67 protein-coding genes (2 of these 67 only partly in view) are annotated in these 54169 nt (G+C 64.0%); 51 read left to right on the forward strand and 16 right to left on the reverse strand.

The window, feature by feature from the left end:
* The 26 genes from Ga0080574_RS14080 to Ga0080574_RS14200 form a co-directional block, all read left to right on the forward strand.
* Positions 1 to 451, forward strand: partial view of an ATP-binding protein gene (locus Ga0080574_RS14080; protein WP_076700372.1) — the 3' portion only. Its footprint begins 23 nt before the window's first position; 451 of the gene's 474 nt are visible here — the last part of the coding sequence; the start codon falls outside the window, past its left edge; the stop codon is at positions 449 to 451.
* The gene (locus Ga0080574_RS14085; RefSeq protein ID WP_076700376.1) at positions 448 to 654 is read left to right on the forward strand and encodes a hypothetical protein; all 207 of its coding nucleotides are present in this window, start codon (positions 448 to 450) and stop codon (positions 652 to 654) included. Before Ga0080574_RS14080 ends, Ga0080574_RS14085 begins: the two co-directional genes overlap by 4 nt.
* Positions 647 to 1183, forward strand: a complete 537-nt coding sequence (locus Ga0080574_RS14090) for a hypothetical protein (protein WP_076700380.1) — start codon at positions 647 to 649, stop codon at positions 1181 to 1183. Before Ga0080574_RS14085 ends, Ga0080574_RS14090 begins: the two co-directional genes overlap by 8 nt.
* Positions 1180 to 1374 (forward strand): hypothetical protein, encoded by a 195-nt coding sequence (locus tag Ga0080574_RS14095; RefSeq protein ID WP_076700384.1) that lies wholly within the window; start codon positions 1180 to 1182, stop codon positions 1372 to 1374. The genes Ga0080574_RS14090 and Ga0080574_RS14095 overlap by 4 nt, the downstream gene beginning before the upstream one ends.
* Positions 1375 to 1565: 191 nt before the next feature.
* Entirely contained in the window at positions 1566 to 2003 is a 438-nt protein-coding gene (locus Ga0080574_RS14100) for a hypothetical protein (RefSeq protein WP_076700388.1), read from the forward strand.
* A gap of 44 nt (positions 2004 to 2047) precedes the next feature.
* The gene (locus tag Ga0080574_RS14105; protein WP_076700392.1) at positions 2048 to 2536 is read left to right on the forward strand and encodes an HNH endonuclease; all 489 of its coding nucleotides are present in this window, start codon (positions 2048 to 2050) and stop codon (positions 2534 to 2536) included.
* Positions 2536 to 2931, forward strand: a complete 396-nt coding sequence (locus tag Ga0080574_RS14110) for a DUF1064 domain-containing protein (protein ID WP_083716852.1) — start codon at positions 2536 to 2538, stop codon at positions 2929 to 2931. The genes Ga0080574_RS14105 and Ga0080574_RS14110 overlap by 1 nt, the downstream gene beginning before the upstream one ends.
* Positions 2931 to 3131: a hypothetical protein gene (locus Ga0080574_RS14115; protein ID WP_076700396.1), complete on the forward strand. Its 201-nt coding sequence runs from the start codon at positions 2931 to 2933 to the stop codon at positions 3129 to 3131. Before Ga0080574_RS14110 ends, Ga0080574_RS14115 begins: the two co-directional genes overlap by 1 nt.
* Before the next feature lie 229 nt (positions 3132 to 3360).
* Complete coding sequence (locus tag Ga0080574_RS14120; RefSeq protein ID WP_156876366.1) at positions 3361 to 4761, forward strand: replicative DNA helicase; 1401 nt, start codon at positions 3361 to 3363, stop codon at positions 4759 to 4761.
* A 4-nt stretch (positions 4762 to 4765) separates the two neighbouring features.
* Positions 4766 to 5476 (forward strand): helix-turn-helix domain-containing protein, encoded by a 711-nt coding sequence (locus Ga0080574_RS14125; protein WP_076700404.1) that lies wholly within the window; start codon positions 4766 to 4768, stop codon positions 5474 to 5476.
* A complete protein-coding gene (locus tag Ga0080574_RS14130) occupies positions 5473 to 5682 on the forward strand; it encodes a hypothetical protein (protein WP_076700408.1) in 210 nt (69 codons plus the stop codon). Before Ga0080574_RS14125 ends, Ga0080574_RS14130 begins: the two co-directional genes overlap by 4 nt.
* On the forward strand, positions 5679 to 6068 hold the full coding sequence (locus Ga0080574_RS14135; RefSeq protein WP_076700412.1) for a hypothetical protein: 390 nt from the start codon (positions 5679 to 5681) through the stop codon (positions 6066 to 6068). Before Ga0080574_RS14130 ends, Ga0080574_RS14135 begins: the two co-directional genes overlap by 4 nt.
* Complete coding sequence (locus Ga0080574_RS14140; RefSeq protein WP_076700416.1) at positions 6065 to 6346, forward strand: peptide chain release factor family protein; 282 nt, start codon at positions 6065 to 6067, stop codon at positions 6344 to 6346. Before Ga0080574_RS14135 ends, Ga0080574_RS14140 begins: the two co-directional genes overlap by 4 nt.
* Entirely contained in the window at positions 6343 to 6966 is a 624-nt protein-coding gene (locus Ga0080574_RS25930) for a hypothetical protein (RefSeq protein ID WP_076700420.1), read from the forward strand. Before Ga0080574_RS14140 ends, Ga0080574_RS25930 begins: the two co-directional genes overlap by 4 nt.
* Before the next feature lie 18 nt (positions 6967 to 6984).
* A complete protein-coding gene (locus Ga0080574_RS14150) occupies positions 6985 to 7626 on the forward strand; it encodes a hypothetical protein (RefSeq protein ID WP_076700424.1) in 642 nt (213 codons plus the stop codon).
* 349 nt (positions 7627 to 7975) lie between these two features.
* Positions 7976 to 8110, forward strand: a complete 135-nt coding sequence (locus Ga0080574_RS26730; protein WP_257787894.1) for a hypothetical protein — start codon at positions 7976 to 7978, stop codon at positions 8108 to 8110.
* Between the two features lie 401 nt (positions 8111 to 8511).
* Positions 8512 to 9258, forward strand: coding sequence for an AAA family ATPase (locus tag Ga0080574_RS25935; protein WP_198039726.1), 747 nt, complete (start codon positions 8512 to 8514; stop codon positions 9256 to 9258).
* A 120-nt stretch (positions 9259 to 9378) separates the two neighbouring features.
* Positions 9379 to 9942, forward strand: coding sequence for a hypothetical protein (locus tag Ga0080574_RS26235; RefSeq protein ID WP_198039727.1), 564 nt, complete (start codon positions 9379 to 9381; stop codon positions 9940 to 9942).
* A gap of 253 nt (positions 9943 to 10195) precedes the next feature.
* Positions 10196 to 11869: a terminase large subunit gene (locus Ga0080574_RS14165; RefSeq protein WP_076700432.1), complete on the forward strand. Its 1674-nt coding sequence runs from the start codon at positions 10196 to 10198 to the stop codon at positions 11867 to 11869.
* A 13-nt stretch (positions 11870 to 11882) separates the two neighbouring features.
* On the forward strand, positions 11883 to 12473 hold the full coding sequence (locus Ga0080574_RS14170; RefSeq protein ID WP_076700436.1) for an HK97 family phage prohead protease: 591 nt from the start codon (positions 11883 to 11885) through the stop codon (positions 12471 to 12473).
* A gap of 64 nt (positions 12474 to 12537) precedes the next feature.
* Complete coding sequence (locus Ga0080574_RS14175; RefSeq protein WP_076700440.1) at positions 12538 to 13956, forward strand: phage major capsid protein; 1419 nt, start codon at positions 12538 to 12540, stop codon at positions 13954 to 13956.
* A 52-nt stretch (positions 13957 to 14008) separates the two neighbouring features.
* The gene (locus tag Ga0080574_RS14180) at positions 14009 to 14254 is read left to right on the forward strand and encodes a hypothetical protein (protein ID WP_076700443.1); all 246 of its coding nucleotides are present in this window, start codon (positions 14009 to 14011) and stop codon (positions 14252 to 14254) included.
* A 150-nt stretch (positions 14255 to 14404) separates the two neighbouring features.
* Positions 14405 to 15775: a phage portal protein gene (locus tag Ga0080574_RS14185; protein WP_076700447.1), complete on the forward strand. Its 1371-nt coding sequence runs from the start codon at positions 14405 to 14407 to the stop codon at positions 15773 to 15775.
* Positions 15772 to 16704: a collagen-like domain-containing protein gene (locus Ga0080574_RS14190; RefSeq protein WP_076700450.1), complete on the forward strand. Its 933-nt coding sequence runs from the start codon at positions 15772 to 15774 to the stop codon at positions 16702 to 16704. Before Ga0080574_RS14185 ends, Ga0080574_RS14190 begins: the two co-directional genes overlap by 4 nt.
* The gene (locus Ga0080574_RS14195) at positions 16691 to 17029 is read left to right on the forward strand and encodes a head-tail connector protein (RefSeq protein ID WP_156876367.1); all 339 of its coding nucleotides are present in this window, start codon (positions 16691 to 16693) and stop codon (positions 17027 to 17029) included. The genes Ga0080574_RS14190 and Ga0080574_RS14195 overlap by 14 nt, the downstream gene beginning before the upstream one ends.
* Positions 17030 to 17038: 9 nt before the next feature.
* Positions 17039 to 17410, forward strand: a complete 372-nt coding sequence (locus Ga0080574_RS14200) for a phage head completion protein (protein ID WP_076700458.1) — start codon at positions 17039 to 17041, stop codon at positions 17408 to 17410.
* Positions 17411 to 17441: 31 nt separating this feature from the next.
* On the opposite strand, the gene Ga0080574_RS14205 is transcribed toward Ga0080574_RS14200, so the two are convergent.
* Positions 17442 to 17861 (reverse strand): Arc family DNA-binding protein, encoded by a 420-nt coding sequence (locus Ga0080574_RS14205; RefSeq protein ID WP_076700462.1) that lies wholly within the window; start codon positions 17859 to 17861, stop codon positions 17442 to 17444.
* Between the two features lie 88 nt (positions 17862 to 17949).
* On the opposite strand from Ga0080574_RS14205, the gene Ga0080574_RS14210 reads away from it, so the two are divergent.
* The 4 genes from Ga0080574_RS14210 (at position 17950) to Ga0080574_RS26240 (ending at position 19868) form a co-directional block, all read left to right on the forward strand.
* Positions 17950 to 18525, forward strand: coding sequence for a phage antirepressor N-terminal domain-containing protein (locus Ga0080574_RS14210; RefSeq protein ID WP_076700466.1), 576 nt, complete (start codon positions 17950 to 17952; stop codon positions 18523 to 18525).
* The gene (locus tag Ga0080574_RS14215) at positions 18522 to 18701 is read left to right on the forward strand and encodes an Arc family DNA-binding protein (protein ID WP_076700470.1); all 180 of its coding nucleotides are present in this window, start codon (positions 18522 to 18524) and stop codon (positions 18699 to 18701) included. Before Ga0080574_RS14210 ends, Ga0080574_RS14215 begins: the two co-directional genes overlap by 4 nt.
* Before the next feature lie 70 nt (positions 18702 to 18771).
* Complete coding sequence (locus Ga0080574_RS14220) at positions 18772 to 19107, forward strand: hypothetical protein (RefSeq protein WP_198039728.1); 336 nt, start codon at positions 18772 to 18774, stop codon at positions 19105 to 19107.
* Positions 19107 to 19868, forward strand: a complete 762-nt coding sequence (locus tag Ga0080574_RS26240) for a BRO family protein (RefSeq protein ID WP_076700478.1) — start codon at positions 19107 to 19109, stop codon at positions 19866 to 19868. The genes Ga0080574_RS14220 and Ga0080574_RS26240 overlap by 1 nt, the downstream gene beginning before the upstream one ends.
* A gap of 52 nt (positions 19869 to 19920) precedes the next feature.
* Here the strand turns inward: Ga0080574_RS26240 and Ga0080574_RS14230 are convergent, their stop codons facing one another.
* Positions 19921 to 20187 (reverse strand): hypothetical protein, encoded by a 267-nt coding sequence (locus Ga0080574_RS14230; RefSeq protein ID WP_076700482.1) that lies wholly within the window; start codon positions 20185 to 20187, stop codon positions 19921 to 19923.
* Between the two features lie 28 nt (positions 20188 to 20215).
* On the opposite strand from Ga0080574_RS14230, the gene Ga0080574_RS14235 reads away from it, so the two are divergent.
* From Ga0080574_RS14235 to Ga0080574_RS14320, 19 genes are all read left to right on the forward strand, one after another.
* Positions 20216 to 20629, forward strand: a complete 414-nt coding sequence (locus Ga0080574_RS14235; RefSeq protein ID WP_076700487.1) for a DUF3168 domain-containing protein — start codon at positions 20216 to 20218, stop codon at positions 20627 to 20629.
* Positions 20614 to 21075 (forward strand): HK97-gp10 family putative phage morphogenesis protein, encoded by a 462-nt coding sequence (locus Ga0080574_RS14240; protein WP_076700491.1) that lies wholly within the window; start codon positions 20614 to 20616, stop codon positions 21073 to 21075. The genes Ga0080574_RS14235 and Ga0080574_RS14240 overlap by 16 nt, the downstream gene beginning before the upstream one ends.
* 78 nt (positions 21076 to 21153) lie before the next feature.
* Complete coding sequence (locus tag Ga0080574_RS14245; RefSeq protein WP_076705991.1) at positions 21154 to 21612, forward strand: phage tail tube protein; 459 nt, start codon at positions 21154 to 21156, stop codon at positions 21610 to 21612.
* Entirely contained in the window at positions 21612 to 22001 is a 390-nt protein-coding gene (locus tag Ga0080574_RS14250; RefSeq protein WP_076700495.1) for a gene transfer agent family protein, read from the forward strand. Before Ga0080574_RS14245 ends, Ga0080574_RS14250 begins: the two co-directional genes overlap by 1 nt.
* A gap of 29 nt (positions 22002 to 22030) precedes the next feature.
* Positions 22031 to 22165 carry a hypothetical protein gene (locus Ga0080574_RS26735; RefSeq protein ID WP_257787895.1) on the forward strand — a complete coding sequence of 45 codons (135 nt, stop codon included), beginning with the start codon at positions 22031 to 22033 and terminating at the stop codon, positions 22163 to 22165.
* Complete coding sequence (locus Ga0080574_RS14255) at positions 22165 to 25194, forward strand: coiled-coil domain-containing protein (RefSeq protein WP_076700499.1); 3030 nt, start codon at positions 22165 to 22167, stop codon at positions 25192 to 25194. The genes Ga0080574_RS26735 and Ga0080574_RS14255 overlap by 1 nt, the downstream gene beginning before the upstream one ends.
* Positions 25191 to 25619 carry a hypothetical protein gene (locus Ga0080574_RS14260; RefSeq protein WP_076700503.1) on the forward strand — a complete coding sequence of 143 codons (429 nt, stop codon included), beginning with the start codon at positions 25191 to 25193 and terminating at the stop codon, positions 25617 to 25619. The genes Ga0080574_RS14255 and Ga0080574_RS14260 overlap by 4 nt, the downstream gene beginning before the upstream one ends.
* Entirely contained in the window at positions 25616 to 26128 is a 513-nt protein-coding gene (locus tag Ga0080574_RS14265) for a hypothetical protein (RefSeq protein ID WP_076700507.1), read from the forward strand. Before Ga0080574_RS14260 ends, Ga0080574_RS14265 begins: the two co-directional genes overlap by 4 nt.
* Positions 26125 to 26526 carry a C40 family peptidase gene (locus Ga0080574_RS14270; protein WP_076700511.1) on the forward strand — a complete coding sequence of 134 codons (402 nt, stop codon included), beginning with the start codon at positions 26125 to 26127 and terminating at the stop codon, positions 26524 to 26526. Before Ga0080574_RS14265 ends, Ga0080574_RS14270 begins: the two co-directional genes overlap by 4 nt.
* Entirely contained in the window at positions 26523 to 29846 is a 3324-nt protein-coding gene (gpJ, locus tag Ga0080574_RS14275) for a TipJ family phage tail tip protein (RefSeq protein WP_076700516.1), read from the forward strand. The genes Ga0080574_RS14270 and gpJ overlap by 4 nt, the downstream gene beginning before the upstream one ends.
* 10 nt (positions 29847 to 29856) lie before the next feature.
* Complete coding sequence (locus tag Ga0080574_RS14280) at positions 29857 to 32472, forward strand: hypothetical protein (protein WP_076700520.1); 2616 nt, start codon at positions 29857 to 29859, stop codon at positions 32470 to 32472.
* A 3-nt stretch (positions 32473 to 32475) separates the two neighbouring features.
* On the forward strand, positions 32476 to 33603 hold the full coding sequence (locus Ga0080574_RS14285; protein WP_076700525.1) for a hypothetical protein: 1128 nt from the start codon (positions 32476 to 32478) through the stop codon (positions 33601 to 33603).
* A gap of 40 nt (positions 33604 to 33643) precedes the next feature.
* Positions 33644 to 33964, forward strand: coding sequence for a hypothetical protein (locus Ga0080574_RS14290; RefSeq protein WP_076700529.1), 321 nt, complete (start codon positions 33644 to 33646; stop codon positions 33962 to 33964).
* Between the two features lie 119 nt (positions 33965 to 34083).
* Positions 34084 to 34722 carry a hypothetical protein gene (locus Ga0080574_RS14295; RefSeq protein ID WP_156876369.1) on the forward strand — a complete coding sequence of 213 codons (639 nt, stop codon included), beginning with the start codon at positions 34084 to 34086 and terminating at the stop codon, positions 34720 to 34722.
* Between the two features lie 114 nt (positions 34723 to 34836).
* Positions 34837 to 35115: a hypothetical protein gene (locus Ga0080574_RS14300; RefSeq protein WP_076700536.1), complete on the forward strand. Its 279-nt coding sequence runs from the start codon at positions 34837 to 34839 to the stop codon at positions 35113 to 35115.
* A 162-nt stretch (positions 35116 to 35277) separates the two neighbouring features.
* On the forward strand, positions 35278 to 35922 hold the full coding sequence (locus Ga0080574_RS14305; protein WP_156876370.1) for a glycoside hydrolase family 108 protein: 645 nt from the start codon (positions 35278 to 35280) through the stop codon (positions 35920 to 35922).
* Positions 35919 to 36209, forward strand: a complete 291-nt coding sequence (locus Ga0080574_RS14310) for a ubiquitination-like system serine protease family protein (protein WP_076700546.1) — start codon at positions 35919 to 35921, stop codon at positions 36207 to 36209. The genes Ga0080574_RS14305 and Ga0080574_RS14310 overlap by 4 nt, the downstream gene beginning before the upstream one ends.
* Positions 36210 to 36282: 73 nt before the next feature.
* Positions 36283 to 36465, forward strand: coding sequence for a hypothetical protein (locus Ga0080574_RS14315; RefSeq protein ID WP_076705993.1), 183 nt, complete (start codon positions 36283 to 36285; stop codon positions 36463 to 36465).
* Positions 36466 to 36478: 13 nt separating this feature from the next.
* Positions 36479 to 36829, forward strand: coding sequence for a hypothetical protein (locus tag Ga0080574_RS14320; protein ID WP_076700551.1), 351 nt, complete (start codon positions 36479 to 36481; stop codon positions 36827 to 36829).
* Between the two features lie 194 nt (positions 36830 to 37023).
* Here Ga0080574_RS14320 and Ga0080574_RS14325 read toward each other — a convergent pair whose 3' ends face one another.
* Positions 37024 to 37665 (reverse strand): class I SAM-dependent methyltransferase, encoded by a 642-nt coding sequence (locus tag Ga0080574_RS14325; RefSeq protein WP_076700555.1) that lies wholly within the window; start codon positions 37663 to 37665, stop codon positions 37024 to 37026.
* Between the two features lie 182 nt (positions 37666 to 37847).
* Here Ga0080574_RS14325 and Ga0080574_RS14330 point away from each other — a divergent pair, with 182 nt between their 5' ends.
* Positions 37848 to 39095: a lytic murein transglycosylase gene (locus Ga0080574_RS14330; RefSeq protein WP_076700560.1), complete on the forward strand. Its 1248-nt coding sequence runs from the start codon at positions 37848 to 37850 to the stop codon at positions 39093 to 39095.
* A 13-nt stretch (positions 39096 to 39108) separates the two neighbouring features.
* Here the strand turns inward: Ga0080574_RS14330 and Ga0080574_RS26755 are convergent, their stop codons facing one another.
* From Ga0080574_RS26755 to def (Ga0080574_RS14360), 6 genes are all read right to left on the reverse strand, one after another.
* Positions 39109 to 42024, reverse strand: coding sequence for a calcium-binding protein (locus Ga0080574_RS26755; protein WP_156876371.1), 2916 nt, complete (start codon positions 42022 to 42024; stop codon positions 39109 to 39111).
* A 158-nt stretch (positions 42025 to 42182) separates the two neighbouring features.
* The gene (locus tag Ga0080574_RS14340; RefSeq protein WP_076700569.1) at positions 42183 to 45401 is read right to left on the reverse strand and encodes an efflux RND transporter permease subunit; all 3219 of its coding nucleotides are present in this window, start codon (positions 45399 to 45401) and stop codon (positions 42183 to 42185) included.
* On the reverse strand, positions 45394 to 46362 hold the full coding sequence (locus Ga0080574_RS14345; protein WP_076700573.1) for an efflux RND transporter periplasmic adaptor subunit: 969 nt from the start codon (positions 46360 to 46362) through the stop codon (positions 45394 to 45396). Before Ga0080574_RS14345 ends, Ga0080574_RS14340 begins: the two co-directional genes overlap by 8 nt.
* A gap of 389 nt (positions 46363 to 46751) precedes the next feature.
* Entirely contained in the window at positions 46752 to 47246 is a 495-nt protein-coding gene (def, locus tag Ga0080574_RS14350) for a peptide deformylase (RefSeq protein ID WP_076700577.1), read from the reverse strand.
* Positions 47243 to 47740 carry a peptide deformylase gene (def, locus tag Ga0080574_RS14355; RefSeq protein WP_076700582.1) on the reverse strand — a complete coding sequence of 166 codons (498 nt, stop codon included), beginning with the start codon at positions 47738 to 47740 and terminating at the stop codon, positions 47243 to 47245. The genes def (Ga0080574_RS14350) and def (Ga0080574_RS14355) overlap by 4 nt, the downstream gene beginning before the upstream one ends.
* A 13-nt stretch (positions 47741 to 47753) precedes the next feature.
* Positions 47754 to 48275, reverse strand: coding sequence for a peptide deformylase (gene def / locus Ga0080574_RS14360; RefSeq protein ID WP_076700586.1), 522 nt, complete (start codon positions 48273 to 48275; stop codon positions 47754 to 47756).
* Between the two features lie 106 nt (positions 48276 to 48381).
* On the opposite strand from def (Ga0080574_RS14360), the gene Ga0080574_RS14365 reads away from it, so the two are divergent.
* On the forward strand, positions 48382 to 49560 hold the full coding sequence (locus Ga0080574_RS14365) for a MalY/PatB family protein (protein WP_076700590.1): 1179 nt from the start codon (positions 48382 to 48384) through the stop codon (positions 49558 to 49560).
* Between the two features lie 75 nt (positions 49561 to 49635).
* Here the strand turns inward: Ga0080574_RS14365 and Ga0080574_RS14370 are convergent, their stop codons facing one another.
* The 7 genes from Ga0080574_RS14370 to Ga0080574_RS14400 form a co-directional block, all read right to left on the reverse strand.
* Positions 49636 to 50256, reverse strand: coding sequence for a trimeric intracellular cation channel family protein (locus Ga0080574_RS14370; protein ID WP_076700594.1), 621 nt, complete (start codon positions 50254 to 50256; stop codon positions 49636 to 49638).
* A 13-nt stretch (positions 50257 to 50269) separates the two neighbouring features.
* A complete protein-coding gene (gene rnhA, locus Ga0080574_RS14375; RefSeq protein WP_076700599.1) occupies positions 50270 to 50734 on the reverse strand; it encodes a ribonuclease HI in 465 nt (154 codons plus the stop codon).
* Entirely contained in the window at positions 50727 to 51314 is a 588-nt protein-coding gene (locus Ga0080574_RS14380; RefSeq protein ID WP_076700603.1) for a class I SAM-dependent methyltransferase, read from the reverse strand. Before Ga0080574_RS14380 ends, rnhA begins: the two co-directional genes overlap by 8 nt.
* A complete protein-coding gene (locus tag Ga0080574_RS14385) occupies positions 51311 to 51766 on the reverse strand; it encodes a DUF3429 domain-containing protein (protein ID WP_076700607.1) in 456 nt (151 codons plus the stop codon). Before Ga0080574_RS14385 ends, Ga0080574_RS14380 begins: the two co-directional genes overlap by 4 nt.
* Entirely contained in the window at positions 51763 to 52377 is a 615-nt protein-coding gene (locus tag Ga0080574_RS14390; protein ID WP_076700611.1) for a LysE family translocator, read from the reverse strand. Before Ga0080574_RS14390 ends, Ga0080574_RS14385 begins: the two co-directional genes overlap by 4 nt.
* Entirely contained in the window at positions 52374 to 53324 is a 951-nt protein-coding gene (ispH, locus tag Ga0080574_RS14395; RefSeq protein ID WP_076700615.1) for a 4-hydroxy-3-methylbut-2-enyl diphosphate reductase, read from the reverse strand. Before ispH ends, Ga0080574_RS14390 begins: the two co-directional genes overlap by 4 nt.
* An 80-nt stretch (positions 53325 to 53404) precedes the next feature.
* A protein-coding gene (locus Ga0080574_RS14400) for a sigma-54-dependent Fis family transcriptional regulator (protein WP_076700620.1) crosses the window boundary here: on the reverse strand, positions 53405 to 54169 show its final stretch. 1266 nt of this gene lie beyond the right edge of the window; the window shows 765 of its 2031 coding nt (coding positions 1267–2031); its start codon lies off the right edge, out of view; the stop codon is at positions 53405 to 53407.

The following is a 54169-nucleotide window of genomic DNA, read 5'->3' on the forward strand; positions in this document are numbered from 1 at the left end:
AATCTCGGAAGCCGTCCAGAACGCCATTGAGGCGATCCCGGATCGCAAGCACCGTGAAGTCGCGGCCTTCCTTGGCATCAGCCCGGCAACGCTGTCGTTCGGCATGGACCCGTCCGAGACCCGCCCCGGCGGTCTTGGCATCGCCTATGTGGACCGGCTTTGCGACAAGTGGCCGGAAGCCGCTGAGCAGATGGCGCTGCATTTCGGGGCGCGCGCGGGCGGAACCTTCCAGAAGATCGACAGCGCCTGCCCAGAACAGGCTCCGTGGCAGCACGTTGCGTGTCTGGCCAAGGAAACCTCGGAAGCCGTCGCGGCCATGTCTCAGGTCGAACACGGCGGCTGCGTTCACCAAACGCGGCGTGAGCTGCTTGAGGCGCGTGAAGCTATCGACGCTGCAATCCACGATCTGGACGCCCGCCCCGTGGATCTGAAGCGGGGGAAGCGCGCATGACCTACCGCACCGACCTTCTCGGACGCCGCCCCGTCATGCGCCCCATTGAGAGGGCAGAGGCTGACGGCTGGGCCCAGCACAAGCGCGAGGCTCTGGGCGGCAAGACAATCGTCAGCATGAACGTCGCCGGCACGGGCAGCGCCTGCGAGAACATCGTCCAGGTCAGCACCGCGCCCGCGCCGTGGGAGATCGGCCATGGGTAAGAGATCCAACTTTCGCCGACGCCCTCAGGATGCGTATGATACGCCGCCTGAGCCAGTGCTCCCGCTCATCCGGCACATTTCCCCCGGCGCCAGCTACCTGGAGCCCTGCGCGGGGCAATACGACCTGTGCGACCATCTCGGCGCGCATGGCCTGACCTGCATCGCGGCAACAGATATCGCGCCGCGCGACGGGCGTGTCCACAGGATGGATGCCCTGACGATCACGCCTGAGGACGCGGCGCAGACTGGGGCCGACTATATCATCACCAATCCGCCGTGGTCGCGCGAGATTTTGCACCCGATGATCGAGCTGTTCTCGGACGCGCTACCGACGTGGCTGCTGTTCGATGCCGACTGGATACAGACGGTTCAATCGGCGCCCTTCCAATGGCGCCTGCGCCGCGTGGTCTGCGTTGGTCGGGTCAAGTGGATTAAGGGCAGCAAGCACACGGGCAAGGACAATGCCTCTTGGTATCTCTTCGATGCCAAAGGGACTGGTCCGGCTGAAATCTTCGGGAGGGTAGCATGAGGTCGGTAACCAGAGAGGACGACGATCGCCTTCTGGCGATGCTCGCCTTGCGCAGCAGCGGCAAGCGTCCGTCCGAGATCGCCGCCGGGTGCGGCCTGACCAGCCAATACGTCTCGACGGTCACGAACCGGGTCAGGCGGGACGACGAGGCACAAGAAGGCGCGGACCTTTCCGCAGCGTACTGGCCATGACCCACCTCCACAAATTCTCAGCCGCCACCCATGCGCGCTGTTCCTGCGCATTCGGACGTCTCCCACGCGAACAGGGGCCGCGTGCGGCTGTTGAAGCCCCTGACCATTCCAGCGCGGCTGTTCCGCCTCTTCCCGTTGGGCCGCGTCAACTCGCCGGGGCTTCGGCCTCGGCGCTTTTCTTCTGAGGTGATATGATGGGAAAGACCTCAAGCATCACCGCCGAGACGCTTGCGCCAATCTGGGTCAATCGCGGCATCCCGACGCAGAAGGTGGCCGACATGCTCGGTATCGAGCGCACCACGCTAAGCTGGAAGCGCTCGGAACTCGGCATCGCGCCGCGCGCCAAAGGTCGCGTACCGAAGGCAAGCGAAGACACCTTTCGACGCATGTGGCTGGCAGGGGTAAACGTGCGCGAGATGGTCGAGTTCTTCGGCTACCGCCACAAGCAGGCCATTCACAAGCGCCGCGACCGTCTCGGCCTCCCCCCGCGCCCAATGGGATCGAAGGGGAAGAGCATCACCCTGGCGCAATTTCACGAGCAGGAAATCGCCCGTCGCATGTCGGCGCAGGCTGGCGGGCAGAAGATCCGCGCAGCCGGTGGCGAGGACCGCTCGAAGATGTGGAGCTAAGCCCATGACCGCACCGATCATTACAGCAGAATGAGGGGGGGGCTATGCCCAGACGAAATCCAAAGCCAGCTTGCCCTTCCGTTTCGAGGTCAATCCCGAAGCGTGTTCGCATCTATGTCTTCTCTCGTGATGGACAGCAATGCAGGTACTGTGGATGCGTCAATGGCCCGTTTCATCTGGACCACGTTCTGCCGTGGATTCGCGGAGGCGACCATAGCGCCGACAATCTCGTCGTTGCCTGTGAGCGATGCAATGTCGAGAAAAAGGATCGCACTCCAGAAGAGATGGGCTGGCAGCTTCGGCCAGTGGGGGCGGAGCCCGGGCCGGGAAGGCCCAAGAAAGTTGTTGAATTCAAGCCAAGGCCGCGCCCGAGATGGTTTGCCTTTGCCAAAGCAGCAGAGATTTCTAGGATACTCTTCCTTGAGGCTCGCATCGAGCGCCGCAAGGCCCTCATTGCCGACGATCACGCCGAACGGCTGCGCATTCAGGACCGCTGCGTCAAGCGCATGGAGCGGGCAGGGAGGCTGAACTGATGACCGAGCGCCTAACCCTCAGCGACCTTCGCCGCCACCTGGAGAGCCAGCAGGACCGCCGCAGAGTGCGCGGGACCAAGCGCAAGACTGTGGACGGCATCACGTTCGATTCCACCCGCGAGGCGAACAGATACGCGGAGCTGAAGCTGCTCGAAAAGACCGGCGACATTGCGTCTCTTGAGCTGCAACCGCTGTTCGAGCTTCACGGCAAGAACGGCCCGATCATGACCGACAGCGGCCAGCAGCAGCGCGTCTATCACGCCGACTTTCGATACATCGACTGGCGCCTAAACGGCGTTTGGGTGGTCGAGGATGTGAAGGGCTTTGCAACGGACAAATACAAGCTCGTGCGCGCGATCCTCGCGGCGCAGGGCGTCGATATCGTGGAGGTGTGATGAGCGACGCAATCACCATCAAGCGCGCCGGAGAAACGCTAACCGTAGAGCCGGGCATGGTCGCCTTGGTTATGCCCGTAGAGCGCGCCCATGCGGCCCGTGTGGCGATGTCTCCGCGCCTCGCCGGGGAGACAGAGAGCAATGCGACGAAATCAACCAGAAGGGCGATCTCAGTGGCGCTGGCGAGGGTGGGGAAATGAGTGGAAGTGCCTTTGAGAGCAGGGCGGTCTCCGCTAAAATGAAGCGGCCCGGAACGGCGTTGGAGCGCCAGACCGGGCCTAAAGCAAGCAACACCTGTAGAGGAGGTGATGACATGCCCTTTGAGCATGATTATGGCGATTCTGACGCCAATTTCAACGAGCACAAAACGGAAACGTGGCAGAGCGTCGGCTCGCTTGCCGCGCGCATCGTCGGGAAGGCGGTGCAGAAGTGACGGAACTGCGCGAAATGAACCAAGGCTCGGAGGCTGCGCCGCACTCTATCGAGGCGGAGCAGCAGCTTCTTGGGGCAATTCTCGTCGGCGCCTGTGGCGTCGATGTAGTGCTGAACAACGGCGGGACTGGATTATTCTATGATCCTGTTCACGCCACCATCTACAAGGTCTGCGCCGGCCTTTCCTCTAAGGATCAACCGGTGACTCCCGTTACCGTCGCGGCTGCATATCCGACTGACCACCTCGAGCCGCTTTCTCAGCTTGGCGGCAAAGGATATCTGGCGCGTCTTGCTGGATCCTCAGTATCTGGCAGTTTGGCTGAAAGCTACGCCGAGGTCTTGGGTGAGGCGAAGGCCAAGCGCGACATTATGGCGGTGGTGGACAAGGCCCGTGAGGAGCTGGCGGCTGGTGATGTTCCCGCCAGCGATATCGCATCCAAGATTGAAGCGGCCATGTCTGTAACTGAAACCCGGTCAGTCAAGCCGGTAAGCATGGTTTCCGCCATCTCTGACGCGGTGCGTGAGAGTTTCGAGGCCTACGATGGCATCACAGAGGGCCGCGTGGCATCTGGAATACCTGCTCTGGACCGCTTGGTCGGCGGATTCTATGCGGGAGATCTGTGGCTTCTTGGCGGACGCCCGTCGATGGGCAAGACCGGCGTCATGCTGTCGATCGCTCTCAACGCTGCCCGGTCAGGGCACCCGGTGATTATCGCATCTCTGGAAATGATTCCGCGCGCTCTAGCCGTCAGAGCGCTTTCTGAGCAAATGGCCCAGAACGGCAGCGCCGTGTCCTATGCGGACCTGCGGCAAGGCAAGTATTCAGACGCATCGGGCGAAGACATGAAGCGAGCCGCGCTAATGTTGTCTGAGCTGCCGATCACATTCCTGCCGAAAGAATTCGCCAACACAAAACTTCTGGAATCTGGCGCCAGGACCATTCTTCGGCGCTATCGTGACAGCCAAAAGCGTCCTCTTTTGCTAGTGGACTATGCTCAGCTTATGAGGTCGGACGCAAAGAGCAGATATGAGCAGATCACAGATGTTTCCCTGGCACTAAAGGGTCTGGCGATGCGCTTTGAAGTTCCGGTCATCGCTCTGTCGCAGTTATCACGCGGCGTTGAGAGCCGAGAAAACAAAAGACCGATTATGTCGGATCTGAGAGAGAGCGGGCAGCTAGAGCAGGACGCGGATGGCGTGATCTTCTGCTATCGCGACAGCTACTACATCGAACGAGAGAAGCCCGACCGCCACGACATAGATGCCGTGGCCGATTGGGAAGCGGCCACGCGTGAGGCTCACAACAGGCTTGAACTGATAGTTGCCAAGCAGCGTCAGGGCGAGATTGGAACGGCGCATGTGTTCTTCAACCCGACAATCAACAGAATTTGGGACTGAGGCAATGAGCATCGAAGCAATGAGCATCGCGTGGGAAAGTGACCTGCCGGGAACCGACCGGCTCGTCCTTCTCGCTATCGCAGACCACATCGGGAAAAACGAACACAGCTTTCCGTCAAACTCTCGTCTGGTTGAGCGCACGGGGCTTGGTGAGCGGACAGTTCAAGGCGCGATCAAGCGGCTTGAGGGAGCGGGCTATCTCGTGGTCGGATGGCAGCAGGGGCCGCGTGGAACAAACACCTATTCCGTCCGTCCATCTGGCGCAAAAACCCCCGCAGAAGATGCACCCCGCAGGAGCTGCGCCCCCGCAGCAGATTCGCCTCACCCCCGCAGGAGCTGCGCCCCTACCCCCGCAGGAGCTGCGGACGAACCCTCAAGGAACCCTAAAGAACCCTCAAGTGGCGATCCTGACCAATTTGAAGCATTCTGGAAGGAGTGCCCACGCAAGGTCGGAAAGGGCAACGCAAGGCCAGCATTCAAGCGCGCGCTCAAGAAGGCTAGCGCAGAGCAGATCATCGAGGGGATGCGGCGCTTCGCCCGCGTCAACGCCGGGACGGATCCGCAGTATGTCGCCCACCCGACCACATGGCTGAACGGCGAAAGATGGGCGGATGACCTTCGACCTCGTGCCGTTTCTCAGCAATCCAACGGAGGTCGCAAGAGTCACGTCCAGATCATGAAAGAGCGGCGATTGCTTCGGGAGGCAACCCAATGACCACCGGACCAAGCACAGACACCATCGCCCGCAAGCGCCGCCGCAAGGCCCAGGTACGCCGCTGGCGTATGCTGCAAGAGACGATGAGGGATGAGCGTGAGATCCACGCAAGGATACGCGCCTCGGCATGCAGCAAGGATCTGAAGGCGAAACGCTACGACGCGCTCATGGCGCGGTTTCAGGAGATCGAGGAGGGACGGGGATGAGCCGTATCGAAGCACTCAAGGCGCTGCTGGCGAAGGTGGAGGCGGGATCAGCAGTCATGGGTGACGAAGGGTGGTTCCACCTCCCAATCACCGTCCTGGATAATGGTCAGATGCGCTCGCACATGGCGGTTGCATGGCGAGCCTATAACGGCTCCCTCGACGCCGCTAAAGCGCTGCACGAGGCCACTCTTGGAGACGGCTATATCAGCAACGGGTTCAAATACGTGATCTGGGGAAGTGGTACGGCTTTGGTCTGGCACGTCATCAACGGCCACGAGGGACGAGGAGAGGTGCTGGCGAAGGAGCTGCACGCGGTGTCCCAAGCCCGCGCATGGCTCATCGCAATCCTCAAGGCCCTGATCGCGATTGAGGAGAGCAAGGCATGAGCATGGCAGACTTCGCACCCGGAGAGATCAAGATCGAGGGACGCGTGATGGACCACGCCCACGGCGCATGGGCTGGCATGCGCCCTCAGTGGTTCACCGCAACCCACATTCCCACAGGCTTCGCGGTGACGTGGCACGAGCACTGCCATTCCGGAATGTCCCAGCACAGGCAGCGGGAGGCGGCTCTGGCCTGTCTGCGGTTGATGATTGACGAGATGCGTCCGGCGGAGCTGCCGATGGTGCACCCGAACGAGCAGGGCAAGGAGCGGACAGGATGATCGAGGCAATTTCCGGGAAGGGCGTTCACAGGGCAAAAGCTCAATGCGACGAGTGCGAGCGCGAAGAGGTTGTCACATGTGATTACGTCAGGGGCGCAGGCGGTGATTGGGCTCCGAACGAAGGGCAGGTCAAGAAAAAGCTGACGGCCCACGGCTGGGCTGAGGTCAAGGGAAAGCTGCGCTGCCCGACATGCGAAGCAAGGAGAAAGGTGGTTCCGATGAAGCCGAAAGAGGCAGCCGCGCCCGCGCGGGAGATGACCAAGTTCGAAAAGATCGAGATCGTGAAGTTGCTGGCGGATGTCTACGATCTGGACGCCGGCAGATACAAGAACGGCGATACCGACGAAACCGTTGCAGACGTTCTCGGCGTCATGCCGGGATGGGTGGCCAATATCCGCGAGGCAGATTTCGGCCCGGACGGCGGAAACGAGAATATCGAGGATCTGGCGGCACGTCTCGGAGAGGCGGAAAAGAACCTGCAAGCCATTCTCGAAAGCGCGGCGCAGCAGCACGAAGCGGCGACGAAGAAAATGGCAGAGGTTTCCGCCATGTGCGTCGAACTGGACCGGATCAAGAAGGCAGTCGGGCCGCGCGCGATGCAGCGCGCAGGCGTGCGGTAGCGACGGAAGGGGCAGGGAATGACACAGGCATACACCAAGGCCGCCAAGCGCCGGGCCAAGAAGGCGCATACGGCTGATCTGCCAGAGCTGGCGCAGACGCCGCGTCGCGAGGCAAACGGCCGGAAGCAACGGACTGATACCGACCGCGACCCGAGCGCAGCGGCACTGGACGTCCGATGCCGGCACGCAGGCAGGGACGCCACCAGGGCAAACCGGCGAGACATGCGCGCGCAGTGGCACGGCTGCGAGGCAGGTAGGGCGATGGCCAGCAAATCTGACAGTGAGGACGAGCGTCGAGATCTATGGGACGCAATCCAGCACATGCGCCGGACTGTCACCGCCCATGATCGTGCCATCGGAGCCCCGAGCCGTCACGCGGTCTGCATGCGCCTTCTGACGCCAACCGACGAGATGAGCGCGGACGCCAGCACTCCCCCAGCCGATGATCGCACAGACGAAGACAAGGAGCGCTCCGCCACGCGCGCGCTGATGATCCTAGAGGGGTGGCTAGGTTACACCGACAAGGCCGCGGCAACTGAAGCAAAGCGGGTGATCCTAGAGGATAGCATGGCCCGCGACCTCACCGGCTTCATGTCCGCGCTCCGCTGCATCTCTGACGGGATCAAGGGTAAGCGCATGGTGTGGCGCGGTAGAGGTTGACAGACCATGGGTGCTGTGGTCAGATTGGCATAATCGCAAGATGTTGCGTTGATCGCCCGGCCTTGTGCTGGGCGTTTCGATTCACCGGGTTTCGGTTGGCATTGGAGTTGCTGGTCTGATCAACCAAGCGAAGCGGCTCTCATGGCGCAGGCGAATGCCGCACCCCACCAATGCCATCCCGAGCGCGGCGGCGTGATGACTGAGTCAGGTCTAAGGTTGATGTTCTGTGGTGACACGGGCAACCAGCTATAGCCTGGCGGTGGCGCTGGGCAGCCAACACCGTGCGGGTACGTGGGTTCGAATCCCTACTCACAATGCCGCGCTCAACAATCACATCAGGAGCCAGAGCATGTGGGGCATCGCCTTTTCGCCGAACCCGCGTGAGTGGCGCCTTGGACGATGCGACGCCATCGAGGACAGCGGGCGCATCGTTGGCGTCTGGTGGTGCTGCGGCCCGGTTGCGATATGCTACGATTACGAGTGATGCCATAAGGCGCATGAGCCTTCCGCCGCTGACCCGTGGTGGAATAGAAAATCCTCTGGGTCAGCGGGTGCGCCCATAGCGCCTAGGATAACGGGCCGCCAACGTCACCGGGCGGGATGCCCGCACCTCACAGGATGGACAGCATGGGTCGAATGTTCGGGCTACTGAGGAAAATCTTCGCGCGGCAGCCGCTCATGCTGGTCGATGGCTACCAGGCAAATGGCGGCGGATTTCCTAAGCACTTGCCGAAAGGCTCCGTGAGCTGCGTTCGGCAGGGTCGCGGCGCTGATTGACCGGCGGCGATAAAGGGTGATTCAATGGCACGGCTCAAGACGGCAAGACCGCCCTTAGCTGCGTCCACCGGCAGGGCCATAACCAGGGCCGACAGTGAGCGCCGGCGCATGGTCACCCGCGACGAGGACCGGTCATGGCGCAGATGGTACCAGAGCGCACGGTGGCAGCGCTTGAGGCTTGAGGTTCTGACCGATGCGCTTTGGACCTGCTGCAAGACCGGGCGCATGCTGACCGGCGAGCACCCAGAGCCGCACAGCGCAGTCGTTGACCACATCAGGCCGCACAACGGAGACCCGGATCTGTTCTGGGATCGCGACAACCTTCAGGCGGTCACCAAGGAATGGCACGACAGCATCAAGCAGGCACGGGAGCGGGCTGACAAGGCGGCGGCGATCCATCCGAAGTGGCTCAAGCCTTCGCTGGTCCCGCTGACAATCGTCTGTGGGCCGGCATGCTCCGGCAAGACGACATGGGCTCAGGAGCAGGCCAGTCCCAGCGATCTGATCATCGACCTTGACCGCATCGCCGCCGACATATCCGGAGAGCCGCTGCACGGCTGGTCCCGAGAGCGTTGGCTCAACGCAGCCCTGTGGCGCCGCAACAACATGCTGGGCGACTTGTCCCGCAAAAGCGATCACCCGGCAGCATGGCTCATCGTCAGCGAGCCCAAGGCGAGACACCGGGAATGGTGGGCGCAAACCCTGAAGCCCGAGCGGATCGTTGTGCTTGAGGTAGACGAGCCCGAGTGCATGAGGCGGGCAGAGGCCGAAGGGCGTGACCTGAATGCGACCGAGGCCACCGTGACCCGCTGGTGGGCCGAATATGACCGGCGGATCGGGGATGAGAGGCCATAGAGGGGGGGTAGGTCAATATCTGTGACCTTTGCGTGGGTAACCCGCGCATCCCCCACATGCAGAGATTTTTTCCCCGTCTGGGGCTTGGAGGGTGCGCACTTGGTGCGCGCGAACTAAACCATGGCCAAGAAAAAAACTGAGATCGACTGGGCCGGGATCAAATCCGATTGGGAGAAATCCGATTGGAGTATCAGGCGCATAGCGGAGTGGTATCAGGTTTCTGATGGCGCAATCCGGAAGCGCGCCAAGCAGGAAGAATGGCCCGATAGGCCCAAGGGTACGCAGAAGCCGGTGCGCAACTCCGAACCTCCGAAGCGTGATCCGGTCATCATGGCTGGGGTCGATGCAACGGATCCGGACCAGATTGTGAGCCGGGGCAACAACCTGATCTTCCGGCTGCTTGATGAACTGGACGCGGCGACGACCCATCAGAGCGAGCTGGCTGAGCTGATCGAGGCGCACGAGGACGACCCGCGCCGCCGGGCCGCCATGATGAAGGCGGTGGAATTGCCGGGCCGCGCGAATGTGGTGAAGGCCCTGGCGACAGCGTTCAAGACGTGGAACGAGGCAAAGGCGCCGGAAGGGAAGAAGGCGCAGCGGCAGGCGAAGGCCGATGAGATTGCCTCGGGTGGCAAGTTCGCGCCCCGCGGCGGCCCCCGGCTGGCGGTGGATAACGGAAAATGACGCCGGGGCCGATCACGCTGGTTCCGATGGACTGCGCCTGCGGTTCGTTGATGCGCTGGAAGCGGCACGGTTGGCCGTTCTCGGCACGCTGGCGACTGGAGTGCTTCTGCGGGCGGTGCGGCCCTTGGGCGGCATATCCCAAGACAGCGAAGGACAACCCATTCGTGCGGCAGGTTGATGATTACCGCCGGCAAGCAATTCAGCCAGAGCCTTCGTCGCCATCCTCGCCGCCCCCGCAGAAGCCGATCCGCTGATGCTTGATTGGACGACAGCGTGCCCAGACTGGGAAGACAGGATCGTTGAGCGGCGCGGCCTGATCCCGTTTGCGCCGCTGTTCCCCGAGCAGGCCGATGATGCGCTCAGCGTGTTCAAGTCGCTGCGGGTGGTCGATCTTCCGGGCCAGCCGACATTCGGCGAGGTCAGCGAGCAGTGGGTTTTGGATTTCGTCGCGGCGATCTTCGGGGCGAACGATCCGGACACGGGCAACCAGTTGATCAGCGAGTTCTTCCTCGCGATCTCGAAGAAGAACACGAAATCGACGCTCGCGGCGGGGATCATGCTCACCGCGCTGATCGTGAACTGGCGGCATGAGGAGGAATTGCTCATCCTCGCGCCAACGATTGAGGTTGCCGGGAATAGCTTCAAGCCTGCGGCCGCGATGGTCAGGGCGGATCCGGAGCTGGATGCTCTGCTGCATGTGCAAGATCACCTGCGGACGATCACGCACCGGACCACTAAGGCCGCGCTGAAGGTCGTGGCGGCGGACACCGACACGGTTTCGGGCAAGAAATCAGGGCGCATCCTGATTGACGAGCTTTGGGTGTTTGGAAAGCGGGCCAACGCGGACGCGATGCTGCGCGAGGCGACCGGCGGGCTGGTGTCGAGGCCGGAGGGCTTCATCATCTACCTGACGACGCAATCGGACGCGCCCCCGGCGGGCGTGTTTCGAGACAAATTGGATTACGCGCGGGGCGTGAGAGACGGCGAGATCGAGGACAAGCAGTTTCTGCCGGTCATCTACGAGTTCCCCAAGGCGATGCTGGACGATGACGCGTTCCTGCGCCCTGAAAATTTCTACGTCACCAACCCCAACATGGGGCGGTCGGTATCGCGCGACTGGCTTGAGCGCGAGATGGGAAAAGAGCTGGCAAAGGACGCCAGCACGCGGGCGACGTTCTTCGCCAAGCACCTGAACGTCGAGATCGGCATGAACCTTCGGGCGAACCGATGGACGGGTGCCGATTTCTGGGATGCGCGGAAAGAGCCGGGTCTTGATCTGGACGAGCTTCTGCGGCGGTGTGAGGTCGCGGCGGTTGGCATCGACGGCGGCGGGCTTGATGACCTGTTCGGGCTGTCGGTGATCGGTCGAGAGGTCGAGACGCGCAACTGGCTGGCATGGTCGCATGCCTGGTGCCATCGGGGCGTGTTGGAGCGGCGCAAGTCGATTGCATCCCGGCTGCGGGATTTCGAACGCGAGGGCAGCCTGACCATCGTCGGGGACGACCTGGAAGACATTTCGCAGATCGTGGACACGATCATGCGGGTGAAGCAGGCGGGGATCCTCGGATGCGTCGGCGTTGACCCGGCGGGGCTCGGCTCCCTGATTGAGGCCATGGCGGAGATCGAGGTCACGCAAGAAAGCGGGCTGCTGCTCGGTGTGTCGCAAGGCATCTGGATGATGAATGCCATCAAGACCGCAGAGCGGAAGCTGGCGAACGGCACACTTCGGCACGACGGATCGGCGCTGATGTCGTGGTGCGTCGGCAATATCAAGATCGAGCCCACCGCTACGGCGATCCGGGCAACCAAGGCCAACGCCGGGGACGCGAAGATCGACCCGGCGATGGCGCTATTCGATGCGGTTCAGGTGATGAGCAAGAACCCGGAGCCTCAGCGGGAAGCTGAATACCAAGTTCATTTTGTCTGACGGAGGGCGACACATGGATCGCGCATTCTCGACGCTCGAAATCAAGGAGCTGGACGACGATTCCGGCACTATCACCGGCATCGCCAGCACCCCGACGCCTGACCGGATGGATGACGTCGTGCTGCCGCTTGGGGCCAAGTTCCAACTGCCGATTCCGCTGCTGTGGCAGCACAATCATGGCGACCCGATTGGTCATGTCACGGAGGCGACCGTGACGGCCAAGGGTATCGAGGTGGTCGCAAAGGTCGCGCTCGGGGTGACCGATGAGATCGACCGGTATTGGAGGCTGATGAAGGCCGGGCTGGTGCGTGGCTTATCCATCGGTTTCCGGGGCCTCAAGGTGGCTCAGATCGAGGGCACCTGGGGTGTCGAGTTTCAGGAATGGGAATGGCTCGAGTTGAGCGCCGTGACCATTCCGGCGCAAGCGGAGGCGAGCATCGCCACCATCAAAGAATTCGCGGCCAAGCCCGAACAGGCCGCCGCACTTGTCCAGCCTGCACCCCCGCCTGCCGCGTCCGGCAAGAAGGCGGTGGTGGTCAAGCTGAACGATCCCGCCCGCGTCCGGGCAAAGCCGTTCGTGATCAACAAGATCCATACCGGCTAGTCCACGCGGGAAACCGCATACTCCGGCCCCTAGGACAGGGCGTTTTCGATAATGGAGCCAACCAATGGCAACCTACGCAGAGCAGATCGCTGCGTTTGAGGCGAAGCGCGCCTCGAATGTCGCGGCCATGAAGTCCCTGATGGATGAAGCATCCGAGAAGGGCGAAACCCTCGACGCCGAGGCACAGGATCAGTTCGATGAGCTGCAGGCCGAAAATGAGTCGGTCGACAAGCACCTGACCCGCCTGAAGTCGATGCAGTCGCTCGACGCTCAGACCGCCAAGCCGGTCTCCGGCGACACGGAAAAATCGGCGTCCGAGAGCCGCACCCCGACCGTCCACGCCAAGGCCAAGCCCCCCAAGGCGGCGCCGGGTGTTGCCTTCGCCCGCGTGGCCAAGGTCAAGGCGCTGTCCCGTCTCGACGGGGAAACCCCTCGCGAGGTCGCAAAGGCCCTCTATGGCGAGGACAGCGAAGTCTTCGGTCACTTCGTCAAGGCCGCAGTCGGTGCCGCAAACGCGGGCAGTGCGCCCTGGGCTGGCAACCTGATCACGGACGGCGGCGCTTTTGCCGACTTCGTGGAGTTCCTGCGCCCCATGACCATCCTCGGCAAGTTCGGCACCGGGAACATCCCTGGCCTGCGCCGCATCCCGTTCGATGTTCCAATCCTCGTGCAGGAAACCGGCGGCACGGGCTACTGGGTCGGGGAAGGGAAGGCCAAGCCGCTGACCTCGTGGACCACCAGCCGCACCAAGCTGGAGCCGCTGAAGGTTGCGACCATCGCGGCGGTCACCGAGGAAATGCTGCGCCGGTCTTCGGTCGATGCGGACATGTGGATCCGGGACGAACTGGCCTCGGCGGTTTCGGCTCGCATCGACACCACCTTCATCGACCCGGCGGCTGCGGCGGTGGCGGGCGTGGCGCCGGCCTCGCTGACCAACGGCGTGACCCCGATCCTGTCGAGCGGCAACGATGCCGATGCGGTGCGCACCGACATGCGGGCTCTGGCCGCCGGCTTCCGTGCCGTGAACAACACCACGGCGGGCGCGGTCTGGATCATGCCGGAAACCACCGCCGAAGCGCTGTCGATGATGATGAACCCGCTCGGCCAGCCCGAGTTCTCGGGCATCACCGCAGAAGGCGGCACCTTCCTCGGCAAGCCGGTGATCACCTCGGAGTACGTCCCGAGCGATTACGAGGCGGACAGCGGCGGCAACCCCGGTGTGACCGGCGCCGTTGTGGCATTGGTCAAGGCGTCCGACGTGTTCTTCGCGGATGAGGGCGGCGTTGCCGTGGACTTCTCGCGCGAGGCATCGCTGGAGATGGCCGACAACCCGACCACCGCGAGCGACACCCCGACCGGCGGCAGCATGGTCTCGATGTTCCAGACGAACAGCGTGGCCTTCCGCGCCGAGCGCGCGCTCAACTGGGCCAAGCGCCGAGCGGCATCGGTCCAGGTGCTGGGCAACGTCAACTGGGGCGACTGATCCCACGGGGCTGGGCTGTAATGGCCCGGCCCTTCTCAATATGAGGTGAGCCATGAAGAAAAGCAGCGGATACATGACCCGAGCGCTGGCGCACCGAGACCCGCGCTTTGCCCGGATCCTCGGGAATCTCGGCTATGAGGGGCGCGACATGCGTGCAGCGTCCGAGCCGGAAGACACCCCCGATGAGATGGCCGCACTGCGCGCCGAATATGAAGCCGTGATCGGCAAAAGGCCGTTCTACGGTTGGGATGCCGAAACGCTGCGCGCCAAGATCTCCGAGCATGAGGCTGAAGACTGATGGTCTTCTACCTCGCCTGTGCCTTCTTCTTCGTCGCTGTCGGGCTCTCCACGGGGGCCGTGTGGCTCCTCTGTGGCGCTGCCTGGGCGATGCTGGCGGGTGCGGCGTGGGCGGCGCTTTGCGCCACGGTTCTGTTCAGGGGTGGCGTGAATGGCTAACGCACTCACGGCGGCGGTCGCGCGCGGGCTGAGCCGGACCAAAGCTCTGTCATCCATCCCCAGCAATCGCGGCGGCTGGATGCCGATCATGGAGAGCTATGCCGGAGCATGGCAGCAGAACGTTGAGGTCGATGCGCGCGGCGTCTTGGCGAACCCGTTCATCTTCCGCTGCCAAGCTATGATCGCGCGGGACATTTCCAAGCTGCGCGTGAAGCTGATGACGAAGGACGGCGCGATCTGGAAGGAAACGACCAGCGCGGCGTTCTCGCCGGTCCTGCGCAAGCCAAACGCCTATCAGACGCGCAACCAGTTCTGGGAGAGCTATTTCCTGTCGAAGCTGTCGCGGGGCAACACCTATGTCTTGAAGCAGCGTGACGCGCGCCGGGTGGTGACCCGGCTGCATGTGCTGGACCCCCAGCGCGTGACACCGCTTGTCAGCGATAGCGGCGAAGTGTTCTATCAGCTTGCGACGGATAATCTCGCGAGCCTTGAGGTTGATGTGACGGTCCCGGCATCGGAGATCATCCACGACCGCTGGAATTGCCTGTTTCACCCGCTGGTGGGGTTGTCCCCAATCTGGGCAAACGGTGTGGCAGCCACGCAGGCGCAGAAAATCAGCGAGAGTAGCACGCAGTTTTTCGCGAACCAGTCGCGCCCCGGCGGTATCCTGTCGGCGCCGGGCAAAATCAGCGACGAGACGGCGGCGCGGCTCAAGGCCGCGTTCGAGACGAATTACTCGGGCGAGAACGCGGGCAAGATCGCGGTTGTCGGGGATGGCCTGAGCTTCAACCCGCTGACCGTGGCGGCTGATGACGCGCAGCTTGTGGAGCAGCTCAAGTGGACCTCGGAAACGATTGCCACGACCTTCGGCATTCCGCACTACAAGATTGGCCTCGGGGCGATGCCCACGGCGAACAATCTTGAGGCATTGAACGTCGAATATTATTCGCAGACCCTGCAAGGACTGATCGAGGACGCCGAAAGCTGTCTCAACGAGGCGCTGGGGCTGGACGAGAACACCACGCGATCTGAGTTCGACCTTGACGGCCTTCTGCGCATGGATTCCGCCACGCAGATGGAGACGCTGAAAACGGGCGTCGGGGCCGGTATCATCGCGCCGAACGAAGGCCGGGCGAAGTTCGGCTATGGCCCGGTCGCGGGCGGCGAAATGCCGTACCTCCAACAGCAGAACTACAGCCTTGAGGCGCTGGCAAAGCGGGACGCGCAGCCGGACCCGTGGGGCGCCGGCCAGCCGGCGCGGCCCGCCGCGCCGGAAGCTGACGACGAAGCCGGCGAAATGGCGGAGCGCGCTTTCGTGGCCGAAACGCTCTTGGCGATGCGCAAGGCAATGGAGGCGGCATGATCGACCCGCAAGTATTTGGCGCAGAGTTGGCCGGTATCGTGAAAGGGGCTGTTGCGCCACTTCTGGCCCGAATTGACGCGCAGGCAAAGCAGATCGAAGCCCTTGAGCGCGCGGCGGAAGCCCATAGGGAGCCGCAGGACGGCAAGGACGGGCGCGACGGTGCCGATGCCGACCCGGAACAGGTTGCCGCTCTGGTGGCCGAGAAAATGGCCCCGCAGCTTGAGGCGATGCAGGCCGCGATTGACGCAATATCGGAAGCGCCAGAGTTGCCGGACATTCCGGGGATGATCTCTGATGCCGTGGCGAAGGCTGTGGCCGAGATCCCCTCGCCGAAAGACGGCAAGGACGGCACCAGCGTGACGCCGGAAGACGTGATGCCAGCGCTCGAAAAACGAGTGGACGAACACCTCGCCAGCATCCCCGCGCCCAAGGATGGTCGCGACGGAATCGACGGCAAGGACGGAGCGCCGGGCGAGCGCGGCGAGAAGGGCGAGCCGGGTGCTGATGGCGTCGGCATGGCGGGCGCGCTGATTGACCGCAACGGCGAGCTGCACCTGACCATGACGGATGGCAAGGCCCTGGCCTTGGGCGCGGTCGTGGGCAAAGACGGCGCACCGGGCCGGGATGGCGCGGACGGGCTCGGCTTCGAGGATCTGGAATTCATCGCCGACGAGCAGGGGCGACCTCTGGCGAAGTTCCAGCGCGGCGACGTGGTGAAGACCTTCCGCCTGCCGTGCATCATCGACCGGGGGCCGTACAAGGCCGCAGGGAGCTATCAGAAGGGCGACGCCGTGAGCTTTGGCGGCTCGCTTTGGATCGCGCAGGGAGACACCGCTGAGCGCCCGGAGAGCGGCGCAGGCTGGCGTCTGGCGGTCAAGAAGGGCCGGGACGGTCGCAGCGCCGAGAAGGTGAAGGTTGGCGATGCCTGAGCTTTGCACCCTCGAAGAGGCCAAGCGCGCCCTGCGGATCGCCCCCGAAGATGACAGCCACGACGACGAGCTGCGCGATCTCATCCCCGATGCGTCGGGCGCAGTGATTGACTACCTGTCCGGTCGCGCCGCGGTGGTTCTGCTCTTAGACGAGAACGGTGATCTGACCGTGGATAGTGTGGTCCCTAAGCCCGTAAAGCGGGCCGCGCTCATCGTGCTTGAGCATCTGTTCGAAGCAGATGATGAGCTCAAGAGGGCGCCGGGTGGGCTGCCGTACAGGGCGGAAATGCTGCTGTACCGCTATGCCGATCCGCCGCTTGCGTGAGGTGGCAGGATGCAGATCACGAGGGCAAAAAAGCGACCGGCGGCAAGGCTCCGCGAGCGCGTGACGTTCGACTATCCCACGAAATCGTCTGACGGCACGGGCGGGGTCGAAATCGGGTGGAGCGATGAGCCCGAAAGCATCACGCGGGCGGCAGAATTCATCTACTCGCGCGGCTCTGAGGCTGTAGAGGCCGCAAGGCTGACGGGGCGGTCCATCTACAAGATCAAGGTCCGTTCGGACAGTCAGACGCGAGCGATTAATGCGACCTACCGAATGAGGGACCGGCGGCGGGCCGGTGATCCGTACAACATCCGAGAGGTAGACGCGATCACCGACCGGGCTTGGGTGTATATCGTGGTCGAGGGCGGGGTGGCGGTCTAGACGTGATGCGCTGGCGGCGGGAGATGGCGGCTTAGGGGTCGTCTGGCGGGTTCTCAACTACCCATGGGTCGAACACGCTGTGAAGCCATTCATACATGGTTCCGATGGTTATGCCGGTCAGTTGAGAGGAGTCTCTTTGGATTCCATTCACCAAAGAAATCGGGTCTTGAACCCCATGAACGTCTCTTATGTACCTCATAAGGTTGAAATAATCGTCTTTCAGTCGAGCCCCAACACGGCTTGGTGAAAACGTCACGGCTGCCGCGCACGCCAGCATCAAGTCATCGTCAGCCGTGATGGGCGCCGGAAACTTCTCTTCGAGCACTGCGACGATCTCGCTGTTCATTGAACGACCATTGGCCTCAGCGGCGAGCTTGATCCGGTCCCGCATCCCGTCTGGAAGGCGGAGCATGTAGCGGTCTTTGAACTGGTGCTGGTCATTGTCGGACATGATTGCCCAGTGGGCATTTTTTAAGTGTTGACACAATCCCTACCCAGTGGGCATAAGACATGCACCCACTGGGCATAAGGAGTGTGAAGTGACAAATATCGTGACCGTGGACTTCAGGGGAGACACCCTGTTCGGTTTTCAGGAGGGCGATCATATCTTCGTCGCCCTTCGTCCCATCGTAGAGGCGATGGGAATGGACTGGTCTGGACAGCTTCAGCGGGTGAAGCGTGACCCAATCTTGTCCGAAGGTGTGGGTATCATGCCCACACCTTTCGGGCGTGGCGGCGACCAAGAGGCGGTTTGCATCAAGCTCGACCTTCTCAATGGCTGGCTCTTCACCATCGACACGAACCGGATCAAGGACGACTCGGTGCGCCAGAAGGTGCTGACCTACCAGCGCGAGTGCTACCGGGTGCTTCACGACCATTTCGCCGGCAAGGCGAAGCACCAAGGGGGGGGCTTGGCGGACGACGAGGATCTGGCGCAGAGCCGGGGAAGCAAGCTTTCGCAAATCAAAGAGGTCCGTATGATCTTCGGCGCGGAAGCGGCTGCGCAGCTCTACCTACAGTTCGGCTTCGAGATTGTTCCCGCCATGATCGACCGGACCCGACAGCCTACCCTTTTCGACTATGATCAGATCAAATCCGTTGGGACAAACGCATGACACAGCTGCGCACGATGACCGACCGCTACATGCTCCGACTCCCCGACGGCTGGAGAGACACGATCAAATCGGAAGCAGGAAAGGCTCATCATTCGATGAACAGCGAAATCCTGAACGCGATACAAACCGCCATGCGCATCAAGGGGGTGCAGCTTGAAGCGCCCGCCCAAAAGTAAAGCCGCCGGGACGGCCATCCCGACGGCTTCGATGAATTCCACCCACGAAGATAGGAAATTCCCTATGAATATGCTTGATCGCCGCGGCTTTTTCAAGTCCGCATCCGCCGCGCTCGCGGCAACCGCAACCCCGGCGCTGGCCTTCCAGGCGCCGATCACCGAAACGCCGGACCACCCCGACTGGTGGAAGCGCATTGTCGAGGTCATCGACCATCTTGAGGCAGCGGACCCGCACGAGATGCACCTGTCCATCGCGGCCAAGGCGTTCGCTGCCAACGAAATCCGCAAGGCGCTGGATATGCCGCAGCGCAACGAGAAGCTGGTGAGCGAATACCGCGATGCCACAGCGATCTTCATCGCCAACGGCAAGCGGCGGGAATCCGCGCTCACGGGAGGGCTGGTCTGATGGGTATCGTTCCGTTCAACTTCGACGGCGCGCCGATCCGCGTGCTGGAAATCAGCGGCGACCCGTGGTTCGTCGGCAAGGATGTGGCTGGTGCGCTTGGATATAGCAACCCGCAGAAAGCCCTGCGCGATCATTGCCGGAAGGCACAAGATGTAGGGGGTGAACGAAACGTTCACCCCTCCGATCTGGACCCGCAGACCAAGATCATCCCGGAGGGCGACGTGTACCGCCTGATCGTCCGGTCCAAGCTCCCGTCCGCCGAACGCTTCGAGGCTCTGGTGATGGACGAGATCCTGCCGACGATCCGCAAGACCGGCGGCTACGGGGCGCAACAAGCCGCGACCATCGACCTGTCCGACCCGTCGCAACTGGTGCCGCTGCTGACCAGCTACGCGCAGCGGACACAGGTCGCAGAGGCCAAGGTGACAGAGATGACGCCGAAGGCCGAGGCGTTCGACCGGCTGGACACGGCAGAAGGGGATTTGACTGTCCGCCCGGCGGCGAAGGTTCTGAACTATCCGGAGCGAAAGCTGACGCGCTGGATGGAGTTGAACCGCTGGGCCTTCCGGCAGAACGGTCGCGGGCCGCTTCAAGCCTACGTCGATAAGCGCAACGTTGGGTATCTCTCCCACAGGCTGCGCCACTTCGATGACCCGAAGACCGGGGAGCCGAAGGTCGAGGTCACGTTGATGATCACGCCTAAGGGTCTGGCAAAGCTCGCAAAGGTACTGCCGAAGGAGGGCGGCGCGGCGCTGCACTAAGTGAAAACCTCAGGCAACTGAGGTGGCAGGGGCGGGAGACCGCCCTTGCCTATCACTCTTCGCATGCTTTGGAATAAAGCAAGGTGACGAGTACCGCGTCCATGGCCATTTGCCCGGGATCGACGGTAACGGGGTTTTTGGCGTAGGCATCACAGGCCCCGCTTTCCTCTGAGGTGCAGACTTCCGAAATAGCGGCAAGCGCGGCCATAGCTTGGCTGAGCGTATCTGCGTTCCGCAAAAGGGCATTGCACGGATCGAGGTCTTGCGCTGCGGCGGGAATTGCCAAGCAGGTGGCGGCCATGATGGCGGCTAGTCTCATCGAATCCTCCAATATCTGAGAGGCCAGAATGTCGGCATTTGAAGCGGTGCAAAAGGCGATTTTCGACGCGCTGGTGGCAGACGCTGCGCTCGGCGCGCTGGTCAGTGACCGCATTTTCGACGGAAGACCTGCTGACGCGGCGTTCCCGAACATCACCTTCGGCCCGGCTCAGTCGATCTATGACGAGGTCGATTGCATCGACGGGGAAGAGCATTTCTTCCAGATCGACGTGTGGGACCGCTCGCAGGGACGGGTGATCAATGCTAAGCGGATCGCGGACGCGGTCAAGGCGGCGCTGCACGGGGCTGACCTGAGCCTGACAGACCCGTATGCGCTGGCGGTGATCGAGGTGACGCAGATGCGGGTGATGCAAGACCCGGACGGGGTCACGGCGCATGGGGTTCTTTCGGTGAGGGCGCTAGTCGAATGGTCCGCAACGTAGAAAAGTTTCAGAAGCGAATGCGCGCGATTCCGCTGCGGGTTCGCCTAGAGGTCATCAAGCAGCTTGAGAAAGAAGCCGACAAGGTGGTCAAGCTGATGCGAGCCATGGCGCCGAAGGACACTGGCGCTGGCGCTGAAAGCATCGGCTGGACGTGGGGAGACGCGCCGAAGGGTGCGATCACAGTCGGTAAGGTTGCGGACAACGAATACGACCGTATCGCCATCAAGATCTACGCTGGCGGTGGCGATCAGTTTTACATGAAGTTTCAGGAGTTCGGCACGAAGCGCCAAAAGAAAAACTCCCTGAAATCACAAGAGTTCGGCACGGTGGACATGCCCGCTAACCCGTTCTTCTTTCCAGTTTGGCGCGCTGAAAAGCGTCGTGTGAAGGCCAACCTTCGCTCGGCAGTTCGGCGCGGCATCAAGAAGGCCCAAACAAAGGGCTGAGCCCATATCCCGCCCTTGGGCAAGGTGGGCCTGTCCGCTTATTCCCATCAACTCTTTCACATCAACTGGAGCTATCCCATGGCAAAGGCGACTACCGCAAAGTACGAGCAGATGATCCTTGAGGTCGAATGGACCGATGGGAGCGATACCTACACCAATGTCTGCGGACTGGTGGACGTAACGATCAACCGCACTTCCAACATCGACACTTCCGAAATCCCTGACTGCACTGATGAGAGCAAGCCGCTGTCGATCGAACGGCAGGTGCGCTCCCAGGAGGTTACCGTTTCCGCTTCTGGCGTCTGGGCGCTGTCCTCGCACCAGAACATGCTGGCATGGTGGCGGGCCGGAACGACTCTCAATGTGCGGCTGCGCAACGCCAAGGTCGAGAGTGATGGCGCGACCGACGACATTTACGCAGAGAGCGGTCCGGCTATCCTCGTTTCGCTGAACAACGGTCGGACGAAAGGCCAGAAGGTCAGCGCCGAGGTCGAGATCCAGTTCGACGGCGTGCCCGCGACTGCGCTGGTGGTCTGATGCAGCCGGTTCGACTGGCATGGGTGGGGGGCGAGCATGACTTCGCCCTCCCGATTGGCGCGCTCCGATCCCTTCAAGACGTTCGCGATTGCGGCCCGGAAGAGCTGTTCAATCGCTTTCGCGCGGGATCATGGCAGGCTGACGACGCGATCCAGACGCTGCGCTGGGGCCTTGCCGGCGGCGGCAGCATGACACCCAGCGAAGCGGCGCAATTCGTAACGCCGCTTTTCGATCTGCACCCCCTCATGACGTTCAAGCTGCCGTGCCTGAAGATGATGCACCATGCGCTTTTCGGCCCCGAGGGTGACCCGGTGGGGGAGGTGCAGGGGGTGACGGCGACAGCCCCGGAAAATGGCGCTTCTCAAAGCTCTACGGAAACGGGGCGGTAGTCGGCTTCACCCCTGAACAGGTGGACCGGATGAGTCTGTGGGAATTGCTCGCGTGCCTTGACGGCTATGCGGGTGCGCATGGCGGCAAGAAGCCGCCCGGCGGCGGTGGCGGCGGTGACATAAGCGAGGATCGCATGCGCGATCTCGGGATCGAGGGCTTCTGATGGCTGAAACAGTAGCAGACGACGCGATGCTCGTCGAAATGGGCTTGACGGAGCGGGAATATCTCCAGGCCCTCAAGCGGATCGAGCAGCAGACTGTGCGCTCTGCGAAGAAAGCGGAAACCGCGTTCAAGGCCGCGAACAAGAACACGGCGCGCAGCTTCGACACCGCGAACAAGAGCGCATCCAAGTTTTCGAGCCATGGGCTGCGGCAGACCACCATGCAGCTTTCGCAGGTGGCGCAGCAGGGGGCGGCGACGGGCAATTACCTGCAAGCCCTCGCGATCCAGCTTCCTGACCTTGCGCTCGGGCTTGGTACGGTCGGTATCGCTGCGGGTGCACTTGTCGGCGCGCTGGCGCCGATGGCGCTGGAAATGCTTCAAACCGGAGATGCGTCCAAGGAGCTTGAGGACGCGATGGACGACCTTGCGGATGCGGTGAAGCGCGTGCAGTCGGCGCAGTCGGATTTGTCCATGTCGCCGCTGGATCTGCGGGTTGAGTATGGCGAGCTGGATCAGGCGGCACGCAGAATTCAGGAGATTGAAGCGGGAATCGCGAACATGCGTGCGACCCGAGAGCTGAACAATGCGACTTCGCAGGTTGCCGAAGGGATGGGCTTGGGGCCGGTCTTCACGCAAGACCCCCGCGCGGTGGCGGATAGCATTGCGGCGGTTCAGAGCCTTCGGGAAGAGCGCGCAAGGCTCGACAGCAGCGTTTCCCAGATGAGCGACCGCGAGTTCGCGGCGGCAAACGCTCGGGTGCGCGAAATCCAAGACGAGATCAAGGCCTTGCGCGAAGTCGAAAAAGGCGTCGGATCACTGGCCGAAAGTCTCGGGCTGACAGAGGATCAGGCGCGGCAGGTTGCCGTCCAGTTTGCCGAGATTGGCGAAATGGAGGACATGCGCACCAGAGCTGAGGCAATGGAGCAGCTTGCCAGCTTCATCTTTGCATCTTCGCAGAACCTCTCCGAAGCGGACAGCAAGGCGAGCGCGCTCTATGACAGCCTGTTACGCGCAGCAGAGGCCGCTCTCCAACTTTCCAAGGCTGACGTTGGCAAGGGCCTTGAGGGCAGCGCGGACGCTTCGGCCCGCGCCCAAGCCCGCGTCCGCAAGGAATACGCCCGCACCACCGCCGAGCTGGAAAAGCTGGCGAAGGACCGCGAGACGGCAGAGGCCGGGCTTGCGAAAGCGATGGAAGACGGCGCTGACGATGCTGCCGCAGCCTTCCGCGAGGCAATCGACACCATCGACGCCGAGGTGTCCGGCCTGATCGGCGCAGAGCGGTCTATCAAGGATATGACAGACGAGCTGGACGCCCTGACCAAGGGCCTTGATCTGGTCGAGTTCGACGGCGAGGACGCGGTGCGCGCGGCCATCGAGGAAATGCGCAAGCAGCTTGAGGAAGCCGAAAAGGGCGTGGACAAGCTGAACGGTGCCGATCTGAAAAAGCTGGAAACCGGCTTTTCCGGGCTGCTGTCCTTCATGGATCGCTTTCTGTCAAAGATCGGCATGGCAGCCGATGAGCTTGGCGACCTCAAGGTGCCGACGGCGGGCGAGTTCGAAGCCCGCTATGTGCAGCGTGCCGTATCGGGCGCGGGCAGTGCAGATGAGGAGCTTGTGCGCGCGGTCGTTGCCGTCGCAGATCAACTCGGGATCGCGGCGAAAGACCTTCTGACGGTCATGAGCTACGAGACTGGCGGGACGTTCAGCACGTCCATTGCGAACCCGACGACCGGAGCAACTGGCCTTATCCAGTTCATGCCGGACAATCTGAAGCGGTACGGCGTGAATGCGCAGAGCAGCATCACGGATCAGGTTATTGCCTCGGGGCAATACCTTGCCGATGCGGGCGTGAAGGCGGGAGATAACCTGCTCCGCATCTACGCCGCGATCAACGCTGGATCGCCGGATAAGATCTATGCCTCTGACGCCAAGAATGGGGGCGCCCCTGGCACCGTGCTCGACAAGGTGCAAGGTCAAATGAGCGCTCACGAAGCCCGCGCCACGGGTCTTCTTGCCGCCTATGGCGGTGCGGTCGAGGAGGAAACGAAAGCGATCAGTGATCGCGAGAAGGCGCTGAAGGAGGAAATCAAGACCCGCAAAGAAAACCTGCGCGTGCGCGAGGACTTGGTTGCCGCGGCACAGCGCAGCACCACGGACGCTGAGCTTGAGGAGCAGCTTGTCGGGAAGAGCGCGGAAGAGCAGGCCCGGCTGCGCACCGAGTACATGCTCACGCAGCAGGCCAAACGCGATGGGATCGACCTCAACGAGAAGCTGGCAGGATCTGAAAAGACGGTCGCGGAAGAGATCCGCGCAACAGCTGCTGCGGTCGGGGAATACGTCGCGGAGAGTGAACGGCGGCAGGCGGCTCTCGACAAGACCGCTGAGAAGACCGCATTTCTGGCCCAGACGCAGGAGCAGCTTGAAAGCGGTATTGCCCGCGCGATTGTCGCCGGGGAAGGGTTTGCGGACGTTCTGGCGAACATCGCGCAGATGCTGGCAGAGGCGGCATTGCAGGCGGCGCTGTTTGGAAGTGGTCCCTTCGGCTCCGGCGGCGGTCTTTTTGGTGGGATTACCTCGGCGATCTTTGGCGGTTTTTCGAGCGGCGGATACACCGGGCCGGGCGGCAAGTACCAACCTGCTGGCGTAGTGCACAAGGGTGAGGTTGTGTGGTCCCAGAGTGACGTGTCTCGGGCTGGCGGGGTTTCTGCGGTCGAGGCTATGCGACTCGGGCGCCCTGGGTACGCCTCTGGTGGGATAGTGGGAGGCCTGAGTGGCGCCATGGTTCCTGTGGGGGCTCTGAACCGACCCGTGATTGGCGCTTCTGATGCCGGTGGTGGCGGCTTCCAATTCTCGCAAAGGATCATCAATCAGTCGGGCGTCAAGATCGAGACACGCGAGCGCGAGACACCGGCAGGTCGGGTTCAGGATATGATCATCTCTGATGCCGTGAGCAGGGGAATGACCGCACCGGGCGGCAAGGCCAAGCGTCTTCTGGACGCTCGCGCGCCGCAGGGCATTACGCGCCGATGACCTACCCGACATTTCCAACAGACTTGCCGCCACCGATGCCTGAAGAGAATGGCAGCCAGCTTTTCGATGCGCGGCGAATGACAACCTTCGATGCAGGTCCGCCAAAATCTTCTCTGCGCCATGCAATGGTGCCGCGCACGGTGCGCATGTCTTTCCACCTGCTTACATGGCAGGTCCACGCTTTCAACAGGTTCTATCAGGATACCTGCCGATATGGATCGGTCATGTTTTGGATGCGTGACTACCGAGTTGATGGAAAGCCGCTGCTGACCTCTGACGGCACGCCCCGGCTCAATTCGCAGGGCGTGCCGCTGTTGGCGTCGAAGGTGATGCTCTGTGCGTGGGGTGATGAGCCGCCGGTGTTCAGCGGTCCCGTGGTGCGCAGGCAAAACGCTGTCTTTGAAGTCGTGGAGATGCCCGCATGAGCCGCCCGAGCGCCAGATACCGCCGCGACCAAGCCGCATCGCAGTCGAGCGACCCCAAGGTTGCCCTGTTCGAGTTCAGTCACCCGGATCTGCCCGAGCCGATCCGGCTGTGTTCTGCCGCCATCGAGGTCATCAGCCGCGATCCGCGCACCTATGGCATCCGGTCGGCCTGGCGGGGCGAGGTGGCAGCCTACCAGCATGTGGCCTGCGGTGTGACGTTGCCCGGTGACCAGCCGGACGCGCCGGCGGCGGTGTCCCTGACCTTCGACCTGTTCGACGCATCGCTGCCGGAGCTGCTGCGGTCCTTCTCGACCCGCGCGGACTGTCGCGTGGCGCTGGTCATGGCGAGCGCGCCGGATGTGGTTGAGGCACAGTGGGGGCCGCTTGACCTCGTGTCGGCTCAGATCGGGGACCGCATCGTTATCAGCGCCAACCGCAAGCGCATTGAGGAGGAGGGCGCGCCCTTCCTGCGTTTCACTCGCACCATGTTTCCGGGCCTCTATCGGTGAGCTTCTCATCATTCGTCGGCATCCCGCATGTTGACCTCGGACGGGATCGCAGCGGCGCCGACTGCTGGGGTCTGCTGCGCCTCGTTTATGCCGAGGATCTCGGGATTACGCTGCCGAGCCTGCTCGAGGACTACGCCACCTGCGCTGACCACGCTGTCATCGCCGCGCTGATGGCCAAGCATGAGCAGGCCGGGCCGTGGCGCCCGGTGGAGCAAATCCAGCCCTATGACCTCCTGCGCTTTCGAGTGGGGCGGCACGACGCGCATGTGGCGGTGGCAGTGGACCGGCGCCGCATGCTCCACGCGCACGCCGGTCGCCACGCGGTGATCGTGCCCCGCAACACCCCAGAATGGCGCGACCGGTTCACCGGCGCTTTCCGACATGAGGCCATGCTTTGACCGCAGTCCTTAAATACGATCCGATCAGCAGCCAGCCTGAGCATGTTGGTGACTTCGACGGGCTGAGCGTGGCGCAACTGGTCGATGCTGTTCTGCCCGGCGCTGCGCCTGAGCAACTGGACCGCACGCGGGTGCTGCTGGCGCACCGTGACACGCTGGTGATGGTGCCGCAGGATGCCTGGGCACGGGTGTATCCTCACGCGGGCACGCGGGTGCTGATCCGCACCGCCAGTGGCGATCCGGTCTCGGTTGGGGCGTGGCTGTCCTCAGCCATAGGTCAGTCGTTTTATTTGGCCACCGGTGCCTCGCTCGGCGGTGCAGCGCTTAACGCGATCCTCGTGGCCGGCGCATTGGCCACCACTGGCCTGCTGGTCGCGGCTATGGGCGCGTTGATGCCGAAACCGCAGCAGCCCGGAGAGCAGAAGCGCAAGAACAGCTACGCCGCCACCGGCTGGCAGAATGATGCGCCTAGCGAGGACCAATGTGTGCCGGTGCCGATGGGCGAGATCCGGGTGGCGCCGTTCTACGCGATGTTTCCCACCAACTACGTGGTGGGAGATGACCTATATATCAGCGCCATGTTCTGCCTTGGCGTCGGGCCGCTCAACATCTCGGACATGCGCTTTGGAGATGCATCGGTGGACGATTACCAAGATGTCCAGATCGAGACGCGCAGCGGTCTGCCGGATGATGTGCCTTTCACGCTGATCCGCAAGCAGTATGTGCCGGAAGACGATGCGTCCGGGTCGGAGTTGCAGCAGCCGGAGGCTCCGCTCGATCAGCAGGGCGAACCTATCGAGGGCGAGCCGGAAGAAGAGCAGCCGCAGGTCTACGGCATCGCCAGCCGCGCCACTGGCGTGCGGGTGATCTTCGCGTGGCGCTCCGGCCTCTATTACCAAAAATCGGACGGCGACACGGGTTACACCACTGTGACCCTGCGCATTGACCAGCGCCGCCGTGGCACGGAAACATGGTCTGAGGTGGTCACGCTCGAATACCGCAACAACCAGCTAAAGGGCTTCTTCCGCCAGTACGAATGGGATCTTCCGGACCGTGAGCGTTGGGAGGTTCGGATCACCAACCTGACAACCAAGGACGGCGGGACGCAGCGCCAGAACACCACCCATATTCATGCGCTCTACAGCATCCGGCCCGAGTACCCGATTGCCACGGATACCCCGCTGGCGCTGGTCGCGATCAACGCCAAGTCACAGAGCCAGCTCGACGGAACGATCGACAGCTTCAACGCGCTGGTCAGCCGTCCGGTCCAGTCGTGGGACGGCTCGGCATGGTCCGAGGCCGTGAGCGATAACCCGGCGGACCTCTACCGCTATGCCCTACAATCAGGCATCCATCCCTACCCGGTGGCGGACGAGGCGGCCAACCTCGAAGAGATCGAGGAATTTGCCGAGTTCTGCACCACGCAGGGGCTGACCTTCAATGGCGACATTCGCGAGCAGGTGTCTCTGGGGCAGCTGCTGTCCACGATCTGCGCTGCCGGGCGCGGCGCACCGCATCATGACGGGGCGCAGTGGGGCGTCATCATCGACCGGCCCGCTAACGTGGTGGATCATATCTCGCCGGTCAGCTCGTGGGGCTTCGAGGCCGATCTGGAATGGCCCGAGTTCCCGCACGCCGTCTGGTTCGAGTTCCAGGACGCCGCCTTCGACCATGAGCCGGAAACGGTCTACGTCCTCTGGCCGGGACACACCGGGTCGGTGACGCTGACTGAGCAGTGGGAGGTGCCAGGCAAGACCAACCGAACCGAAGCCATGCGCGAGGTCTATCGGCGCATGCTGGAGGCCATCTACCGCCGCGAGCGCTTCTACGCTCTTCAGGAGGGGCCGGTGCGCCCGGCGCGGCGCGGCGACACGGTGCTGCTGTCCCAGCCCATCCTGCGCGAGACGCAAGGGTCAGGCCGGATCGTCGCCGTGCGCGACAAGCTGGTGGTGCTCAATAACGCCGTCACGATGGTTGAGGGGCAATCCTACGTCCTGCGCACCGTTGAGCATGGTGAGGATGAGGATGGGCCGTTCAGCGCCTCGCTGGCCTACCCGGTGATGACGGTGCCAGGGGAGACCCGGACGCTTTACGTGACCGGTGACGATGTGCCGTCCGTCGCGCCGCTGGTGGACGGTGAGCCGGATCTGCGCCCGATGTTCGTGTTCGGCCCGGTTGGCGAGGAGGGTTTCCACTGCCGGGTGGTGGACATCGAGCCGGCGGAGGATATGGCGGTGCGCCTGTCCCTGACCCTAGCGGCGGAAGAGATCGACGCGCTGGTCGAGGCCTGGGAGCCGGAGGAGTGGTCGCCGATCAGCGGGGTGATCCTGCCGGATTTCCCCGTCACGCTGCCGCCGCTCTTCTGGGGCATCGCCACCGATGCGCCCGATGTGCCCTTCGGCACGGTCGAATGCCTCGTGCGCGTTTCTGCGCGCGAAGATCCGGCGGAAACCGGCACGCTGCGCGCGATCACCGTGGAGCATCGTCTGGCCGGAGAAACAACCTGGCAAGCCGCAACGATCCACGGGCCTTCAGGAGCTGTCACCCTTACCTATAACTTGTCGGATCAGATCGAGCTGCGCCTTGTTGGAGTATCAGCCGGCGGGTCACTTGGGCCGTACAGCGATGCGATTGCATTCACTGTCGGCGATGAATTTGCCCCGCCTTCAGATGCGCCAGATGTGGGCTCGATCACCGCCGTGTCCGGGCTCGGTCATGTGGCCTTCCAAATCGCTATTGATGAGGGCAGCACTCTGGTGATCTTCAGAACGCCAGATGGTGACGCATTTGATGTGGTCGCTGACGAGATCGACCGAATTGCGGTGCGCGCCGGGCAGACCCTGTCCTATACCGATGGCGACAGCACCCGCATGTCGATCATCGCCGATATCGGCGGGTCGTGGAGCGCCGGCGGCGGCTGGGTTATCTCTGGTAACAGTGCCAGCCACACGCCAGGCAGCGCCTCCAACTTGGAAATTTCCGCCGACCTTGAGGCAAGCGAAACCTATAGAGGCGCGGTGACCGTATCGGGGCGCACCGCCGGAAATATCACAGTCAAGCTGACCGGCGGGCAATCGGCCTCCACCGGCGCGATTTCTGAAAATGGCCAAACGCTGGTCGCGCTTGTCGCTGGCTTTGGCGATGACCGAGTCGAGATCGTCGCATCGGCTGACTTTGACGGCAGCGTCTCAGGCGTTTCGCTTTACCGCGAGACGGCAGCCTGTGCCCCGCAGGGCGCGCAAGACTACCGGTTTGCAGTTCTCAACGACGACGACCTTGGCTCGGACGTTTCCGGGCAAATCACCACCACCATCATTTGAGGCAAACACCATGGCAGATGGCATTCGCGTCACCGACGAGGCGGCGCTACCGGATTTTGACGCCGTATCCGGCGACTTCGAGGGCAGCTCCGGGCGCATTTCGCGGGCCACCCTTGCCATGGGGCTTGTGAACACAGGATTGATCACATCCTCGTCGCGGATGCGCAGCGAACGCTACGAAGGGTCGCCGCCGCCGAACCCCATAACCCTGCCAGTTGCCCCCGCCAATGATGATGCTGTCATCGTGCTAGCCGGCGGCAGTTATCAGCCACGCACGGAATGGACGCGGGATGGCACAGAACTGACCATGGTCGATGGCTGGCCCGACGGGATCACGCATGTCGATGTGCTGATTTGGGAGGGCGTGATCAGCACGGCCAGTGCGGCCAGCACCACATTCGAGGCGGGTGACAGCCTGGAGGACCGGTATCCCATGCCCCCGTTCGCTGGGCGCGACCAGCTTGTCAGCTGGTGGGGCGTTGCGGGCAACCGTGATGCTGTCCCCGTGGGCAAGGTGTTTAGCGACGGGTACAAGCAGTATATGAAGATGCCTGCTGGCCACCCACGTTACGGGACCAACCCCATAACCGACCTGCCGGGTGTTTGCCCTGTGGGCCTCTGGGATTTGGGTCATTTTGGCGCCGACTATACAGGCACGGTCGATAGCACCGCGATCATTCAGGCCGCCATCACAGCCGCCGCTGGCACCAAGCTGCATTCGACCGGAGCGGCGCTGCGCATGGATGGCACTGCCGTGATTTCAGCGCACGGTCAGGAGATCGCGTTCGGAGCAACACGGATCGACGCGACCGCGTTCACCGGCTGGCTGGCTGTGGCGGGCGATGGGTGGAATACGGGGCGTGTACGAGCACCCGTTGAGGTGCGCGGTCAGGAAGGCCCAAGCACGGTACTTTCTGCGGATACAGGGCGTCGGGCGACCGCGATCACCGTGGCCTCGGCGGCGGGAATCAGTGCGGGCGATCAGGCGTTCATTCAAAGCGACGGAGAGCGCTGGTACACCCTGTCGGGCAAAGAGATCTATAAGGGCGAGCCCGTCAGAATTACCGATGTGACCGGCAATACCCTCACTCTCGACCGACCGCTGCGCTTCGAGTACGACGCGACCTCCCACACCGTAACGGTCGATACGTACACGCCCGCACGTGACGTGCGCATCAGCGGCGGCATCTGGCAGGGCGGCGGCGTTCGGCAGGCGATGGCCAACGGGTTTGGGCCGGCGGCACTCTTTGCTGAGGGATACTACAACTGCACGTTCGAGCCCGTTTACGTGGAGGGCTTTCAGGGTCGCGCAATCCATTTCAAGGACGGACAGAGAGCCTCTGCTATCAACACAACTTTGCGGGGTCACACCGATGCATACGGGCCAGTGACCGAGGATCTCGACAGTGGGTTCTACGGCGTATGGTTCGAGAGATCCGCCATATGCAAGGCGGACGGGATCACCGGCATCCGGCTGCGTCATGTGGTGGACGGGAATGACAGCTTTGACGTGATCTGCGACAACATCACGCCTCTCGACAACCATGCCGCAGCCTACACCTGCCATGAGGGATGCGGTGACTGGACGTTTCGTGCTGGGTGCCTTGCAGACCAGATTTCTCACTATGCCATGCAGTGGCGCGGTGGTGACGTGACATTGCAGGGGGTGCCATGGCAGTCTGACGTTGCCGCTGCGAGCGAGTTCGGCTTCACTGTTATTGACGGCGGAGTCGGGGACATGACGCGGGTTATCACACTCGATGGCGCGCAGATCAGCGCGAACTATGCGGCGGTCTTCGTAAATATTCCGGAGGTCGAGCTTCGCCTGTTGCCCGGAACCGTCCTGAGATCAACGCGCGTCGATAGCTCGCCGCTCACAGTCGGCAGCCCCAACATGACCTTGCTGTCCGCTCGCGGCGTCACCCTCATCACCCAGGGTGACAGCTGCATAGAGATCACCGCAGGCGCTCTTTCTGACGGCGATGTGGTGGACATTCAGGACTGCACTCTCGACGGGTATACAGGCGCGGGCGTGCGCAACTACTCGGATGCGACCAAGGCGCACATGGTCGTCAAGAACAACCATGTGCGCCCTGCAAACCCTGCCGCAGAGATCCTGACTTATGATAATCTGAACAGCGTGGATAGCGGCTCGGGTCGTGGCTACGTGATCTCAGGCCCGAACTATGGAGCCGATGGCGAGGTATGGGGCATCGCCACGAATGCAAACCGCTGGACGCCTGCGCTCGTGACAGACGATGTCACTGATTTTTCCTACGGATTTGCCACCCGTGGGCAGTGGGAGCGTGTCAGCAGCAACTGCATCAAATTCAGCGGACGGGTGAGCCTGACCGGGCTAAACACGTCGACTGGCAATATCCAGATCGACCTATCGGATATCGGCTTGCCGTTTGCGACATACGTTGATGGGTCGGCGTCGCTTGAGATCTATGCCTATGCGGCTGCGGGTACGCGGTTCGGGTTACAGATTGAGGACGACGCCAGCGGACGGATTACACTGCTGCGCTATCCGGCGGCTGCCACGACGCCGGTCAGCGCGGATGTGTCTGACCTCACCGCAACCACCACGATAAAATTCTCTGGCCACATCTTTCTGGGGGCGTAACCCATGCAGCTTATCAACGTAGCCGCCGTCGATTTCAGCACCGGTGTTCAGGTCGGCGCCCCGGAAAGTGTGTTCTTCTCGAATGCCACCGTGCCTGACGGAAAAGCTCCTTTTGCCGCCGCCAGAGCGCCCAGGGCCTTTTTTGGTGACGCCATGGGATTTTCGGGGGCGACGGCTGGGAATAACACCACGACGGTGTCTCAGCTCACGGACAATACCGTGTTCGATGGCACCGAGGATCTGGAATACTTTGCCAACAATGCCACCATCGTCGTGGCCACGGATTACGGCATTGCGGGTGCATTTGCCGCCACAAGCAAAAACACGACCTCTGGCGACAAAACGATAACCATCGCATCCCATATGGCCAATCATGATACGGACGGCCCCGGGTGGGCACTGTACCTGGACGCCGTGCGCATGCCCGGGGCCGGGTCCGTCTGGGGTGGGGAGCTGCAAGTCGGCAACAAAGGGATTAGCCCTACCGCTGGCGACGGCGCACCCGGCATCACGCCTCACGGGCGCTTTTTGTCGGGCTCCACGCGCGGCCTGACCATTGGCAGTGGCGCAGACCCCAACGTGCACGCGACCTCCTACCCGGTGGACGTGGCGCTCTATATCGCGCCGAACGGTTCCACGTTTTACAATGGCATCACGTTTGGGCCGGGTGCGCTGGAGCCGTGGGCAGACGGCGGTCGCCGGGCCATCAACATGCAGGCGAATGGCACGCGGATGAGCTGGTTCACCGCTGGCGCCGCGCCCGGAAGCCCCTATGAGCAATTCTACATCGCTGCGAACATGACCGGTGCGGCCAGCTCGCGTATGGGCATGCGCGCCAATGATAGCGGTCTTTCGTTTTTGAATGACGCTGAGCATCCGTTCTTTTTTCTCAACAACGGGGTCGGGTCCGTAGCGCTGAACTATGTGGCGATTGGCGCGGCCGGGACAGGGAGCCCTGCCCGGATCTATGTTGATGGCGTCGATGACGACGCAGACCTTTTGCTTGATCCGGCTGGCGCAGGGCACGTGCGTATGGGCTCCTATGCAGCGCTGGCAGGCGAGACGGCGAGCGGCACTCTTACGATCAAGGACGCGAACGGGGTGCTGCGCAAGCTCTCCGTCGTATCCTAATATCCCCCCCTGAAACCTCCCCCCGAAGAAAGGAAGTACCATGAAAATCGACTTCGATCAGCCGATCACCAATCTCGACGGCACACCGTTGGTCATGTTCCCGCCCGTCCTCGACGCGGACGGCTCCGAGGTCCGTCCGGCTGTCGAGGCGACGCTGGGCCGCTATGTCGGCCATATCGTCAACACAACCCGCGAGGCCGAGTCGTCGTCGCTGGAGCGAGGCAAGCTGGCAATGCGGATCTATGGCGGTGGCGAAGTCGAGGTGACAGCCGAGGAGCTGACGCTTATGCGCCGCATCGTGACCAACAATGGCATGCCCTGCAACGCTGTCTACATTGCACACAATCTGCTGGAGGTCTGATCGTCTCGACCGTTCGAACGGCCATTGGCGCTCCCTTCACTGGCCGGCCTGACGCCGGCAGCACCTTCAATCGGCATGACACGACCCGCCGCCGGCGGGCTTTTTTTATGAGGATTCCCGTGACAGATCCGGATGGACGATACATTCCGCCGAAAAAGTGGGTGGCGCAGCGCTTCGTCACCAAATTTGCCGATTGGGTCATCATTGGTGTGATCGGGTTCCTGGCTGTCGCATTTGTCGAGCCGGTTCGCGAGCGGGCGCTCGCAATCTGGAACACGCCAACCTCGATGACACAGATCAGCGAGAACCTGGTCAATCTCTCGGATCGCCTCGACGTGGTGTCGGTCGAGGTGCGACGCTTGAAGCAGCCGGAAACGGTGTTCGAGATGAGCACCTACAACACCCGGCCAGTCGAAGGCTATTGCGTGTCCGGCCAGCCTTGCACGATCAATGTGCGGATCCGCCGTCTGCAAGACGCGCTTTCCTGCCGCATCGTGCCGGGCAGTATCCAGTGGGGCTTCATCAATCCGCGCGCCGACACCTTCGTTTCTGCGCGCCGGATGGACAGGCCGTCTGGCCGCAATGTCGGGGTGTCCTGGGAGGATATCACGATCCGTCTCATGACGCCGCCGAACCTTGAACCAGAGGCGTATTTCACGTTCGAGGCCTTCTATACCGAGTGCCCCGGCATGGGCGGCGGTGACGATCCGATCAGCTTCAACAGCCCGCGTGACCTGTTCGAGATTCGCGCGGAATAGACCTTGCGCCAAATCGACCACCACCGCCCGGCCATCGCGCCGGGCTTTTTTATGCGCGCTTCGGCGCATCGCCTGCCCGAGCGTCAACGGGCATAGCAGAAGAAAGATCGAAACATGCAGAACGCACCCTTTACCATCAAGCACATCACTCCGGATGGAGATACGTTTCTCTGTCCCGCCGCGATCATCACATGCATAGGATCTCCGATCCCAGGGGGACCGGCGCGTGGCATTGCCCTGCCACCGAAAAAGATCGAATTCGATATGGGGCGCGGTGACGGCCTCAAAGGCTCGGTGTCGACGGGCGTCGTCTACGTTCTCAACCAGAATGGGAAGACCGTCGATACCTATCACTTTCCCTTGACCGAGGCTGAACAAGCCAGCGAGGCATAGCTGCGGCCAGATGTGAGATGGGTTGCGGCCCCTTCGGAGAATCCTTCCGGGTATCTCATCCCCATGCACGCATGGGGATTGTCCGCGTCGGGGCCGCATCCAACATTACGAAACTTTTCCAAGCCAAGCCATAGCGCTTGGCTTTTTTCATGGGAGATGACCATGCGACGAGCTGAAATTTGTATTCCGCGCATCCTCGAGCACGAGGGTGGATATGTGAACCATCCGAACGACCCAGGCGGCGCGACGAACAGGGGGGTGACCATCGGCACGCTTCGGCGTCTCGGGATGGATCTCGATGGCGACGGTGACATTGACATCGCTGATCTGAAGGCGCTGTCAGAGGCGGATGCGATAAAGGTTTACAAGGCGTTCTACTGGGACAAGGTGAGCGCTGATCTTCTGCCGATTGGCATCGACTATGCTGTTGCCGATTTCGCGGTCAACAGTGGCCCAGGCCGTGCCGCGAAATATCTCCAGCGGCTTCTGAGCGTCACTCAAGACGGCGATATCGGTCCCATTACCCTGTCTGCTGCTGCGAAATCGGACCCGGCGACGCTTGTCGTCGATCTGTGCGACGCGCGTCTGAGATTCATGCGCGGCCTGTCGATCTGGAAGACCTTCGGGCGAGGCTGGACGGCGCGCGTCGAGGGGGTCGAGAGCGCGGCGCTCGCGGACATTGCAGAGGCGCGGCTACCGGAACCGGACGCGCCGCCCGCCAATCCGGCGCCCGCCGGCGATGAAGTAGAGCGCCAGCGGCGTGCGATGCTCTCGGCGCGCAATATCCTGGACGCGGCACTCCAGTGATCAAGGCAACCCATTACCGCGACCGAAACACTTTCCTCGCGGATCGTAAGGCCGGATCGTTCTGGATCGGCGATCCGGACGAGAACGGCTCGCAGAACTTCATCTTTTTCTGCCCGTGCGGATGCGAGGCCAAGCTCGTCCTCACAGTCGGCAACGGCTTCAAGCCGCGCTACGGCCCGAGCTGGTGCTGGAACGGCAGCACCTCTGAGCCTGAGCTGAGCCCCTCTGTGAACTGGGAGGGGCACTGGCACGGCTGGTTGCGCGGGGGCTCCTGGCGCCCGTGCTGAACCTCATCACCGACTGGTGCCTGTCGCCGGTCTTCTTTGCGGCGCTGCCGCTTATTCATGAAAGGATATGACCATGACCCTGCTTCAGGGCAAGAAAACCTATATCGTGGCGCTGATCATCGTGGCGCTCGTCATTGTGGAAAAGGTGCTCGGGATCGAAATCCCCGGCGTCGAAATCGGGGATGACTGGCTGCTGATCGTGCTGAATGGCCTCGGCCTCGGCTCGTTGCGCGCTGGCATCGCGAAGGGCTTCTGACGAGATCCCCGGCATGCCGCCGGGGCTGACGGGCCGGGCCGTCTCATTCACCATCCCGGAAGTGCCCGGATGGGCATGCAAGGACCTGCAATGGGTTCTGTGGTTCCCCAACCAGACCTCGCGCGGCGCTGCTGCGCGGGGTTTTTCTGTGCTTGCGGAACAGCCTTTCGTTCAGCATATGTTCTGTATGGTCTATGCGATGGGATTCCGCGTCGTCGTGCGCGATGAGGGCGGCAAGATCGTCCGAGATGAGCCGGCGGAACACTTCGCCGCCGCCAAGCCGATCTATGACGATATCGAGCCTGAGAGCGGCCAGACCGTCGCGCTCCAGCATGGGATTAGGGTCGTGCTGTCGAAGGGGTGAGGGGCCTGGAATTGGCTTGGAGCTCTGGTTTCCAATTCTTCGTAAGCCATTGAAGACCCTTTGCCTTCATGGTTTCCTATTTCTCGAAAAATACTTTCTTTTTCAGCTTTTCTTTCGGTCCTGCCGGGATCGCCACGCGCCATTTTGGCGATGAGCGCCGCGTCCAATTCCTCGCCGGCCTTCCGGCAGGTGCCCTATCCGTTCTTGCGCGCGACGCCCCAGCCGATTGCAGGGTATTCGCGGATATGGCTGTAGCCCAGATGCGGTAGCAGCGTGTCCCAGGCAAGCCGCACGGTCTTTGCGCTGCGCTCGTCTTCGGAATAGGCGTTCATCGTCTCCGGATTTTTCCGGTGATAGGCCGAGCCCGCCATCGACCAGTTCATGTCGTCCAGCACCAGCAGGCCGCCCGGTTTCAGCAGCATGTCGACCAACACCACGCCAAAGCCGGTACGGTCCCATTGATGGCCGCCGTCGAAGTAGCACAGATCGAATTGCGGACGGGGCTGGCTGTTGATCATGCGTTGCAGCTCCCATGTGTAGGAGCGCTCCGCGAAACGTGGGGTGATGCGCCTTTCCAGCCCGGTTGATTTCATCAGGTCGAAGATATTGGGCGAGCGGTCGCGGGCCGTGGCCTTGTCGATGGTGACCAGCCTGCCAGAGCCGAAATCCTCGAGCATTGCGCCAATATAGACGCTGCTCTTACCCTGGTAAAACCCGATCTCGAGGATCTCCCGCGCCTCGTATTCGCGCAGGATCGACCGGAGGAGCGCGGCTCGGCTTTCATCCATGTAGGGGATGTCGGAAAATGTCCGGGTGACAAGATCGAATGTGCTCATGGGGTAAATAATCACGCTGCTTCAGTCGGTTCTCCGGGACTATGGCACGCGGTCTTGGAGAGCGAAACCCGTCGGAGCGGGCATGGGTCGCTGCGCTCTTTCCGCCGATCTGCACAAGCCGGCTTGCCGCGCCCGAGCCGAGGCGACAGACTGGCGGCAACGAAAAAATCGGAGGCAGAACGATGCAGGTGAAACGGCGGTTTTTGGTGATGGGCGGTGCGGCGGCGGTGCTGCTCGCGGGGTGCGGCGGCGGCGCGCCGGTATCCGTGGCAGCAGGAGGTCTGCCGCGGGATCTGCGGCCGCAGCCAAACGCCGGCTACGACGCCTGGGTGGCGGCGTTCCGGGGCCGGGCGCAGGCGCGGGGCATTGACGCCGCGACGCTCGATACCGCGTTTCGCGGTGCTGGATTCCTGCCCGGCGTGGTTGAGCGTGACCGCAGTCAGACGGAATTCACACGCACGCTCGAGGATTACTTTGCTATCGCTGCCTCGGAGCAGAAGGTGGCGCAGGGACGGGCGGAGCTGCGCCGCAATGCCGGGCTGCTGGGCGAGATCGAAGCGCGCTACGGCGTGCCGTCCGAGGTGGTGACGGCGGTCTGGGGCATGGAGAGCAATTACGGCACCCGGCGTGGTGATATCCCCGTCGTCTCAGCGGCCTCGACGCTGGCCTATGACGGGCGGCGGGGCGCGTTCTTCGAGTCGCAGCTGATGGCGGCGCTACGCATCCTGCAACGCGGCGACACCACCGCCTCGCGCCTCACCGGCAGCTGGGCCGGGGCGATGGGGCACACGCAGTTCATTCCCACCACCTATCAGGAATACGCCGTCGATTTCCGTGGCGACGGGCGGCGCGATATCTGGTCCGAAGATCCCACCGACGGGCTGGCCTCGACGGCGAATTACCTGTCGCGCAGCGGCTGGCGGCGAGGCGAGCCCTGGGGCTTGGAGGTGCGTCTACCGGACGGGTTCGATGCCGGGCTCACCGGGCGCGGCACGCGCCGCGCGGGCGCCGACTGGGCGGCGCTCGGTGTGCGCCCGGCGGGCGGCGGATCGCTTCCGGGCGGCAGCGGCTCGATCCTTGCGCCTTCGGGCACCGGCGGGCCGGCCTTCCTGGTTTTCCGGAATTTCAACGTGATCCTGCGCTACAACAACGCCGAGAAATACGGGCTGGGTGTCGGGCATCTGTCCGACCGTATCGCCGGGGCGGGGCCGCTGCGCGGCAGTTTCCCGCCGGATCGCTACGGTTTCACCATCGACGACCGCAAGGAGCTGCAATCGCTGCTGACGCGCGCGGGCTTTGACACAGGCGGTGCCGACGGTGTGTTCGGCAGCAAGACAGAGGCCGCCATCCAGGGTTATCAGGCACGGTCGGGCCTGCCGGTTACCGGCACGCCCTCGCGCGATCTGCTGCTGCGGCTGCGGCGCGGCTGAGCGCCGCCGTGTCTCAGACGAAGAGATCGGTGTCGGCGGTGTCGTAGACATCGCCGGGCTGTCCCTCGCTGAGCAGATCGGCGGCGCTGTCGTCGTGATCCAGCGCATTGTCCGGCGGTGGCATATCCACGGTTTTTGCCACGGCGTCCGTCTCGTCGCTATCGGTCCAGACCGTTCCGCCCTGGGTGATCGTCACATCGGAGACCTCGCCGCGCAGCGCCGTCAACTCGGGATCGCTGGACGCCCCCAGCATGTTTGAAACGCGCTCCACATCGGCGGGAACACTCCCGTCTCCCTCGGCGATCTGCACGCCGTCCTTGTCGATATACATCAGGCCGCCTTCATCCACGCCGACCGTCCATGTGGCGGTCTCGCCATTGACCAGCGCGTCTTCGGCGACGATGTAGGACACTGTATCGCCCTGCATGATCTCGAAATACACGGCGCTGCTCGGGCCGAGCTGACCGAAGGAAATACGGTCGTCGCCCTCGCCGCCGAACTCGAAGACCCGCTGGCTGCCGCCAGCGCCGATATCGTCGAAGCGCACATTGGCCTCGAACTCGAAGGCGCCGTCGATCTGCGGTAGGTCCGGGGCGATCAGAGGGTCGGGCATGTAGGGCGCCGGATCTTCCGGATCGTCCGCGGGCAGCGTTTCGGTGGTTCCGTCGTCATGCCAGACGGTCTCGCCCTGGGTGATGCTGACATCCGTGATCTCGCCCTGAAGCGGGGTCAGGTCGGGGTTCTCGGACTCGCCCAGAAGATTGCTGTCGCGCTCGACATCGGCGGGCACCACGCCATCGCCCTCGGCGACCTGCTCACCGTCCTTGTCGATATACATGAAGCCGGTTTCGTCCACGCCGACCGTCCATGTTGCGGTCTCGCCCTCGACCAGAACGTCCTCGGCAACGATATAGGAGGTCGTGCCGCCCTGGGCGATCTCGAAATAGACCGCCTGGCTCGGGCCGAGCTGACCGAAGGAAATGCTGCTGTCGCTGCCGGCGAATTCAAACACGCGCTGGCTGCCGCCGGCGCCGATATCGTCGAAGCGCACGGTGGCCTCGAATTCGAAGGCGCCGTCGATCTGCGGCGGCTCGGCGTAGGAGGCGGGATCGGTCGGATCGACAGGATCGGTGGGGTCCGTCGGGTCCACAGGGTCGACCGGGTCGGTGGGATCCGCCGGATCGGCCGGGCTCGTCGTTCCGTCATCGTGCCACACGGTCTCGCCCTGGGCGATGCTGACATCCGTGATCTCGCCCTGAAGCGGGGTCAGTTCGGGATTGCCGGACTGGCCGAGCAGGGCCGAGTCGCGTTCGATATCGGTGGGCACCACGCCATCGCCCTCGGCAACCTGCACGCCGTCCTTGTCGATATACATGAAGCCGGTCTCGTCGACGCCGACCGTCCAGGTGGCGGTCTCGCCCTCCACAAGCGCGTCCTCGGCGACGATCAGCGAGGTGGTACCGTCCTGCACGATCTCGAACAGCACCGCCGTGCTGGGGCCGAGCTGGCCGAAAGAGATGCTGGTGCCATTGCCGGAAAACTCAAACACGCGCTGGCTGCCGCCGGCGCCGATATCGTCGAAGCGCACGGTGGCCTCGAATTCGAAAGCGCCGTCGATCTGCGGCAGATCCGTACCGGGCACGGGGTCGGTGGGATCGGTCGGGTCAGTGGGATCCGTGGGATCGGTCGGGTCCACAGGGTCTGTCGGATCGGTGGGATCGACCGGATCGGTGGGCGTGCCGGCCAGTGGAATGCCGATGGCGGCGAGTTGCTCGGGGCTCTGCACATCCGCGACGCTGACGCCGGTCAGGGTGATCGCCTCGCCCCAGGGAAAGCGCAGCACCGCATCGCCGGAGCCGTCGCCCACGGTGTCGGTGACGGTGACATGATCGGTGTCCACCGGGTTGCCGTCCCAGTCGGTGAGCTCGGAGACGTCGAGCATGTCGTGGCTGGCGTAGCTGCCATCGGCCTCCAGCGTCGGCACCTCGAACCCGTCCACCGTGTCGAGCCCGCCGAGATCGGCCAGTGCTACGGTATCGTCGCCGGCGCCCAGCAGGATATTGTTCACGGCATCGTATTGCAGCGTATAGGTGCCGTCGGTCACGGTGCCGGTCTGCGGATTGCCCGAGCGCATGTCGATGCGCAGCCCGTCGGTGACGGCGGAGAGGTCGAGCAGGTCGCCATTGACCTCGTCGACATCCTCGGCATCCACGGTGTCGTTGCCAAAGCCGTTCTCGATATGGAACGTGTCGTCGCCATAGCCGCCCCAGAGGTAATCGTCGCCGGCGCCGCCATAGAGCGCATCATTGGCATAGGAACCGCGCATCCAGTCGTTGCCCGCGCCGCCATAGATCGTGTCGTCGCCCTCGTTGCCTTCGAGGTGATCGTCGCCATCGCCGCCGCTGACATAATCGTTGCCGTATTCGCCATAGATCGAGTCGTTGCCCGCGCCGCCGGTGAGGCTGTCGCCATCCTCGTTGCCATAGACGACATCGTCGCCGTTGCCGCCTTCGACCGTGTCGGCGCCGGATCCGGCAAAGACCGAGTCGTTGCCCGCGCCGCCGCGCATCTCGTCGTCGCCGGCATCGCCGAGCAGACGGTCGTCTCCGCCCATCCCGTCGATCGTGTCGTCGCCATCGCCGCCGTCGAGCGTATCGTCGCCCTCGCCGCCGGTGAGCACTTCGAAATAGCTGTAATGGGTCGGGCCGCTCAGATAGGCGTCGGCGCCGCCATTGACCGAGCTGTCGCCGACGATGAAGCCTGAACTGCCGTCGAAGATGGTCAGAAAGGCCGCATCCTCGTCAAAACTCACGTGGAAATGTGCCGGAAGTTCGGAAAAATCCAACGTGTGCCCCTCGGAGGACTCGCTGAGCCCGCTCCAGAAACCGGGGTCGTTCCAGTTGGATGAAGTCACCAGATAAGTTGTCATAGAGCTGCCAATCGTGTCTGTGGCGGCCTCTTATGCGGAGGTCGTCTGCCCGAATATCGTCGTTCTCCTCCTGCAAAGGCGGGATGTGAAGGCGAATTATTGACGATATTAAGGCAATTTGACCGAATCCCGGCGCCAGAGGGCGGCGCCGGGGCGTTTCAGGTCTTGAAGATGCGGTAGATCGCGGGAATCACCAGCACCGTCAGCGCGGTCGAGCTGAGCAGCCCGAAGAGCAGAGAGATCGCCAGACCCTGAAAGATCGGGTCCGCCAGAATCACCGCCGCGCCGATCATCGCCGCGATGGCGGTGAGCAGGATCGGCTTGAACCGCGTCGCGCCGGCCTCGATCAGCACATCCACCGTGACCTTGCCCTCCGGGTCGGCGTGGCGGATGAAATCCACCAGCAGGATCGAGTTGCGTACGATGATGCCGGCCAGCGCGATGAAGCCGATCATCGACGTGGCCGAGAACGGCGCGCCAAAGAGCCAGTGCCCCAGCATGATGCCGAGGAAGGTCAGCGGCACCGGCGTCAGGATCACCAGCGGCAGGCGGAAGCTGCCGAACTGCGCCACCACCAGGATATAGATCCCCAGCAGCGCCACGCCGAAGGCCGCGCCCATGTCGCGGAAGGTGACCCAGGTCACCTCCCATTCGCCATCCCAGAGCAGGGTGACATGCTCGGTGCTCTCCGGCTGACCGTGCAGCGAGATCTGGGGCTTTGTGCCCTCCTCCCACTCCATCGCGTCGAGCCGGTCGGCCACCGCGAGCATGCCGTAGAGCGGCGCTTCGAAATCGCCGGCCAGCTCGCCCTGCACCATGATCACGTCATAGCCGTTGCGGCGGTAGATCGGGTAGGAGGCGCGCTCCGCCTCGATCTCCACCACATCGCCCAGTTCCACCACGCCGCGCCCGCCGGGCAGGGCGTTGGCCGGCACCGGGGTCGAGAGCGCCTCGCTGTCCAGCACGCGCTGCGCCTTGTCGCGGGCGATGACGATGGGGATCGGCCGGCGGCCCCCGCCGCGATGCGAATAGCCCACGGTAACGCTGCCATTGAGCAGTTGCAGCGTTTGCAGCGCGTCGGCCTCCTGCACCTGGAAGAAATCCAGCTCCGACGGGGCAAGCACGGCGCGCAGGCGCGGCGGGCGGATGCCGTAATTGTCGTCCACATCGACCACATAGGGCACCTCGTCAAAGGCCGCGCGGATCTTTTCCGCAGCCAGGCGGCGGGTCTCGGCATCGGGGCCGTAGACCTCGGCCAGCAGAGTCGAGATCACCGGCGGGCCGGGGGGCGGCTCGACCACTTTCAGCACCGTGCCCTCGGGCAGATCGAGCGCGGCCAGCATGCCGCGCAGCTCCAGCGCGATCTCGTGGCTGGCGCGGTCGCGCTTGGCCTTGGGCAGCAGGTTGAGCTGCACATCGCCCATCTCCGGCCCCTGACGCAGGTAGTAATGCCGTACCAGCCCGTTGAAGTTGAAGGCCGAGGCCGCGCCCGCATGGGTCTGGGCCGAGATCACCTCGGGCAGCTCCATGGCGATGCGGGCGGCCTGCTGCGCCACCGCGTCGGTCGCCTCGACCGATGAGCCTTCGGGCAGGTCGACCATGACCGAGAGCTCGGACTTGTTGTCGAAGGGCAGCAGCTTGACCGTCACGTCCTTGGTATAGAGCGCGGCGAGCGAGCCGAAGCTGAGCACGATCACCACCAGCAGAAAGATCCACGACACCGATTTGCGCGCCAGGATCGGGCGGGCGAAGCGGGCGTAGAAGCGGCCCATCGGGCTGAACTGCTTATGCGCTGTGCCCTCGCCATGGCCCGTCATGGGCGCCTTGCCCGCCACCTTGAGCATCAGCCAGGGCGTGATGATCACCGCGACGAAAAAGGAAAAGATCATCGCGGCAGAGGCGTTTGCCGGGATCGGCGACATATAGGGCCCCATGAGCCCGCTCACGAAGAGCATGGGCAGCAGCGCCACCACCACGGTCAGCGTCGCGACGATCGTGGGGTTGCCGACCTCGGCCACCGCCTCGATCGCCGCCGTGGCGCGGGATTTGCCCGGGTGCATGGCCCAGTGGCGGGCGATGTTCTCGATCACAACGATGGCGTCGTCCACGAGGATGCCGATGGAGAAGATCAGCGCGAAGAGCGACACGCGGTTCAGCGTGTAGCCCATGAAATTCGCCGCAAAGAGCGTGAGCAGGATGGTGACGGGGATGACGATGGCGACCACCACCGCCTCGCGCCAGCCGATGGTGACCAGCACCAGCGCCACGATGGAGAGCGTGGCCAGCCCGAGGTGAAAGAGCAGCTCGTTGGCCTTTTCATCGGCGGTCTCGCCGTAATCGCGGGTCACCTCCACATGCACGGAAGCGGGGATGATGCTGCCGTGCATCTCCTCGACCTGATGCAGAATGCTCTCCGCCACCACCACGGCGTTCGATCCCGCCCGCTTGGCCACCGCCAGCGACACGGCGGGCATGCGGCGGATCTCGCCATTCTCGCGGGTGAGCGTCGCGACGTGCTGCTCGTCGAGATCGCCGACCAGCTCCACATCGGCGACATCGCGGACATAGATCGTGCGCCCGTCGCGCGCGGTCAGCTCCAGATTGCCGATCTCTTCCGGTGTGGTGAGGGTCTTGCCGATCACCAGCCCGACCTGCTGGCCGCCGTCGCGCAGCGTGCCGGCGGGGGAGGCGGTGTTGGCGCCCTCGATCTTGCCGGCGAGCTGTTGCAGCGTCACGCCGTAAAGCGCCAGCCGCTCCGGGTCGGGCGCGATGCGCAGCGCCTCGTCGGTGGCGCCGATCACATAGGTCAGGCCCACATCCGGCGTGCGCGCCAGCCGCACCTCGACCTCGCGGGCGATGCGGGTGAGATCGGCGGCGGTGACCGTGTCCTCTCCGGGTTGCGGCGAAAAGGTCAGCGTGACGATGGCCACGTCGTTGATGCCCCGGCCCACCACCAGCGGCTCGGGAATGCCCACGGGGATGCGGTCGAGATTGGCCATGATCTTGTCGCGCACCCGCAGGATGGCGGTATCGGCGCTGACCCCGACCTCGAAGCGCGCGGTGACCATGGCCTGATCGTCGCGGGTGTCGGAATAGACATGCTCGACCTGGTCGATGCCCTTGACGATGGTCTCCAGCGGTTCGGTGATCAACTTCACAGCGTCCTCGGCGCGCAGCCCGGCGGCCTGCACATGGATATCCACCAGCGGCACCGAGATCTGCGGCTCTTCCTCGCGCGGGAGCGAGACCAGCGCGATCATCCCCACCGCCAGCGAGGCGAGCAGGAAGAGCGGCGTCAGCGGCGAGCGGATGAAGGCGCGGGTCAGCCGTCCGGCAAGCCCGAGCGCGCCTTCGGGAGTGTCGTCCTGCTCACTCATCGCGCGTCACCACGCGATCGCCGGCGCGTAGCCCGGTGAGGATCTCGCGGAACGGCGTGCCGTCCTGCTCGACGGTCTCGCCGGGCACGACGACGCGCGCGAGCGGGCCGTCCGGGGTTTCGACGGTCACGAAATCGAGCCCGCCGGCGCGGGTGAGGGCGCTTTCGGGCACCAGCAGCGCCTCGCGCGTGCCGACCGGCAGTCGTACCGGCACACGCCGCCCGACAAAGCGCGCGTCGAGCCCCTCGACCTCCACATCCGCCTGCAAGCGCCCGCCCTGGATCAGCGGGTAGAGCTTGACCAGCCGCCCGGTGCGCGTGCCCTCGGCGCCGGTGATGACGATCTCGTCGCCCTCGGCAAGATCGCCCGCATGGCGTTCGGGCACGCTGAGCCGCAGGAAGGTGCCGCCACCGCCGATCTCGGCCACGCTTTCGCCCATGGTCACCACCGAGCCGCGCGACAGCGGCACCGAGAGCACGATGCCCGCAGCCGGCGCCAGTACCGCGCCCTCGGAGATCTGCTGCTCGACCACCAGCCGCTGTGCCTGAAGGTTGGAGATGTTCGAGGTGATCACATCGACATTGGTCTGCAATTGCTCGTGGGTCTGCGTCGTGATCACGCCGCGTTCGAGCAGCGCGTTGCCCCGGGTCAGCTCCGATTGCGCCGTGGTGAGCTGGGCGCGCGCCGCTTCGAGCTGGGCGTCGAGCGAGTCGATCTGGAATTGCAGCTTGTCGTCCTCGATCCGGGCGAGCTGCTGGCCGGCCTCGACGCGGTCGCCTTCGGTGACCGTCAGTTCCTCGATGGTGCCGCCGATGCGGGCGCGGGCGGGGATCTGCACGCGGGATTCGATCTGCCCGAAGACGGATTTCCACATGGTGACGGGTTGCGGGGAGATCTCAAGCGTCTCGGCGGAGAGGGCCGAGGCGAAGAGCGTGGCGCAAAGAGCGATCAGGGCGCGCATCGGAACCTCTTCTGTTCGGCGGGCGGGAAGGCCCGCGACTCAATTCGGCATTCATGTATTTTATTTGGAATATGTAAAGCCGGAACGGATGGTGCGAGTATTCCGGATTCGGAGTGTGTGGGGAAGGGGCGGGTGTGTGGTGGGCAGATTGCCCACCCTACGCGTGCCAAACCGGAACGAGCCGCGTCATCGCCGGCCCGTGGGGTGGCGAGCTTCCCTCGGAACCTCTCGATTTATCCCGGCCAAGTCCGAAAGATCTCGACACACAGCACTGGTGTCACCAAATCGCCAGCCCGGGGGACGGGCCGGCGATGGCGCGGCGGCCTTCGGCCTTGTCCCGCGCCCGCGCAACGCTCCACCTTAGGATGGGCAATCTGCCCACCCCCCCCTTACCGCGCCTTTTTCGCCCGGCGCAGCAGCATGTCGCGCTTGGTCTTGCTCAGGTGATCGAAATACATACGCCCGTTCAGGTGGTCGATCTGATGCTGCACCGAGGTCGCCCAGAGCCCGACGAAATCGCGCTCTTCGATCTCGCCCTCGGCATTCATGAAGCGCACAGTCACCGCGCGCGGGCGCTCGATCTTGGCCCAGACGCCGGGCAGGTTGGGGCTGGCCTCGTCATGGGCGCGCAGCTTGATCGAGGCGTGCAGGATCTCGGGATTGGCCATGCGCACCGCTTGGCCGCGCTCCTCGGAGGCATCGACCACCGCCAGCCGCAGCATCACGCCGATCTGCGGCGCGCCCATGCCGACGCCGGGCATCGCCTCCATCGTGTCGATCATGTCCTGCCAGACCGCGCGCACCTCGTCGGTGATCGCCGCGACCGGCGCGGCAGGGCTGCGCAGGCGCTTGTCGGGCCAGGGCAGGCAGGGGCGCACGCTCATCGTTGCGCCTCGTAGTCCCGCATCAGCCGCGCCGCGACCTCCGGGTCGAGCCGGTCGAAATGCACCAGCCCGTCGAGATGGTCGTATTCGTGCTGCGCGATCACCGCCTCGGCGCCTTCGAAGACACGCTCCTGCGCGGCGCCGGTCAGGTCGGTGAAGCCCATCCGCACGCGCGTCGCGCGGGTGACCCGCGCGGTGACGCCGGGGATCGAGAGACAGCCTTCGTCGCCGGCTTGGGTCTCGCCCGACACCTCGAGAATATGCGGGTTGATCAGCGCGAGCGGGGTCATGTCTCCGTCCTTCCAGCCCGCATCCATGACAAAGACCCGGCTCAGCACCCCGACCTGCGGCGCCGCCAGCCCGCGCCCGGGGGCGGCATACATGGTCTCGAACATGTCGGTGATCAGATCGCCGAGCGAGGCCGGGTCGGCGACCTCGGCACAGGGCTGTTTCAACCGGGGATCGGGCCAGAGAAGGATGTCGCGCAGGGCCATCAGACCGCCACCGTCATGCGCGCGCGCGCTCGCGCTTCAGCTTGACCATCTTGCGGGTGATCATCTGGCGCTTGAGCGGCTTGAGATAGTCGATGAAGAGCTTGCCGTCGAGGTGGTCGATCTCGTGCTGCACGCAGGTCGCCCAGAGCCCGTCGAATGTCTCGGCATGCAGCTTGCCGTCGCGGTCGAGCCATTCCACATCGACAACCTTCGGACGCTCGACCTCGGCATATTGGTCGGGGATCGACAGGCAGCCCTCTTCGTAGACATTGCGCTCGTCCGAGCTGGCCAGCACGCGCGGGTTGAACATCACCAGCGGGCGCGGATCCTCGCCATTGTCGGGCTTGGCGCAATCCAGCACGATCAGCCGCGACAGCACGCCGATCTGCGGCGCCGCCAGCCCGATGCCGGGCGCCTCGTACATGGTTTCCAGCATGTCGTCGGCCAGAACGCGCAGATCGTCCGACAGATCGGGCACAGGATCGCAGAGCTTTTTCAGCCGCGGATCGGGGTGGATGAGAATGGGCCGCTTCATGCACATCATCTAGGCATATGCGCCGCTTTGCGCAAGCAGGTGGGGGTTGCGCTCGCCGCCCGGCGCGCTAGCGTTCGCGCGCAAACAGTTGAGAGGACGCGCCCCCATGACCAGCCGCTTCGACGAGGTGATCGACCGCATCGGCACCCATTCCGCAAAATGGGACAAGATGGAGTCGCTGTTCGGCGTCTCGCCGGATGGCGGTCTGCCGATGTGGGTGGCCGATATGGATTTCCGCCCGCCCGCCTGCGTCCAAGAGGCGCTGCAAAAGATGCTCGATCACGGCGTCTATGGCTATTTCGGCGACGATGCCGCCTATCTCGACGCGATCGGCTGGTGGATGAAGGAACGCCACGGCTGGGAGGTCGACCCGGCCTCGGTCTTCACCACCCACGGGCTGGTGAACGGCACCGGGCTCTGCATCGACGCCTATACCGCGCCGGGCGACGGGGTGGTGCTGTTCACGCCGGTCTATCACGCCTTTCATCGGGTCATTCGCTCGGCGGGGCGCGAGGTGGTCGAATGCCCGCTGGTGCTGCGCGACGGCCGTTACGAGATGGATTTCGACGCCTATGACGCGATGATGACCGGCAAGGAGCGTCTGGTCGTCCTGTGCTCGCCGCACAACCCCGGCGGCCGGGTCTGGAGCCGGGCCGAGCTCAAGGGCGTGGCCGAGTTCGCCAAGCGTCACGACCTCATTCTGGTCTCGGACGAGATTCACCACGATCTGGTGATGCCCGGGCAGAAACACCTGCCCATGGCGCTGGCGGATGACGGCGTGAGCGAGCGTCTGGTGATGATGACCGCCAGCACCAAGACCTTCAATATCGCGGGCGCCCATACCGGCAATGTCATTATCGCCGACCCGGATCTGCGCGCGCGCTTTGCCGAGCGCATGGGGGGGCTGGGGATTTCGCCCAATTCCTTCGGCCTGCACATGGCGACGGCGGCCTATTCGCCCGAAGGCGCGGCCTGGGTCGACGAGCTGACCGCCTATCTCGACGGCAACCGGCGGCTTTTCGACGAGATGGTGAACGCGATCCCGGGGCTGCGCTCCATGCCGCTGGAGGCGACCTATCTCGCCTGGGTGGATTTCGCCGGCACCGGCATGAGCGCCGAGGAGTTCACGACGCGGGTCGAGACGGAGGCGCGGATCGCGGCGAACCAGGGTCCGGCCTTCGGGCAGGGCGGCGAGAGCTTCCTGCGCTTCAACTTCGCGACGCCGCGGGCGCGGGTCGAGGAGGCGGGCGCGCGGCTGCAAAAGGCCTTTGCCGATCTTCAGTGAGGGGCGGTACACGTTGCCGGGCGCGCGCTGCGCGCCGGTGAGTATTTGCCGGAAAGATGAAAGCGCCCGCGCCGGTTACTGCCGGGGCGGGCGGCTCTTGTAGACGGGCAGGTGCCAGCCGAAAGCGATGGTGCCGCCGCGCAGCACGAAGGTGAGGATGGCGCCGATCAGCGCCGCCGGGCCGGGCTCCATCCCCGAGCCATGGGCGGCGAGCAGGGCGCCGGCGCCGCCGAGCGCGCAGGTGGCGTAGGGCTCGCCCTGTTTCAGCAGCAGCGGCACCTCGTTGGCCACCACGTCGCGCATCAGCCCGCCCATGCAGCCGGTCATCACCCCCATGACCAGCACCACCGGCGCGCCGGCGCCGTCGCGCAGGGCGATGCCGGCACCGGCGGCCACGGCCACGGAAAGCGCTGCCGCGTCGAGCCAGAGCAGCGCGCGGTAGCGGCTTTCCAGAAGATGCGCGGTGAAGAAGACGAGGGTGGCCGCACCGCAGGCCACCGCCAGATAGGCCGGATCGGCGATCCACAGGATCTCGCGGTCGAGCAGCAGGTCGCGCAGCGTGCCGCCGCCGAGCGCGGTGAGGCAGGCGAGGAAGGCAAAGCCGACGATATCGAGCTGCGCGCGGCTGGCCACCAGCGCGCCGGTCAGGGCGAATATCAGGACGGAGGCGTAATCGAGCAGGTCGAGCGGGGTCATGGCGCCCCCTGCGTCACTTTCCGTTGCCCGGCTTGAAGGGCGCCATGCCGGCGCGGGCCAGCTCGTCGGCGCGTTCGTTCTCCGGGTGGCCGGCATGGCCCTTGACCCATTCCCAGGTCACCGAATGGCGTTTCTGCGCCTCGTCGAGACGCTGCCAGAGCTCGGCATTCTTCACCGGTTTCTTGGCGGCGGTCTTCCAGCCGTTGCGCTTCCAGCCGTGGATCCAGCCGGTGACGCCATTCTTCACATAGGCGCTGTCGGTGATCACGGTGATGGTCGAGGGGCGCGACAGCGATTCCAGCGCGTTGATCGCCGCCAGCAGCTCCATCCGGTTGTTGGTGGTCTCGGCCTCGCCGCCCTTGAGCTCGCGCTCCTTGACGATGCTGTCGCCGTCCATGGCGCGCAGCAGGGCGCCCCAGCCACCGGGGCCGGGATTTCCGGAGCAGGCTCCGTCGGTATAGGCATATAGCTCAGGCATGGGCGGTGACGCTTATCCAGTCCGAGGCGGTGCCGTCAAGCCCGGTTCCCGAGCCGCGCGTCACCTGTGTGACGGTGAGCCCGGCGGCGGCGAGCAGGGCGCGCAGCTCGGCCTCGGTGTAATAGGTGTAGAACCGTCCGAGCCGGTCGCGTTTCTCGCCCGTGCCTTCCTTGAGCGTGAGTCCGAGCAGCCCGCCGGGCTTCAGTGCCCGGGCGATGGCGGCGAGGTGGCGGGGCATGTAGGCGCGGGGCGCGTGCAGCAGGCTGAAGCTGGCCCAGATGCCGTCATAGGCGCTCTCTGCCGTCAGATCGTCGAAACTGCCCTGCCGTGCCGACACGCCGGGGCGGGCGGCGGCGAGGCGGACCATCTCGGCTGAGGCGTCGAGCGCCTCGACGGTGCAGCCCTGCGCCGCCATATGCGCCGCGTCGAGCCCCGGGCCGCAGCCGAAATCCAGCACATGCGCGGCCTCGGGCAGGGCGGTCACGAAGGCGCGGAGCGTCGGATAGGGCTCTTGCCGTGCCATATCGGCGTAATCGGCGGCGCGGGTCTCGTAGACGCGCAGGGTCTCGTCGTCGCTCACCGGAACACCCCCACGAGCAGGCAGGCGATGACCGCCAGTGTCATCGGCAGGCGCAGCCGCATCCACCAGCCGGGCGCCAGCCCCCAGCGCCAGAACTGCCAGTCGAGCGCCAGCAGGCCGAGATAGCCGAAGATCAGGTTCATCGCCGCCGAGACCGGTCCGCCGCCGGCCATGAAGAATGCCCAGAGCGCCGGGATGACCGAGAGCGCATAGCAGATCGCCGCCTGTTCGGCGCGCGCCTTGGTGGCAAAGCCCCAGAGCACGCCGGACATGAAGGCGAGGATGACCTGACCGTAATTCAGCTGCACATAGGGCGCGACGAAGCGGCCCCCGAGGGTGCTGTAGGCGAGGTCATAGGCCGGGTCGATCAGCAGGGTGGCGACGCCCCAGAGGAAGGGCAGCAGCCCCGCAATGGCGAGGAGCAGCGCGCTGCGCGGGATCGGGGCGGTCATGCGCGCTCCATTGCGAGGCGCCCGGCGAGCAGTGCGAAGATCGCCGCAAAGGACCGGTTGAGCCAGCGCATGGCACGCTCGCTGCCGAGCAGCCAGTCGCGGGCGCGGGCGGCGAAGAGCCCGTAGAGCACGAAGACCGCAAAGGTCATCGCCATGAAGACGCCGCCCAGCAGCAGCATCTCGGCATTGGCGCTGGCCGGGTTGCCCGACAGGAAGGGCGGCAGCAGCGCGAGAAAGAACAGCGACAGCTTGGGGTTGAGGATATTGAGCAGCGCGCCGCGCTTGGCGGTGCGGGGGCCGGTCTCGGACCGTTGCGAGGCGGTGACCGCGAGCGCCCCGGTGGAGCGCAGCGCCTGAAACGCCAGCCAGAGCAGGTAGGCGGCACCGGCGAGCTTCACGGTGGTGAAGAGCAGGGCGGAGGTGTGCAGCAGCGCCGCCAGCCCCAGCATCGCCGCCAGCAGATGCGGCACGATCCCGAAGGTGCAGCCGAGCGCCGCCCAGATCGCGGCGCGGCGGCCCTGACCCAGCCCGATGGCCAGCGTATAGACGACGCCCGCGCCGGGGGCGAGCACCACGACCAGCGCGGTCAGCAGGAACTGCGCCGAGATCATGCGGGAACCCTCAGCACGCGCGGCACCTTGAATTCCACGTTTTCCTGTGCGGTTTCCACCATCTTCACCTCCACGTCGTAGCGCTCCCGGAACGCGTCGATCACCTCGTCGATCAGCACCTCGGGGGCCGAGGCGCCGGCGGTCACGCCGACCGAGCGGATGCCGTCGAGCGCGCGCCAGTCGATATTGTCGGCGCGCTGCACAAGCTGGGCATAGGCGCAACCGGCCTTGCGGGCGACCTCGACCAGCCGTTTCGAATTCGACGAGTTGGGCGCGCCCACCACGAGCAGCGCGTCACAGTCCGGTGCGATGGCCTTGACCGCCTCCTGCCGGTTGGTGGTGGCGTAGCAGATGTCTTCCTTGTGCGGGCCGATGATCTGCGGAAAGCGCGCCTTCAGCGCCGCGACGATGTCGACCGTGTCATCGACCGAGAGCGTGGTCTGGGTGACGAAGGCCAGCCGCGCCGGATCGCGCACCTCGACCTGCGCCACATCGGCCACGGTCTCGACCAGCAGCACCTCGCCTTCGGGAAGCTGGCCCATGGTGCCGATGGTCTCGGGGTGGCCGGCATGGCCGATCATGATCATCTGCAAGCCGTTCTCGTGATGCCGTGCGGCCTCGATATGGACCTTGGAGACCAGCGGGCAGGTGGCATCCACATAGACCATCTCGCGCCGCGCCGCCTCGTCAGGCACCGCCTTTGGCACGCCATGGGCGGAAAAGATCACCGGTCGGTCGAGCGGGCATTCCTCCAGCTCCTCGACAAAGACCGCGCCCTTGGCGCGCAGCCCGTCGACGACGAATTTGTTATGCACGATCTCGTGCCGCACATAGACCGGGGCGCCCCATTTCTCGAGCGCCATCTCGACGATCTTGATCGCCCGGTCGACGCCGGCGCAGAACCCGCGCGGCGCGGCAAGGTGAAGGGTGAGCGGGGGCTTGGTCATGACGGTCTCCTGTTGTGCCAACAGGTAAGGCCAAGAGGCGCTCAGGTCCAGTGGTGCGGACGCGGCGCGATGACGGGGGATCAGTCGCGCGGGATGCCGTATTGCTTGATCTTGCGGTAGAGCGTCGGGCGCGAGATCCCGAGCCGCGCGGCGACCCGGGTGAGATTGCCCTTTTCGGCAGCCATGGCGCGGCGGATGGCCATGGCCTCGACATTCTCCAGATTGACCGCGCTGTCGCCGCTGTCGAAGCCCGAGACCGAAAAGCCCAGCCCGTCCGGCGTCTCCAGAATCTCGCCCGGCAGGTCCGTCAGCCCGACCTCGCCGGTGGTCTTCAGCAGGTGCAGCCGTTCCACCAGATTGCGCAGCTCGCGCACATTGCCCGGCCAGCGATAGCGTTGCAGCCGGTCGAGCACCTGCGGCGAGAAGCGCAGCGGCGCGTTGTCGAAGCGCTGTCCGAAGGCGAGGTTGAAATGCTCCAGCAGCGCCAGCACATCGGTGCCGCGCTCGCGCAGGGGCGGCACCTCGATGGCGACGATGCCGATACGGTAGAACAGATCGCGGCGGAAGCGCCCGGTCTCCACATCGTCGCGCAGGTTGCGGTTGGTCATCGCCACGAGCTGCACATTGACCGGACGCCTGGCGCTGTCGCCGATCCGGTAGACCGCCCTCTGCTCCAGCGCGCGCAGCAGATAGGGCTGCAATTCCAGCGGCATGTCGCCGATCTCGTCAAGGCAGAGCACGCCGCCATCGGCCTGTTCGAACTTGCCCGCCTTGCCGCCGCGCAACGCGCCGGTAAAGGCGCCCTCCACATGGCCGAACAGCTCGGCGCCGATCAGCTCCTTGGA

The sequence above is a fragment of the Salipiger abyssi genome (assembly GCF_001975705.1).
Classification (GTDB): Bacteria; Pseudomonadota; Alphaproteobacteria; order Rhodobacterales; family Rhodobacteraceae; genus Salipiger; species Salipiger abyssi.

Coding starts and splice junctions, on each gene's coding strand:
- Ga0080574_RS14085 (WP_076700376.1), top strand. CDS start 448: ATGACCTACCGCACCGACCTTCTCGGACGCCGCCCCGTCATGCGCCCC.
- Ga0080574_RS14090 (WP_076700380.1), top strand. CDS start 647: ATGGGTAAGAGATCCAACTTTCGCCGACGCCCTCAGGATGCGTATGAT.
- Ga0080574_RS14095 (WP_076700384.1), top strand. CDS start 1,180: ATGAGGTCGGTAACCAGAGAGGACGACGATCGCCTTCTGGCGATGCTC.
- Ga0080574_RS14100 (WP_076700388.1), top strand. CDS start 1,566: ATGATGGGAAAGACCTCAAGCATCACCGCCGAGACGCTTGCGCCAATC.
- Ga0080574_RS14105 (WP_076700392.1), top strand. CDS start 2,048: ATGCCCAGACGAAATCCAAAGCCAGCTTGCCCTTCCGTTTCGAGGTCA.
- Ga0080574_RS14110 (WP_083716852.1), top strand. CDS start 2,536: ATGACCGAGCGCCTAACCCTCAGCGACCTTCGCCGCCACCTGGAGAGC.
- Ga0080574_RS14115 (WP_076700396.1), top strand. CDS start 2,931: ATGAGCGACGCAATCACCATCAAGCGCGCCGGAGAAACGCTAACCGTA.
- Ga0080574_RS14125 (WP_076700404.1), top strand. CDS start 4,766: ATGAGCATCGAAGCAATGAGCATCGCGTGGGAAAGTGACCTGCCGGGA.
- Ga0080574_RS14130 (WP_076700408.1), top strand. CDS start 5,473: ATGACCACCGGACCAAGCACAGACACCATCGCCCGCAAGCGCCGCCGC.
- Ga0080574_RS14135 (WP_076700412.1), top strand. CDS start 5,679: ATGAGCCGTATCGAAGCACTCAAGGCGCTGCTGGCGAAGGTGGAGGCG.
- Ga0080574_RS14140 (WP_076700416.1), top strand. CDS start 6,065: ATGAGCATGGCAGACTTCGCACCCGGAGAGATCAAGATCGAGGGACGC.
- Ga0080574_RS25930 (WP_076700420.1), top strand. CDS start 6,343: ATGATCGAGGCAATTTCCGGGAAGGGCGTTCACAGGGCAAAAGCTCAA.
- Ga0080574_RS14150 (WP_076700424.1), top strand. CDS start 6,985: ATGACACAGGCATACACCAAGGCCGCCAAGCGCCGGGCCAAGAAGGCG.
- Ga0080574_RS26730 (WP_257787894.1), top strand. CDS start 7,976: ATGTGGGGCATCGCCTTTTCGCCGAACCCGCGTGAGTGGCGCCTTGGA.
- Ga0080574_RS25935 (WP_198039726.1), top strand. CDS start 8,512: ATGGTCACCCGCGACGAGGACCGGTCATGGCGCAGATGGTACCAGAGC.
- Ga0080574_RS26235 (WP_198039727.1), top strand. CDS start 9,379: ATGGCCAAGAAAAAAACTGAGATCGACTGGGCCGGGATCAAATCCGAT.
- Ga0080574_RS14165 (WP_076700432.1), top strand. CDS start 10,196: ATGCTTGATTGGACGACAGCGTGCCCAGACTGGGAAGACAGGATCGTT.
- Ga0080574_RS14170 (WP_076700436.1), top strand. CDS start 11,883: ATGGATCGCGCATTCTCGACGCTCGAAATCAAGGAGCTGGACGACGAT.
- Ga0080574_RS14175 (WP_076700440.1), top strand. CDS start 12,538: ATGGCAACCTACGCAGAGCAGATCGCTGCGTTTGAGGCGAAGCGCGCC.
- Ga0080574_RS14180 (WP_076700443.1), top strand. CDS start 14,009: ATGAAGAAAAGCAGCGGATACATGACCCGAGCGCTGGCGCACCGAGAC.
- Ga0080574_RS14185 (WP_076700447.1), top strand. CDS start 14,405: ATGGCTAACGCACTCACGGCGGCGGTCGCGCGCGGGCTGAGCCGGACC.
- Ga0080574_RS14190 (WP_076700450.1), top strand. CDS start 15,772: ATGATCGACCCGCAAGTATTTGGCGCAGAGTTGGCCGGTATCGTGAAA.
- Ga0080574_RS14200 (WP_076700458.1), top strand. CDS start 17,039: ATGCAGATCACGAGGGCAAAAAAGCGACCGGCGGCAAGGCTCCGCGAG.
- Ga0080574_RS14205 (WP_076700462.1), bottom strand. CDS start 17,861: ATGTCCGACAATGACCAGCACCAGTTCAAAGACCGCTACATGCTCCGC.
- Ga0080574_RS14215 (WP_076700470.1), top strand. CDS start 18,522: ATGACACAGCTGCGCACGATGACCGACCGCTACATGCTCCGACTCCCC.
- Ga0080574_RS14220 (WP_198039728.1), top strand. CDS start 18,772: ATGCTTGATCGCCGCGGCTTTTTCAAGTCCGCATCCGCCGCGCTCGCG.
- Ga0080574_RS26240 (WP_076700478.1), top strand. CDS start 19,107: ATGGGTATCGTTCCGTTCAACTTCGACGGCGCGCCGATCCGCGTGCTG.
- Ga0080574_RS14230 (WP_076700482.1), bottom strand. CDS start 20,187: ATGAGACTAGCCGCCATCATGGCCGCCACCTGCTTGGCAATTCCCGCC.
- Ga0080574_RS14235 (WP_076700487.1), top strand. CDS start 20,216: ATGTCGGCATTTGAAGCGGTGCAAAAGGCGATTTTCGACGCGCTGGTG.
- Ga0080574_RS14240 (WP_076700491.1), top strand. CDS start 20,614: ATGGTCCGCAACGTAGAAAAGTTTCAGAAGCGAATGCGCGCGATTCCG.
- Ga0080574_RS14245 (WP_076705991.1), top strand. CDS start 21,154: ATGGCAAAGGCGACTACCGCAAAGTACGAGCAGATGATCCTTGAGGTC.
- Ga0080574_RS14250 (WP_076700495.1), top strand. CDS start 21,612: ATGCAGCCGGTTCGACTGGCATGGGTGGGGGGCGAGCATGACTTCGCC.
- Ga0080574_RS26735 (WP_257787895.1), top strand. CDS start 22,031: ATGAGTCTGTGGGAATTGCTCGCGTGCCTTGACGGCTATGCGGGTGCG.
- Ga0080574_RS14255 (WP_076700499.1), top strand. CDS start 22,165: ATGGCTGAAACAGTAGCAGACGACGCGATGCTCGTCGAAATGGGCTTG.
- Ga0080574_RS14260 (WP_076700503.1), top strand. CDS start 25,191: ATGACCTACCCGACATTTCCAACAGACTTGCCGCCACCGATGCCTGAA.
- Ga0080574_RS14265 (WP_076700507.1), top strand. CDS start 25,616: ATGAGCCGCCCGAGCGCCAGATACCGCCGCGACCAAGCCGCATCGCAG.
- Ga0080574_RS14280 (WP_076700520.1), top strand. CDS start 29,857: ATGGCAGATGGCATTCGCGTCACCGACGAGGCGGCGCTACCGGATTTT.
- Ga0080574_RS14285 (WP_076700525.1), top strand. CDS start 32,476: ATGCAGCTTATCAACGTAGCCGCCGTCGATTTCAGCACCGGTGTTCAG.
- Ga0080574_RS14290 (WP_076700529.1), top strand. CDS start 33,644: ATGAAAATCGACTTCGATCAGCCGATCACCAATCTCGACGGCACACCG.
- Ga0080574_RS14300 (WP_076700536.1), top strand. CDS start 34,837: ATGCAGAACGCACCCTTTACCATCAAGCACATCACTCCGGATGGAGAT.
- Ga0080574_RS14305 (WP_156876370.1), top strand. CDS start 35,278: ATGCGACGAGCTGAAATTTGTATTCCGCGCATCCTCGAGCACGAGGGT.
- Ga0080574_RS14315 (WP_076705993.1), top strand. CDS start 36,283: ATGACCCTGCTTCAGGGCAAGAAAACCTATATCGTGGCGCTGATCATC.
- Ga0080574_RS14320 (WP_076700551.1), top strand. CDS start 36,479: ATGCCGCCGGGGCTGACGGGCCGGGCCGTCTCATTCACCATCCCGGAA.
- Ga0080574_RS14325 (WP_076700555.1), bottom strand. CDS start 37,665: ATGAGCACATTCGATCTTGTCACCCGGACATTTTCCGACATCCCCTAC.
- Ga0080574_RS14330 (WP_076700560.1), top strand. CDS start 37,848: ATGCAGGTGAAACGGCGGTTTTTGGTGATGGGCGGTGCGGCGGCGGTG.
- Ga0080574_RS26755 (WP_156876371.1), bottom strand. CDS start 42,024: ATGACAACTTATCTGGTGACTTCATCCAACTGGAACGACCCCGGTTTC.
- Ga0080574_RS14340 (WP_076700569.1), bottom strand. CDS start 45,401: ATGAGTGAGCAGGACGACACTCCCGAAGGCGCGCTCGGGCTTGCCGGA.
- Ga0080574_RS14345 (WP_076700573.1), bottom strand. CDS start 46,362: ATGCGCGCCCTGATCGCTCTTTGCGCCACGCTCTTCGCCTCGGCCCTC.
- def (WP_076700577.1), bottom strand. CDS start 47,246: ATGAGCGTGCGCCCCTGCCTGCCCTGGCCCGACAAGCGCCTGCGCAGC.
- def (WP_076700582.1), bottom strand. CDS start 47,740: ATGGCCCTGCGCGACATCCTTCTCTGGCCCGATCCCCGGTTGAAACAG.
- def (WP_076700586.1), bottom strand. CDS start 48,275: ATGAAGCGGCCCATTCTCATCCACCCCGATCCGCGGCTGAAAAAGCTC.
- Ga0080574_RS14365 (WP_076700590.1), top strand. CDS start 48,382: ATGACCAGCCGCTTCGACGAGGTGATCGACCGCATCGGCACCCATTCC.
- Ga0080574_RS14370 (WP_076700594.1), bottom strand. CDS start 50,256: ATGACCCCGCTCGACCTGCTCGATTACGCCTCCGTCCTGATATTCGCC.
- rnhA (WP_076700599.1), bottom strand. CDS start 50,734: ATGCCTGAGCTATATGCCTATACCGACGGAGCCTGCTCCGGAAATCCC.
- Ga0080574_RS14385 (WP_076700607.1), bottom strand. CDS start 51,766: ATGACCGCCCCGATCCCGCGCAGCGCGCTGCTCCTCGCCATTGCGGGG.
- Ga0080574_RS14390 (WP_076700611.1), bottom strand. CDS start 52,377: ATGATCTCGGCGCAGTTCCTGCTGACCGCGCTGGTCGTGGTGCTCGCC.
- ispH (WP_076700615.1), bottom strand. CDS start 53,324: ATGACCAAGCCCCCGCTCACCCTTCACCTTGCCGCGCCGCGCGGGTTC.